We start from the raw sequence: 57,671 nt of genomic DNA, 5'->3' as shown, positions 1-57,671 counted from the left end.
ATGATGCCGAAGCTCAACTACCGGCATCCCCACAACCCGGCACATGCTCCTGACCATATCTTCTCGTCCATGATTGGCTCCTCGGTAAGTGTTCCTGTAGATAACGGAAGGCTGCTCCTGGGCACCTGGCAGCGAATCGTCCTGATTGAGTTTGATGGACCACGCGAGCGCCAGCTATCGGTGGTGCGGGTCAGCGGCGCTTAGCGGGTTTTTGCTCAGAAACACCGCACACATTTACTATCTGACAAGGCGCAGAATAACTCGTGCCGGAAAAATAGAAAGAAAGGCAAACTTCCTGAAGCCGCCAGCCATGCCAGCAATCCAATCACCAGGTACCGAGGAGGTACACCCGGACGTCTTGCTCGTCAACCGGGCGCGTGAGGGTGATGTTCAGGCATTCGAGAAGCTGGTAAAGCAGTACGACCGCCAGGTTTTCCGCATTGCCCAGCACATTACGCAGAACCGCGAAGACGCAGAGGATGTTGTCCAGGATGCCTTCCTCAAGGCCTACGAGAAACTAAACCAGTTCCAGGGCAATTCGAAGTTCTACACCTGGCTGGTGCGCATCGCGGTCAATGAAGCGCTGATGCGGCTACGCAAGCGCCGCACGGGCAAGATGGTTTCGATCGATGAAGATGTCGAAACGGAAGAAGGCTCGATGCCCCGCGATCTGGCGGACTGGGGACCAGATCCCGAGCAGCAGTATAACCAGTCCGAACTGGCGGAGATTTTGCGCAAGACCATACAGGGTCTGCCCCCGGGATTCAGAATTGTGTTTGTGTTGCGCGATGTAGATGGGCTGTCCACTGAAGAGACGGCAGAGACGTTGGGACTCAGTATCCCTGCAGTGAAGTCGCGATTGCTGCGTGCGCGGCTGCAGTTACGAGAGCGGCTCAGCCGCTATTTTCGTGCAAAGAAGAAGACCCAGGATGGTGTGAAGTGACCTGCTCAGAGTTTCTGGCGCAACTCGACGAACTGATCGACGATACAGCGACGACAACCATGCGCGATGAGCTGAAGGAACACCTGCGCGGGTGCGAACACTGCATGATCACCTTCAACACCACTCGCAAGACCATTGAGATCTATCGCAGCCATGAGGTCTACGAGCTTCCGCAAGCTCTCAGAGAGCGACTGCAGAAGGCAATCCTTGCGAAGTGCAAGAATTGCTGATTGATCATTTCATCAAAGCTGCACAATTAAATCTTTCGATTGATTGCCGACTCAGCTCGGCTCTGCGAGAATCGTAAGTTAATCACTATGCCAGCCTTCGGTAGCTTCGCTCTCTTGCTCGCGCTGGCGCTCAGCGCCTATACATTGGTCGTAGGGGCTATCGCGCTGCGTCAGATCGCAACCAGTGCCAGCGGTCGCGTCGCCCCGGAAAAGCTGGCTGAAACGGCGCGCCGCGCGGGGATTGGCAGCTTTTTCGCTGTCACAGCTGCCGCGTTCGCGCTGGTCTGGGCCGCTTTCACCAACGACTTCTCCGTCTCCTACATCCTGCATCACTCAAACCGCGCCCTGCCCGGGCCTTACAAGTTTGCAGCGCTCTGGTCGGGACAGGAGGGTTCGCTCCTCCTATGGGCCTGGCTGCTGGCGGCTTACGGCTTTGTCCTGAGGCTTCGGCACAAAGTCGACGTCAAACTGACTGCCTATGCGTCGACGATCCTGGCAGGAATTCAGCTCTTTTTTCTCGCTTTGCTGAACTTTGCCGCTCCGCCCTTTGCGCTGGTGAGCGGTCAAGTGCCGGCAGATGGTTTCGGTCTGAACCCGCTGCTGCAGTATCCGGAGATGGTGATTCATCCGCCGATGCTCTACCTGGGCTACGTCGGCTTTTCTGTGCCGTTCGCCTTCGCTCTCGGGGCGCTGATGATGCGCTACCCCGGCGAGAAGTGGATACACATCACTCGCCGCTGGACCATGGTGACGTGGCTCTTCCTGACCTGTGGCATCTTTCTGGGTGCGCACTGGGCATATTCAGTGCTGGGCTGGGGCGGCTACTGGGGATGGGATCCGGTCGAGAATGCTTCCCTAATGCCCTGGCTGACGGGAACGGCCTTCCTGCACTCGGTCATGATGCAGGAAAAGCGCGGCATGATGAAGAATTGGAATGTCTGGCTGATCTTTTCGACATTCATGCTGTCGATCCTGGGAACCCTGCTTACACGCTCAGGCCTGGTCAGCAGCGTTCATGCCTTTGCTGAATCGTCGATCGGCACCTGGTTCTGGGCTTTTCTCATCATTGTGATGTCGGTCTGCCTCTTCACCTTTGTTCTGCAGCGCGACCACCTCAAATCCGAGAACAAGCTGGAGTCGCTCGTGTCGCGCGAATCCAGCTTCCTTTTCAACAACCTGGTCTTGCTGGCGGCATGCTTCACCGTTCTCTGGGGAACGCTGCTCCCGGTCATCTCAGAGTACGTCCAGGGCAATAAGATCACCGTCGGGCCACCTTTCTACAACCGTGTAGCGGTGCCCATCGGCATCTTTCTACTCTTCCTGACCGGTATCGGTCCCCTGCTGGCGTGGCGCAGTTCATCCTTCAAGAGCATTCGCAAGAACTTCATCCTGCCTCTGGCGGCGGGGCTCGCTACTGCGCTCATCCTGATTGCGTGCGGCGAACGTCCATGGCACAACTTCAGCGAAGAACAGGGTGCGTTCTACTCCCTCATGGCCTGGTCCATGGCTGCGCTGGTTACGACAGCGATCTCGGCCGAGTTTCTGCGCGGCGCCGGGGTTATCTCACGCCATACGGGCAAGAACATCTTCGCGTCGATGGTCCAGTTGACCAGGCGCAATACACGGCGCTACGGCGGGTACATCGTCCATTTCGGCGTGGTAGTTATCTTCATCGGACTTGCCGGCTCTGCTTTCAACCAGAACAAAGAGCAGGAACTAGGCTTCAAGCAGAGCATGACATTGGGGCCATACCGCCTGGAATGTCAGAGTTATACCCAAGATTCAAACCTGAACTACGACACGGAGTATGCCCTGCTTGACGTCTATCGGGCGGGCAAAAAGATTACGCAACTGTCTCCGGAGCGTCGCTTTTACCAGGCCAGCCAGACGACCTCGACGATCGTGGCAAATCATTCAACGCTGGCATGGGATCTCTATGTAATCTATGCGGGCAAGGACCCGGATACCGGCCAGCCGATCATCAAGGTGTTCCTCAATCCGCTGGTTGCTTGGATCTGGATTGGCGTTATTATCGTCATCTTTGGCACGGCGGTAGCATTAATGCCCAATATGAGCGCGGCTCTTGCGGCCGGCCGCACCCAGCGGGCTGAGCAGTCTGAGCCCGCAATCACGGCAGGAGCCGACTAATGTCGATCTTCAAGAGGCTGGGCCAATGCCTGATGCTGGCGGTGCTGGTAGCCTTTACTACGGCCTCGACCGATACAGCGGTTCGCTTCAACGACTTAGGCCACAAGATGATGTGTGTGTGCGGCTGCAACCAGGTGCTGATTGAGTGCAATCATGTGGGCTGCCCCGACTCCGAACGGATGCTTGGCGAGCTGCGCACGGCAATCAGCCACGGAGACAGTGACACAACCATTCTGGAAGCTTTTCAAGCCAAGTACGGCCCCACGGTACTTGCCGCACCGATGCTGACCAGGTTCAACAAGGCCGTCTGGTTCGTGCCACCGCTCGTCCTGCTATTGGGAATTCTGGGAACAGTCCTGCTGGTCCGCAAGTGGCGGATGCAAACGGTCCCTATGCCCGAAGATCCAGCGAGGCCGGACTTCAAAACAATGCGCGACCGTATTCGCCGGGAGACTGAACTATGAGCATTGCCGCTTCCCTGCTGCTTCTTGCTGGCATCATGATCTATGTTTTCTATCCCGAGCGGAATATCGAGGCGCAGACGCAGAAGACCCGTCTCGACTTCCTGCTCGAACGCAAGGACGTCCTCTACGAGAACCTGCGTGATCTCAACTTCGAATATCGCGCTGGGAAATATCTTGAAGAGGATTATGCGGCACAGCGAGCCTCCATGGAGAACGAGGCGGCTGAAGTCCTGGCTGAGATAGAAAGCATTGAAGGGGCTCTTCGGCCCGGCAGACGTGCCTTTGGAGCCTGACGCTCCTCCTTACCTGTAAAATTGCAACCGGAACATCATGACGCTAAAAGTAAATAATCCTATTCGCGCTCTGTGCGCATTCGCCCTGCTGCTTACTTCCTCCGCCGCTTTTGCGGCACCGGTCTCCGGAACGGTCACGAACAAGACCACGAACAAGCCTGCTGCGAGTGACGATGTGGTGCTCATCTCCTTTGGTCAAGGGATGCAGGAGGCAGGCCGCACCAAGACCGACGCGAAGGGGCACTACACCATCGACGTGCCGGACAACGGCATGCACCTGATCCGCGTCAATCACCAGAAAGCAACTTATTTCGAACCCATTCAGCCAGGTTCGACGACTGTCAATGTGGATGTTTATGACGTCGCTGCCAAGGTCGCCGGAGTACGTACGGAGGCGGATGTAATCCGTGTCGAAACGGATCCCCAGGGCCTGCACGTCATCCAGAACTACTTCGTGCGCAACGACTCGAAGCCGCCACGCACCCAGTTCAGTGACCATGCTTATGAAATTTATCTGCCGGACGGAGCACGAATCGATGGCTCGGCGGCAATGGGCCCCTCCGGAATGCCGGTATCTTCTTCGCCAATACCAGTCAACGGGGAGAAGGGCCACTTTGCCTTCGTCTTCCCGATTCGGCCGAGTGTCTCCGATGCGATCCAGGCGCAGGGCCAGAATCAGGGCGAGACCCGCTTCCAGGTGAGCTATCACCTGCCCTACAGCGGCTCTTTTACCTTCAATCCGCGCGTCTCGATGCCAACCGACAACCTTGTCGTCCTGATGCCCAAGTCCATGCAGTTCGGCAACCCCAAAGGGGCTTCGTTCCAGCCCGTCAATGACGACATGAACGCCCTGACCATGGTTGCCAAAGACGTTACTCCGGCGCAGAACATAAGCTTTACTGTCTCCGGCAGCGGGTCGATGCCACGAGAAGGCCAGCAGGCGGGTCAGCAAACCCAGCAAGGCGCTCAGGCAGGGATGGGCCCTCAAGCGGGACAAGCCAGCGCCGATACGCGACCCGGCGGCGGACTCGGCAACCCGATCGATACGCCCGATCCCCTTAATAAATACAAGTGGTGGATCCTGAGCGGGCTGGCTTTGGTGCTGGCTGCCGCTGCGGCGTTTTTTCTCCGCGGCAAGCCAGGTTCCGCCCCGCAGACCGGGACGAGTCCGGCGTCTTCCCCCTTGCCGTCCGCTCCACAGCAGAGCGGCAGCGGCTTATTGTCTGCGCTGAAAGACGAGCTCTTTGCCCTTGAGACCCAGCGCATCGATGGATCGCTCAGCGAGTCCGAATATACCGAGGCGAAGCGCGCGCTTGAGACGGTTCTCAAGCGTGCCATTCAGCGGGAAGCCAATGGAAAGGTTGTATCCAGATAAGAAATCCTTAAAGATTTCTTGTACTGTGCATTCACAAACCCTTAAAATTCAATAGTGGTAGCGGGAGTACCCAGCAGCTTATGCCTAAACGTAGTCTTCCTTTTTCCCTTGCTATTGCGTTAGGTGCAATTGCAGTTGCTATTCCTTCAAGCCGTGCGCAGCAACAGACGTCACAGCCTGCCGGGACACTCACCCAGGCGACCCCATCGGCTGATGATATGCAGCAGGATCCGCTTAAGCGACAGCTCTCCGACAAGGAGCGCTTCAACCAGCAGAAACAGCTGAAGCAGGAATTGAAGGGCCCCTACAAGAAGTGGCTTGACGAGGACGTACGCTGGATCATCACCGACCAGGAAGCGAAAGCTTTCAAGAGTCTGAGCAACGATGAAGAGCGTGAGGCATTCATCGAGCAGTTCTGGCAGCGCCGCAATCCGAATCCCGACTCCCCGGAAAACGAATTTCGCGAAGAGCATTACCGTCGTATCGCGTATGCCAATGAGCACTACGCCGCAGGCAAGCCGGGCTGGAAGACGGATCGGGGCCACATGTATATCGCCTATGGCAAGCCGGACTCGATCGAATCACATCCGAGCGGCGGAACCTATGATCGCCCGATGGATGAAGGCGGCGGCACAACCTCGACCTATCCTTTTGAGACTTGGCACTACCGCTACATCGAGGGCATTGGCGAGAACATAGACATCGAGTTTGTCGACACCTGCATGTGCGGCGATTACCACATGACGATCGATCGCTCCGAGAAGGACGCGCTTTTGCACGTCCCCGGCGCAGGTCAGACGCTCTATGAGCAGATGGGCATGGCCAAGCGTGCAGACCGCTTCCGCGGCGGCCTCGAAAGCCTGGGCAATGGACCAATGTCCGGGATGGGCCAGAGCAAGCAGTTTGACCGTCTGGAACAGTTCGCGAAACTGCAGGCACCTCCGGTGATCAAGTTCAAGGACTTGCAACTCGAGCAGTTTTTATCCAGCCATAAAGTTCTCAGCGGGCCTTACTTTCCCTTTGATGTGCGGACGGACTATGTGAAAGTGACCGATGACACGGTGCTCGTTCCGCTCACACTGCAGATCAAGAACCGGGACATCACCTTTGTCACCAAGGATGGTGTGTCGCGCGGGGACGTTCACATCATTGGACGCGTTTCCACAATCACGGACCGCATTGTCCAGACCTTTGAAGACACAGTGGAAGTAGAAGAGCCTTCCGAACTGCTCTCGAAGACACTGGACAACAAGCGCCTGTACTGGAAGGCCCTGCCTCTCCGGCCCGGCCGCTACCGCGTCGACATTGCTATTAAAGACGTCAACAATCCGGATCACATCGGTACCTGGGCACAGGCAGTAAATGTTCCTAAATACGATGACGACCGCCTTGCAGCATCCTCGCTGATTCTGGCAAACCGCATGGAGAAGGTGCCATCCAAGGATATCGGCGAAGGCAACTTCATCATCGGCAATACCAAGCTGCTGCCTGCCGTGACCGCAAACCTTGCCACGCCTGTCACTTTTCAGCGCAATCAGAGCCTGAACATGTGGATGCAAGTCTACAATCTCGGCATTGATGACAAGAGCAAGAAGAACGACGCAACGATCGAGTATCAGATCATCGACCTTGCCTCAAACAAGGCAATTCTCGATACACACGAGGATTCCAACACGATAGAAGCCAATTCTGATCAGGTGACGCTGGCAAGGACTGTCCCTCTTGCATCCGTGCAACCTGGTAAATATCGTGTAAAGATCACAGTTAACGACAGCGTCTCTAAACAGATCATTGCTCAGAGCGCTCCCTTCACTGTGCAGTAGAGGGCAAGCAGCCGCTAAGAGCTGCAGCCTGCAACTTTCATTTATTGGAGCAATTGGCCAGGAGCGCATAACGACAGATTTGAAGTGACCCAGAGAGCGTCCATAATCGGTTCGGCATTGGCTGTCATTTTCGCAATGCTCTGTGTGCCTGCATATGCAGCTGGCCCAGGTGTGGTCACCGGAGTCGTGCGCGACGCGCACGGCACTCCTCAGGTCGGAGCGATCGTTCAGCTGATCCGTGCCGACTACTCAGTCGCCGGCCAGGTGTTCACCGACGACCATGGGCGCTACGCGCTTCCGCATGTACTCGCAGGAACCTATGGGCTTAAAGCCACCGGTGAGATGTTTCTGCCGACTCTTCGTGAGAATCTGCATGTGCTTGCCAGTTCACACCTTGTAGTCAACCTGACACTCAACACTCTCTACGAAGCTTTCCGCTGGCTGCCCGTGCAGACACGCCAGGCTGACGAACCTAAGGACGACTGGACGTGGACTCTCCGTCTCTCCACCAACCGTCCCCTGCTTCGAATGCTCGAGGATGGCCCCCTGGTTGTCGTCAACGATGGTGCAGGGCCGGCCCTCAAAGCCCGGGTCACGGTTCGTGGCGGTGCGGCCCAGTTCGGCGATGGCGGACTTCATCACGACTTTGAAGTCGAACAGTCCAGGGATGATTCCAGTCAGGTGATCTTCCGCGCGGACCTGAGCGAGGCGCAGAGTGCCGCCATCGGCTCGGTGGTCGGATATGAGCAACAACTGGCCCCGGGACGCACTTTCATGTCTGTCGCCACATTTGAGGATCGGCCCGAAATTGCGGGGGGGCCTAATCAGCAGGGGTTTCAAGCGATGATGCTGCGCAGTGCCCAGGTCATGAATTTCATGAATGCGGTACAGCTTGAGGCCGGGACGCAGATTGAAGCCGTACACATGGGCAGCACCCTGGTTGCTGCCATGCCCTTCGCGAGTGCAACGATTCATGCCGGCCCGGCGGATATCGCATATCGCATGGCCACTTCGCCAAATGCGCAGCGTGCTGACCAGATCGACCAGAATAGCTCCATGGCGCCGCTGGTCGCCGAGCAAAATGGCAGGCTGCTTGTCGAACACGGACTTCATCAGGAGCTTGCTGTCGAGAAGCATACGGGCAACCTTCACATGCGTGTTGTCGCCTATCACGACCAGCTGGATAATCCGATCATCTCTGCCGGCGGCACACTTTCTGCTGCTGACTGGGCTGCCCAGGATGTTCTGTATGATCCCGCGACTGCGTTGATGCAAGTAGCGGCCCAGAACTTTGAGGGGTCGGGCATACTAGGCGAAGCCGATGAGAAGGTTGGCGATGGCGTGTGGGTTTCCATGAGCGTGGCTAGCGGCGCGGCGCTGCAGATGGGTGAGCTGCCTGTATCCTCAACGCTTGCATCAGGCCTGATGAGCCTCCGCCCCAGGAACTCGCAGATGTACGCGGCAGCTATCAACGGCAAAGCATCCCATGGTGGAACTGAATGGCGAGCTTCGTACCGCTGGCAATCCGCTGACAGCATGACGCCAGTGGCGCCATTTAATAGCGGCCTGCCCGCCCCCTATCTGAGTTTCTTTGTGCGTCAACCGATCCGCTATCATCATGTTCTTCCCCAAGGGATTGAGGCATTGGTAGATGTACGAAATCTTCTGGCTGAGGGGTACCGCCCCTTCGTCACCCGCGATGGCAGCACACTCTACTTTGCGCAGGCTGAGCGGTGCCTCGAAGGTGGCCTCTCGTTTTCTTTTTAATTCGAGAATGCCTGTGCTATATTTTTCAAGTGGACATGAGAAGTCATGTCCTCCAAGTCTGACAGACTGCCACTCGGCAGTTTCCCAAAGAATGGACGCGTAGCTCAACTGGCAGAGCATTCGACTCTTAATCGACAGGTTGAAGGTTCGATTCCTTCCGCGTCCACCATTCAATCCGCTGGGACCACTTCGACACATCGGTCAAACTGAGATTTGCAGTCGACGATCTGCACCCGATCAACTTTCACTTTCCTCCCTACGCTGACGTAGAAACCTCACCAAGTACATCCCCGTCCCTGCGCTTGAGTAGAGATCTCAGGATTGGCGATTGAAAGTGTCTCTTGACCGTGATCGCATAAAAGTCTTCAAACAGCTGTGGGACAACGCAATACTCCACCAGAAGTCCAGTTCTCAACTCATCCTGCACGACGACGGTCGGGACAAGGGCGATGGCATCCGTGTCCCGAGCCAGAAGTCGAAGCATCGCCATGTCATCCACTTCGGCGAGGGTTCGGTACGTGACCCGGTGCTGCTCACACAAGAGATCGAATCCTGCCCTGATTTCGCTTTCCAGGCTCGGCAGCAGAATTGGATAGTTGCAGAGGTCATCTGGGAATACGAATCGTCTTTTGCTTCGGCGCGGCTTTCCAACCAGGCTTACAGGTTGTCTGGCAATCCGATGAGACTGCCATGGATTCTGAGCGTCACGGTGGACTCTACGGTTAGACAAAACGAGATCTATGCCGTGAACACTCAGACGAGCGAGAAGATCCGTCAACGTCCCGGACTGAAGGACCATCTCAATGTCGTCGAGCCGTAAAAGAGGACGCACAAAGTTTTCCTGGAAATTGCGGGACAGTGTGGCAACGGCGCCAATCCTCACTGTCTGCCGCTTACGAAACTCTCCGTCTTTCATCAAGGCAGAGAGCTCATTTCCTGCGGCAAAGATCGTGTCGGCATAGGTCAAAGCGAGTCGCCCAGCTTCGGTGAGCTGAAGACTTCTTCCCTCTCGCAAGAAGAGCGCCTGACCAAGATCTTCTTCGAGCGCCTTGATCTGCGACGAAAGAGCCGACTGCGAAACATGCAACTGCGCCGCAGTCCGCGTCAGATTGCCGTCTTTGGCTACGGCCCAAAAATAGTGAAGATGGTGATAATTCAGTCTCACGTGTAACTCATACTTTAAATAGAACGTTTCCTTCCAATATATGCATTTTACAGAATTGCATCAATGTCCGAAAGTTGTGAGAGTGAAAGGACATCTGCAATGGCTCACTTTCAGTGCCTATGGCCGTCTCACCATGCCATTCTGCTTTGCGTTCCCTCAGTCCTGTACTTTCTGGGAGGATTTGCCGGACAACTCGTTTCTATACAGAAGCTTTCGATACGAAAAGCGTGGAGACTGACTCGGATCGTCAGCTCCCTATCGTTACTTCTTTCCTTTGCGTGCTGCTCCGACGCGCTCCTACATACACCAGCGCTTGTCCGCCGGCCGCGCATCAGCTCTCTGCTCACGATAGGCAGCTTCCATCTGAGCTTTCGCTTCGATGTGGTGGAAGCGCTCATGCTTTTGCTCGTTACCTTTCTCGGCTGGGTCATCGTCAGCTATTCACGCGCATACATGTCCGGAGACCCTAAAGAACCTCGATATATTGGGAACCTGATGCGGACCCTCGCAGCTGTAAGCCTGCTCGTGGTGACGAACAATCTAGTCCTCTTTCTTCTTGCGTGGGTTCTCACAAGCCTCTCGCTGCACGGCCTATTGACGCTATACCCCCATCGCCAAGCAGCTGTCATTGCGGCCCATAAGAAGTTTCTGGCGAGCAGGCTGGGGGATTTTACCCTTCTCTGCGGAGTCATGCTTCTCGGGTCGCAGACGGGCAGCTTCGAGATGGACGAAGTGATGCATCGAATCTCGGGATCTCATCCAATTTCGGCCTCAATTCATGTCGCGGCTTTACTGCTTGCTATCAGTGCCATGATTAAGTGCGCGCAACTGCCATTGCATGGTTGGCTCATTCAAGTGATGGAAGCGCCCACGCCTGTTTCTGCTCTGCTTCACGCAGGAGTTGTTAATCTCGGGGGGTTCATGCTCATCCGACTTGCTCCAGTCATCAACACCACGCAGATGGCACAAGGTCTGCTTGTGGTTATCGGTTGCTTGACTGCGATCATCAGTTCCCTCGTCATGACCACCCGCATCAGTATCAAGGTCCATCTGGCCTGGTCTACCTGCGCCCAGATGGGATTCATGCTCATGGAATGCGGGCTGGGGCTTTATGGTCTAGCCTTCCTGCATCTGCTGGCGCACTCCCTGTATAAAGCACACGCGTTCCTCGGATCAGGGGGGACAGTCAATCAGGCGAAGCTCAAGCGCATGATGCCGCCGCGCCCAGCGATCGGTGTTAACGCATTGATCGGAAGCGCCCTTTCGGGCCTCTTCGTGGCAATACTGGGAGCACTCCTATGGCAACCTCATCTCCGCATGAATGCAGTCATGATCTTTTGCATCACGGTCGTGGGACTCGCAACTGCTGGAATTCTCGCAGCAATTTCCAGCACCTGCAGCATTGAAGCTTCACTCCTTCTCCCGATATCCGCTCTCGGCATCAGCGTCCTCTACTTCGGATACGACCGTCTCTTCCAGCGATTGGCCCCGCTAGCCACGATCGGCCCCGCACCCCAACACGCAATTCTGATCTTTCCAGTGGCGTGCTTCGCGCTACTCTACACTCTCCACGCAATCATTCGCGCCAACCCGCTGGGACAAATCGCCACAACGCTCTATCCATGGTTCTATGCGGGACTCTACCTGGATGAGCTTTTTACGCGAGCAACGTTTCGCATATGGCCCGCAAAGCAAAGCTCAGAAATCACGCGTCGGCGAGACGCAGCGCAACCATTCGAAGCAAGAGGAGTGAGATTATGAAGACGCTTGAACAGGTACCGTCGTCCCCTCCTAAAATAAATGCGACACGTGAAGCCGTCGAAAGCGCTTGCCAAAGTATTGCCCCTACCTGGCCGCTGGACCAGTTCATTGCTGTCAACCCGTATTGGGGCGTTATCGGTGATGCAATCCACACCGCTGCTCACCGTATCGAAAGCTACTCGGGCTCACGCATGCTTATGCCGCGCAGCTTTTATCGCGACCAGTTGAAATCAGGATCGTTGGGCAGGGAGCACTTGCAGGAAGCATTGCGTCAGTCAGGACTCAACATTTCGCTGACGGACCTTCTATGCGAACTCGAAAGTGAGTCACCGTCCATCCCACGGGTCCCTCTCGCTACCGCTATAGCAGATTCGCAACGTGATCTGTTGCACGGCGTGTCTATCAGTGACTTCGTCACGCACAACGTGAGCCAGCACTGCGCCTCTTACTTCGACCGTTGCCAATCCTCGTGGGAAACCCCACACAGGAGAGACCTCTACCAGAGTTGGCTACACCACGCCCGCACAGATATGAGCCCATGGCTTCTTATGGGCATCCACGACATGCGTCATCACGCGCTGTCTTTGCCGAATGAACCCCTCAACCTGATTGACGAGGCACTGCAAACGCTGCCTATTCCCCAGGAGGAATGGGTGAATTACCTGACAGCGCTTCTGATGAGCATCAACGGGTGGGCATCGTGGTGCGCCTTTGAGCGTTGGCAGGCACGCCTTGCTCGGAGAGATAACGACCACATTATCCAACTGCTGGCCATTCGACTCGCATGGGAGCACTTTGTGTTTGTTCACCTGCTCGAATCGAAAGAGTCCCCTGCATGGCAGAACGGGTGGAAGGAACTCCTTGAATGGCGGGAACACGCTGAACAACAGTCGTCAGTTGACTGGATATTTCAGGAGGCGCTGGAAATGGCGTACCAGCGTGAGCTTTGCAGTGCGCTTAAGTACAGCCGACCTCTTTCAGGCTCGAATGGTGAAAGGACCCCGGCAGTTCAGGCGGTCTTTTGCATCGATGTCCGCTCGGAAGTATTCCGGCGCGCCCTCGAATCTTGTTCTGATGAAATCGAGACGCTGGGATTTGCTGGATTCTTTGGTCTGCCCATCTCCTACACGCCGCTTGGTACTCACACTGAGCGTCCCCAGCTGCCGGGCCTCCTCGCACCGAAACTGTGTGTCGCTGATAGCACCGGCTCAGAAGACACCGATCAGAAGGCGCTACACAAAATGCAGAGGAGTCTGCGCTTCAAGGCTATATGGAAGGACTTTAAAACCTCAGCAAACTCCACGTTCACGTTTGTTGAATCGTGCGGGTTCTTCTATACAACTTCGCTGCTGAAAAGCACCTTGCATCGCCCTAATCGAAGCGTCGAAACAAACGGTATTACTCCTGGTCCACATTCTTCTCTGCGCCCGCGCCTCTCGCATAGCAGTGGGGATAACCTGTCTTCTGTGGAAAGCCTGTGTGAGCTGATTGCCGGCATTCTAACCAATATGAGCCTCACATCAGGCTTCGCACGCCTGCTTTTGCTGACCGGCCATGGCAGTCATAGTGTCAACAATCCACATGCAGCGGGACTCGATTGCGGTGCGTGCGGTGGGCAGACCGGTGAGGTCAATGCGAGGGTTCTTGCGGGCCTTCTGAACGACGCAACGATTCGAAGTGGGCTGCTCCAGCGGGGTATCGCAATTCCCTCGACAACTCATGCTCTGGCCGCACTGCACAACACAACGACGGACGAAGTTACGATCTTTGACACAGATTTACTCCCGCAGAGTCATGCTTCCGATCTCACGCGTTTGCAGGAGTGGCTGCAACAGGCAGGTCATCGAGCGCGAACGGAACGGGCTCAATCCGTCGGAATCAACGGCCACAAAGCCACTTCCGCCAAAAGCCTACTGGATCAATTTCGCATTCGTAGCCAGGATTGGTCCCAGGTTCGGCCTGAGTGGGGGCTTGCCAACAATGCTGCATTCCTGATTGCCCCGCGCAGGCGAAGCCGCGGCATTGACCTGCAGGGCCGCGTGTTCCTGCACGAGTACCAGAGCATTCTTGACCCCGATGGCAGCGTCCTGGAGGCCATCATGACCGCTCCTATGCTCGTTACCAACTGGATCAATATGCAGTACTACGCATCCACGGTCGACAATCGCCTCTATGGAAGCGGCAATAAGGTACTCCACAACGTAGTGGGCGGGCGACTAGGCGTTTTCGAGGGCAATGGTGGCGATCTTCGCATTGGACTTCCGCTCCAGTCCCTGCATGACGGATATAAATTACGCCATATCCCCCTGCGCCTGAGTGTCTTCATCGAAGCACCACAGAGGTTGATTGACGCAATCATTCTCAAGCACGAAGTTGTCAGAAACCTGATCCATAACGCATGGATACACCTATTCCAAATCACGCTTGGATCGGCAACTTTATCACGTTACAGGGATGGCATCTGGCATCCAGTGCAGGTCAACGGTTTCAATGTAAGCGAGCAGTTAGCAATCCTCACGGAGGAAAGAGATGCGTAAAGTCCTTCTGGTCCATGATGAGATCTATCTTAACCGCGCTCTCGAGAATGTGCAGAGTCTCATGGGGTTTGAGCGCCGCGCGTCCGTGGAGGACGAAATATTCGATCTGCTTGCAGTGATTCTGATGCCACCGGCAGCGTTGGCGCGAGCTCTTCCAGAAAAAGGACATCTCTGCAACCTCTCTCGCTTAGAGCACCATCACCAACTCTTCAGTCCTGACTGGATATCTGTGAATGGGATTTGGCTCCTCCTCACAGTTTGCCAGCCGGACCTGCTGGAACCAACCGCACGCCAAGAAGCCTTGAGCCGAATCCTAGATACCTTTAAGACTAAAGGATGTATCCAGAGCCTGAACGCCGTCTATCCAGTGTTTTCGTCCAGAGAGAAAAAGCGCTCGCCAGGAGAACAGATAAGCTATTTGAAAAGCAAACATCCTGGTCTACGTCCAACGAATGCTCTATTCATCAAGAGCCAAACAATATCCGGTGCTCCCGGTACCGACTCTGAATGTCTCGCTGGTTGAAACTCAATTCACATAGCCATTCGCTGGTGGCCTACGTGCCTCATCTTGATCGTCCCCAGCTTTGCTCCGGATGAGGGTGAAAACGTCCAAAAGCGCAGCCATCTTGCGGATGTTACCTGCGAGACTCATAATCTCTTCGATACAGGTATGTTTGTCCGCTAGGGCCTCAAGGCGTTCGCTCACGCTCCTCAGTTGATCGGCTTCCAGCAGAATATCTTCGAAAGGCTTGAGGTAGCGCGTTCCTCTCGCGGCGATCCTCGCGTCTGTCATTTCCCACTCCGCCCCGACCATACTCTGACAAGGCACATCTTCCATCAAACGCATCGTTGCCGCTTCGCCAATGAGGGTAAAAAGCAGACCTAGCAATTGTGAAATCAGATCAATTCCGACCCCGCCATCCTCATCTGTGTCCAATTGAAATTGAGCTTCGTCAAGGCCGCGCAAGTCCCCATTTGCCGTTACCTGCACTGAGCAGAGCTTTGGACATTGTGACTTGGCTAGAGACAACGCACGAGAAGCCAGCGCCTGAAAACCGCTGACCCCTACGGGGGTGCACAGATACTGGCGAAGCTTATCATAAACGCGAATTGTCGCATGCTCAGTCTGCGCGGAGAGTGGATCAGCTTCAAATTCTGAAGCGATGAGCCTGCGGGCCCAATCGCGAATCATTGGAGGAGGAAGCATCGGTCCTGTCCTTGCACGCTGCGTCTCGCCTTGGATGTGAGGCCTTTAGAGGAGAAGACTTTCATGCCGGTAACGGTGGTCATGAAATGCTTAGCGCGCTTCATCCGACTCCAGCTTGGAGTCACACCAAGTAAGCTACCTCAAATCTCGCATGAAAGCTGAGCACTATTGACCGTTACGTACTCGCCGTCCTGCTTGACTCGTCTACTCCCGCCCTCAAGATGCGTTATTGAACGGCTGGCACCTATGCATTGAGCGACTTCGCCTTCCTCTGTGCTGGATGGCGCTTTGGGCGGGATTAGATTCCGCCCTTTGGCAAAGTTATAGAAAATGATGTCCCCTGGTGCTTCCCACTCGTGCTGGAACGAAGGCGGATCTCACCGCAGTGCTTTTCGATGATCTGCTTTGTCACCCAAAGCCCTAGACCGTTGCCCGTCGTACCCTTCGTCGTGAAAAATGGCTCAAATATCTGGGCTAGTGCTGCAGGTTCGCTGCCCTTCCCGTTGTCAGAAACCGTGATCCTGACCCGTGCGCTCCCGTCCGACGAATGTCGGGCAGCCGAAGCTCGGATGGTTATCCGGCCCTTCTGGCTCAAAGCATCGAGGCTATTCGCAAGCAGGTTGGAGAGCACCTGTCGCAGTTCACCATGGACTGCGGTGATTTCCAGCCCTGTCTCGCACTGCACGTCCAAATTTGCCTGCCTTGAATTGACCTTGCTCCGCAGAAGGTCGAGAACGGAATCCACAAGCGTTACAAACGGGAAAGTGACCGGTGCAGCCATCTCGTGGTAGAAGCCGAGGGTCTGACGTGTGATGTGAGCGGCTCTCGTTAGTTCTGCATCGGCGGATTCGAGATATCTGCGAACCACGTCCGGAATGCCTTCCGCGTTTATAGCCAAATACAGCAGCCCCATGACGGCCGCCAGTGGATTGTTTATCTCATGGGCAATGACTGCTGACATGCGTCCCACTGCAGCCAGCTTTTCGCTGCGGATGAGAGCTTCTTCCGCCACCTTACGAGCTACAATTTCCGCTTGCAATTGCGCATTCAAGGCATCCGCTGCTTCGGCCAGTTCCTGCTGGCGGATCATTCCCAACATGAGCGCCTCGTTCATTGCAATCGCCACCTGATGAACGGAGGTCTCTTCGATCACCTGCACGATGATTCCTGCAGACGACCTTTCCACTGAAAGTACGGGCCACATGACATATGAGCACAGCGGATACTTTCCGGAGCGCTCACCAAGAGTGAGGATTTCTGCGTGTCCGGTCCGGTAGACCCTGTCAAGGCTTAATGCGCATTGCTCGCCGACGAAGGGGATTTCCCCGAAGTCCATTCCGAGAAGTTCCTCTTCACCCCTGCCTACCAGCAGGCAAAAGGCCCGATTAACATAAGAGATTCTGTGTGCCGGATCCTCTACGCCAATGATCGGCATAGGCGAGATCTCTGTTACCGCCCGGCACAGGTCCAGCATTTCACCTGTCGTTTTCGTCCTATTTGTTCCTTCCGACATCGCTCTCCTAGACAGGACTTCGCCCCAAACGAGAGGCTTTAATTCCCAGAGGATTCTGTCTTATGTGGGATGCCGGTTATGAGTTCGGAGTAGTTGGCCAGCCGTTCACCGATCGTAACTCCATCGGCAGTGATCTCGTATTCTCGAATGTCTGGGCTGTGAGCAGCGCCCCTCATCTTGACCACCATCATGATCTTCCGGAGCTGCCCGTCAATCTCCACATACCGCAGGCGGATGATATCGTCGGTCAAGAAAGAGATGGAGTAGGTACTAAAGCGGAACTCTGTAAAGGATTCCTCCATTTCCAGCGTGCTCAGAATCGTGATTCCGAGGCCCGTTAGGGCGAAAATCATCCGATACAGTGATTCCCGGAAGTCAGCCCGGAACCCTGGGGCCAGGGCCATCTCGAAGCCGGCGAGGGAGTCGATGACCAACCGTTTGGCGTCCGTCCGTTTTACGGCATCGAGAAGTTCCTGCATCATCTCGTCCACCGAAAGGTCTAAGGGGCGCAGATAGATGACTTCCAGCGTTCCGTCCCTTATGGGGGTTTCTAAATCGAGCCCGAATATCGAGGCCCGTCCTGCATACTCGTCGGGTCGCTCCTCGAACACCGCGACGATCCCGGGTTCACCCGCACGAATGCCGGCGGCGATGAACTGAGTCGCGAGAAGCGATTTTCCTGTCCCTGAGGCACCAGCGATGAGGAGGCTATCACCTTCCGGGATCCCTCCGCCCATCATTTCGTCCAATGCCGGGATGCCCGAAGACAAGCGCTTTCTGGCGGGTACCTTGCGCTTTTTGCCCGTCAAACCGAGCGTTCTGGAGAATGCCTGTAAACCGCCCTCAGTGATGCGAAACGTGTGAAGGCCGGGAACCGACATCTGGCCCCGCAGCTTCATCAACTGCAGTTTGCGGACTACGGAATTCCGCTCGACGGTCTGATAGAGCCAAAAGAGTCCATCTGCAACAGTGAAAACAGGGTTGTCCTGCAATTCGGATTCAGCGTACTCCCCGATCAGGAACGTGGTGGCCTCGCAACTGGTTAGCAGGAGAGCCAGTCGTTGCATGAACCCTTGCACTTCAATCTCGTTCGCCGGTCCTGTCTTGCTACGGAGTACGCTGCGAAAAGAGTCCACGATAACAATGCCAGGATTCAACGAATTGACCTGCTTACCGATCTCCTCCAGCACGGCCTCAAGGCCGCCGTCGATCAGAACCTGACTGAGATTGACAAACCGAACAGCATTATTTAGCTTCTCGACTTCAAAAAAGGTGTACTGCTGCTGATATCGCAGCATTTTCAGCGCGGGTTCTCCAAGCACAGTGAAGTACAGTGCTGGCCGTTCTTCTGTAGCGTTTGCAAACATGAATTGATGGGCGAGCGTGGTCTTGCCGCAGCCGGGAGCCCCAGCGATGATGTTGAAGGAGAACTCAGGGAGGCCGCCGCCCAAAATCTCATCCAGACCCAGTACACCTGAAGGCAGTTTATTGATCTTAACTTTGCCGTTTTGAGTCATCCAAATCCCCTTGAGTAGTTTCCGAGCCGCGCAGAGTCGGCCAAACATCATCCAAAAGACGAAGCGTCACCGCTTCGCCCACAAACGACAGCAGGAGAGCAATCAATTGCTTTGCAAGCAAGGCGGCGACGGGGAAAGCTTCGCTGTTCAGGCACTCCAGAGCACCATCTTCTTTAACGCGGACTGAAGTCAGCAATTTCGACTCTCTTTGTGCGAGAGTCAAGGCACGGCTAATGAGGGCTCGATAGCCTTGCGTTCCCATCAGCATGCTTAGCGGACGACGCAGCTTATCGCAAACACGAAACGCAGGCGCCGTCTCGCCGTCCGCTTCGCAGCGCTCCAAGGCAATAAGGCGTTCGGTCAAATCTCGGGTTGTCGAAGGGATGACAGTCGCCTTCATTGGCTGCATCAAGTGCCGCCCTCATGGCTTGCATTACCGATCAGCCTATACAAGGTTATGATACGCTTTGCGCGTAATCAGGCCTGCGTTGTGGAGCACTCAATGAGCGAGTATTCCTTGAGTCTCTGCTTAGGAAGCATGCTGCAACTCCTTGCCTTGGTCTCGATTGCACCGAGCAGCGAGGCAGTGCCGAGTCAATTAGGGCCGAGCCATTATCAGCATAAGCTGGCATTTTCAAACGAAATGATAGCGCTCTACAATTATCCTATTGAGGGTCTCGGGATGGGTAGCCAGCCGATTCGCATCTTGAGCGTCGAAGACCATCCCGTTTTCCGGGAGGGCCTGAGCACGATCATTGCTTCTCAGCCAGACATGATTCTGGTTTCACAGGCAACGAATGCAATTGAAGCGCTCGCGGAGTTCCGTCGCCTACGCCCCGATGTCACTCTCATGGATTTCCGTCTGCCTGGCACGAATGGCACTGATGCACTGATCGCTATTCGCGGAGAATATCCTCATGCGCGTATTGTCATGCTGACCACCTCTGATAGCGACGGAGAGATCCGTCGCGCCATGCAGGCCGGCGCCTCTGGTTACATTCTCAAGAGCATGCCGAAGAACGAATTGCTGGGGGTGATCCGCACAGTCCACGCAGGTCGCCGCTATCTTCCTCCTGAAGTCGCTGCGCGCCTCTCGGAACATCTCGGCGAAGATGATCTCACCGACCGGGAGTTGCAGGTGCTTCGGCTCATCCGAGACGGCTATCGAAATAAGCAGATTGCCGATCAACTCGCCATAGCCGAGACGACAGTCAACTTCCACATCAAAAATTTAGTGGACAAATTGCAGGCGAACGACAGAACTCATGCTGTCACCATTGCGGGGCAGTGCTTTCTTCGCGCCGGGCTCGCCATGCGCGAAACCATACCTTCCGTCACAGCTTTGGCACATTGCTCAAAGCGAATGGAGAAGATGTTAAGACCGTCCAGGAGCTTTTGAGGCACGCGAACAACAGGATTACGCTTGACGTGTACACGCACACGACCAACTCGCATAAGCGGGCCGCACCGAGCAAGGTTGTAAGGATGATGGTTCCGAATCTGTGTGAAATGAAGGGTGCGCCACACCCTCAAAAAGCAGGATAGGGTGCTTATTGCACCTATATTAAACCCACAACCGTTGTCTTTTTGATGTCACTTTGGGTTGCCATAGCTTCTCAGTCCTATAGAATCTATGGCGGGGACGACGGGGCTCGAACCCGCGACCTCTGCCGTGACAGGGCAGCGCTCTAACCAACTGAGCTACGTCCCCAAATTGTTTCAACAACTTGACTATTATGCCACATTCGAATCAAACTTTTTGCAGGCTTGGCCGCTTACGCTTGACTCTACATTTTCACTGCTGTGGACTAGATTTTGAGCTCTTTCCGAAGAACAAAATCACCACCGCAAGCACAAAATTAAGTCTACCAGATGAATGCGAAATTTGGAGCGCAGCCCCACTTATCCGGCAAAAATGTTAACGCCTTGTGCGTTCGACAAAGCCGCGCAATCTTACAGCATCAATATTCCCCCCACAACGTCAGCGTGCGTGCAGAAGCCGGAGCGCTTCTGCTCACACGCCGCCTAAAAGGAGCGCCCATACTGGAGAGCTTTTCTAAGCTACATCCCACCTGAAACTGAGGGTGCCGCGCTACTTAGCGCCCGACCGCTCTTTTTGACAATCGGCTAAACTCTGGGATTGCCGACTCAATCTCGAGGGCTGTTTGCCTTAGCCGTTGGTGACGCTCAGTCCAGAAAGATCTCAGCAAGCGCTCGTCGGGAATGCATCCGCTCAATGCCATCAAGCAGAAACCATCGACAGTGTCGGCTAAAATAAAGCGATTTATTACTCTTGCTCATGATTGCTGAACTTATGTATAGTCCGATTTCGGATAACGTTTACGGAAAAATTGTTCGTTAGCGGAGGGCTGCTACCCGGGGTAAGGGATATGCGGCTATCGATCCGGAATTTTCGCGGGGAAGAGTTATGAGGATGGGTGATAGCCGGCTAGCCTTTTGCCTCTCGTTTCTTCCAGGCTTATCACGATGAATGCACCAAAAGATCCGCTTATATGAGAGGAACGATTTTCCTGCTGAGGTTAAACATGAAGACTACAAAATGGTGTTTCGCAGTGATGTTGGGGATCGCTGTTGCGATGGGCCCTGTACTTCAAGCACAAGTTCAAACAAACGTGCCACCGGTGATTCCGGGCGCGAAGCCGGTGGCAGTGGAACACATTAAAGTCCATGGCGCTTCGCTTGAAGGAAATCTTGAAGGCGAAGCCGTAGACCGCGATGTGATTGTGTTTCTACCGCCCAGCTACAAGCACGATCTGCATCGCCACTATCCCGTCGTCTATGCCCTGCACGGGTACTTCATCGGGGCTGAGCAGTGGAGCCACGAGATTCATGTGCCACAGACAATTGAAGGCGCATTTGCGCAGGGCGCCAAAGAGATGATCGTCGTGCTACCGGACTCGAAGACCATCTACAACGGCTCGATGTATTCAAGTTCAGTGACTACCGGTGACTTTGAGCGTTTCATCTCGCATGATCTCGTGGCCTACATCGATACGCACTACCGGACACTTCCAAACCGCGAGAGCCGCGGTCTGGTGGGCCATTCCATGGGGGGCTACGGAGCCGCGCGCATTGGTATGAAGCACCCCGATGTCTTTGGCAGTCTTTACATCATGAGCCCCTGCTGCCTGTCGCCAATGGGAAGCCACAGACCGGGCCAGCCAGACCAGACGAAAGAGCAAGCGATCGCGAATGAAAAGAAGATAGCCGAGGCTAAATCCCCATCCGAGGCTGCATCCCTGATGCCGGGTTTTGACGGTGCCGAACTTGCTACGGCTGCCGCCTGGGCGCCAGACCCAAAGAACCCGCCGCTTTATCTCGACCTGCCAACCAAAAACGGGGTTCCAGTGCCGGAAGTGCAAGCCAAGTTCGCAGCAAATGCGCCACTGGTATTCGTCGACCAGTACATCGGGAATCTCAAGCGGTATCGTGCCATTTCAATAGATGTCGGCAATCAGGACGGTCTACGTGTGGATACTAAGAAGCTTCACAACATCCTGGACAATTATGGACTCGCGAACACTTTCGAAATCTATCCAGGCACGCACACCAGCGCCGTTGCCGACCGGTTCCAGAATCATGTGCTGCCGTTCTTTAGTAAGAACCTCTGCTTTAGCGCGGACTGTCAATGATTTGCTCGAGGAAGAACTGTACTCGCCCAGTGCGACTGCACCGGCAGGTTGCTCCTGATCGGTGAAGAACTCGGCCGCTGAATACTTCCCTTCCCTCCTCCCGGCACCCACCTTAGAAAATGGATTGCATGCCAACTTTATAGTCAAGGAGTGCGGATGTAGCGCACAGTCTGAAGAAAATGATGCAGGGCCCAGGCATCGTCGCTTAACCGGCAAACCCCGATGGCAACACCCAGAGAGGATGAACATGAAAATAAGAAATCGATTCGCAATGATGCTGGCACTACTACTCATAATCGTGGGAGCCGCGTTGCCCTTAAAGGCACAGACTGGAGCAGGACCCAATTCTCCGACGCACCGGCCGGAAGGCCCATGTGACATTTATGCGGCTGCCGGCGATCCTTGTGTTGCCGCTCACAGCACCACGCGCGCTCTGTATGCCTCCTACAACGGTCCGCTCTACCAGATACTGCGTCAATCGGATGGCAAGACCCTGGACATCGGCGTTGTCCAGCCGGTTGCGTCGCCGTCCGCTGATCCCGGCGGATACGCTGACGCGGCCGTACAGGATGCGTTCTGCGCCAACACGTACTGCTGGATCACCAAAATCTACGACCAGTCCCCAAAGCATAATGATCTCGCCCAGGCGCCTCGCGGCGGATTCAGCGGGCCGTCCCTGGGTGGCTTCAACAATCTTCCGCTCGCTGACATGGCGCCGATTACTATCATGGGTCACAAGGCGTACGGCGTCTTCATTGAGCCCGGCATGGGGCTCCGCAAGGACGATGCTAAGGGCACAGCGGTCGACGATCAGGCGGAAGGGCAATACTGGGTCATCAACGGTCTGCACTTCAACTCCGGCTGCTGCTTCGACTACGGCAATGCCGAGATCGATAGCCGAGACGACGACAACGGCACCATGGAGACTACCTACTTCGGCGACGCTCCCTGGTGGTATCACGGAAATCCCTCGGGTCCTTGGGTCATGACCGATCAGGAAAATAATCTAGTCGGCTGCGTCAACTCGGATGGCTCCAAGCTATGCGCAAATCTCCCGAACATCTCCTGGCGATTCGTGACCGCTATGGCAAAAGGCGAACCGCACCATTGGACCTCCATGGGAGGCGACGCGCAGCGGGGTGCATTGAGAGTCATGTTCGATGGACCGCGCGTCGATGCCACCTATGACCCGATGCGCAAGCAGGGAGCGATCCTGATGGGCAATGGCGGCGATAATAGCAACGGCTCGCAGGGTACCTTCTATGAAGGCGCTATGACGGCCGCAGGCACCTTCCCAAGCGACACGACTGATCAACGAGTGCAGGCCAACGTAGTGGCCGCCGGTTATGGCATGCCGCGGTTGAGCCTTGCGCCCGCGTCAGCTACTGCCACTCCGCCAGGACTCCAGAAATTTTCTCCGGGATCCTCGGAGGAGACTACCGTGACCTTTACAAACACCATGAGTACGCCCGCAAAGAGTGTCAGGTTGAGTATTGCAGTGCCCGACAAACAGTGGACGTCCTTCATCCCGGGCACCACCGAGACGGCAAAGACGTTCGCTGATCCTGTCGCCCCAGGTGCAAGCGTAAGCGCGACGTTCAAGGTGACCTCGGGTCCGGCGTCTTTCAACGGTGACCTGGTCGGGAACGTTGCATGGACCGATTCGATGAGCGGGGCCCAATACTCCGATACAGCGATCGAAAAAGTGCGCAATGTGAGCCCGGTCAGGATTAATGAGTTCCGCATTAGTTCCGGCTCTCCCGCCAACCCGACAGATTCCTTCATTGAGCTTTACAACGCCGGCTCGCAGAGCCTGAATATATCCAACTGGAGCCTGACCGAGCATCCGGCCCAGCAGGCCATCTTCTCAACCGTCAAGATTCCGGCCGGAACCAGGCTTGCGAAAGGCGGCTTCTACCTGCTCGGTCTCTCCAACTCCGGGCTGTCGGTTCCTGCGCGTGCAGGCGATACCACTATTCACGTCAGAAGCACCACCGGCATGTCCGCCGGCGATAGCGTCAGCATCGGCAGCGGCTCCGATGTAGAGACCCGCAAGATTGCCAGCCTCGGCACCGCGGCCAGCAACCATACGACATTGTGGCAACCTCTTCCCGACGGGCCGGTGATCACAATTCCGGCCGGCTCGACGAATGTGCCTGTCGCCAGCGTATCCGGCTTTGTGGTCGGTGAAAAAATCGCCTTGGGCTATGGCGCAACTTACCCCGCTGTCGCAAGAACCCGGGAGCGTTACGAGGTCGCTACGGTAACAGCGGTCGGCAAGCCAGGAACCCAGGCTTATCTGGCGGCTGAGGCGCCTGCCGGTGCGACCAACATCAAGGTAACGTCGGTCTCCGATATCTCGACCGGTGACAAAATCAGGCTTGACATTGACAGCGCAGGTCATGGGATCGAGACCGTCACCGTCAAGCACGTCGGCACCAAGGCGAGCCAGACCAATCTCGCGGCCAATGCAAGCGCGGGCGCAACCCGCATTAAAGTCCGCCGTGATGATGGTTTCGCCGTCGGCGACAGGATCACAGTTGGAACCCCCGCGAGCAAGGAATTCGTGACTGTCACAGCTATCGCCGCTGGGGAACAGGGCGGTTCCGCCATCGATTTCACACCAGCCCTCGCCCACGCGCATATTCGCGATGAGTGGGTCGTATCTCCGGGAACGGGCCTCGACCTGACCACCCCCCTCAAGTTCCAACATGCGGCTAATCTTCCTTTCAGCGATCGCGGAACTGGAGTTAGCTTCAAACCGGCGACAGCCTTCGCGCATTCCAGCAACGAGCCCGTTCAGGCGCTAGGTACAGGCATTACCCTTGACCGGCCACTGATCAAAGACCATGAGATCCAGGCGGTTGTGCGCGACGTCGCAGTCACGACCGCGGGCTATCAGGGCAAGCCAGCGCCTGACCAGTGGTTCGGGGGCCCGGAACTCGTAACCCTCTCTCCCTTATTTGGTCGCACCATCTCCGTCAGAGAGGGCAGCATGGTGCTGCGCGACGCTGCGGGCCTCGTCGTCGACAGCCTCAACTACGGCGGCCTCGTCGACCCATGGGCTGCCGAAGGTTACCAGGGAATTTCTGGGATTGGAAAGAGCGGCTGCTTTGCACCAGCGCCCGGAACGGCTGGAGGTTCTGACTCGTCCTCTTCGTCTCGGGCCACTACCGCCAGCGCGGGCCGCTTCCCCGACGGAGCAGACACCAGCAGCAACTGCTCGGACTTCCTGACGCAGGCCACTGCCACGCTGTCAGTCGCCTCAGCCGCTGGCGCCACCAACGTCAAAGTTTCCAGCGTAGATGGCTTTGACGCTGGCCAGACGGTACGGATTGACCCGGGCGCGGACCTCGAAACCGCCGTCATCGCGACGGTGGGCACCGCCGGGGCCACCACCCTGCACGCCGCCTCTGAGCCGAACGCGACCGTAATCCCTGTCACCGGCATAACCGGCTTCAGCGATGGTGAGACCATCACTATCGACAACGGCGCGAACTCCGAGACGGCAGTCATTGCCTCCATCACACCTTGGGGCATCCCCTCCATCACCGTCAAAGCACCCCTCACTCGTGTGCATCGGGCCGGGGCACAGGTCTCCGGCACCGGCATCACCTTCAAGAAAGCCTTGACCCAGCCGCACGCCGTCGGCGCTCAAATCACCGACGACGTTCCCACACCCGGCGCGCCCAACCGGTATCACAGGAGAACTCATTAGGGCCACGTGGAGTTGTCACTGGCGCTCACGTCGATGAGCGCCAGTGACTGTGGCAGCGCAAGCTCATCCACTGGAGTGCATTAACAGCACGAAGTGTCCGTGCTGTTAATCAGGCTGTAGAAAGGAAGCGGGCGTACAGGCGGCAGGGGCAGAAGCTAAAAGAACGTGCTGTGGTAATTGTCGGTTGTATTATTACCCGTCGAGCGGAACCATCCGCCACGGCAAATTACGACGCTCGTCAGATTGAGGTCGTCTTCAAGAGTAGCGGCTCCCGCGCTTGTGCTCGGTTCTCTAGTTACCGCTCCGCAGAATACCCCGGAAGAGAAAATCTAGATTCTCCATCGTTCAAGCGGCTTGAACAGCGGCAGATGGCCGGGGTGCCTTGGCGAGATACCCTCTCAAGATGCCTTGGCCATGAGCCCAACATAGAATGCCGGCGTTTGCTCTGCCGGTGAGCAGCCCCTTGAATGTACGAAAGAGATCGAAGCCAAATAGTGCACCTCCCAGCATTAGCAGAGAGTGCTTGCGAAGAACCCTGCCCATGCCCATACCGTAGCTCAAGGCGCGTTCACGCTTGATATGTCCACTGAACATATCGCGCCGTGGATGGCCCACATGCCATACCGAGGTAAATCGTCCACGCACTCCCTTGGACATAAGGCTCAGAACGAAATCCGTGTCTTCTCCTGATCCGAACAGCGTACCGGAGGCTGGCCCAAGCGTTTCATCGAAAAACACTCTTCTCTTCCAGTCGCTGCTGCGAACAAAGAAGGTGTACGTTGCAGAAGTGCGAAAGATATTGATCGGAGCCAGATCGCAGCTTTCTGCCTTCCACTTGTTCGCGCTTTTTACTCCATCCTCATCACGAACGGTAACGCTGAGGATGCCGTAACCAGGATTCCCGGTAAACCAGCTGTCGATATTCTTCAGAGTTTCCGGCGGATACCAACAGTCGTCATCGGGAAATGCGATCAGCTCGCCCCTGCAGGCCGACAAGCCCATATTGCGCGCCTTCGATACCCCAGGACCACAACGCAGATGGGAGCAGTTGATATCCTGAGAGAACCTGGAGAGAACAGGAACCAGCCGATCATCAGGATTTTGATCGACCACAATCAACTCAAAGTCCTTGTAGCCGTCCTGATGGGCCAGAGATTGAAGCAGGCGCTCCAACTCATCCGTGCGCCCCTTGGTCGCAACGATCAATGAAAACCTTGGCATGAACTAAGCATTAAAGAAATACCAGCACCTGTCAATTTGAACTTGAGTTGCATATGTCAGTCATGGAAATGTGAACTGTCCTTGAAAAAGATACTCATCATCGATATTGGATCGCCATACGGCGGTGTCGAGGCATACGTTGAATCACTGACCTCACTACTGCAAGGCCAAGCTACTCTTTTCGCGGTCTGCGCTCTGACTGAGCTGGCAGAGCGCCTTCGCAGCAAGGGCGTTAAAGTTGTGTGTATACCCCTCGTTGCGGGGTGGGCGAAGGGACTTCGCTTCCTGCTGACGCTATGTGTGGTGCCTTATCTGGTCCTCCGCTACAGGATCGATGTTGTGCAGGTAAATGGATATCTCGAGACTCTTATCCTGCTGCCGGCTCGAATCCTTGGGCGCGATACCGTCTGCACCCGGCACGGCCCTTTCGAGACTGACCTTTACAAGTGGTACCGCAGTCCAGCCAGATATTTTCCTCGGCTTTTTTGCCGCTATTTCATCCATTTTGCGACGCGAGTCATCTGTGTCTCCGAGGCCGTTGAAAAGACGGTATGCGGCATAGTTCCAGCTGACCGGGTAACAGTGGTTCCTAACTGGGTAAATATCTTCCCCTCCGAAAAAGTGCAGAGAGACAAACTAAATTCACCCGCCAGCCTGCTCTATGTGGGCAGACTCGAGAAGTACAAAGGTCTGCAGTTGATTCTCGAAGCGATGAGAGGACTTCCCGATGTTCGACTTACCGTGCTAGGCGATGGCAGTTACAGAGATGAACTCATGCAGCTCGCTCAAGGACTGGACGTGCAGTTCAAGGGTTTCTGTAGTGAAACGGCACCCTACTATAGGAGCGCCGACATCTTCATCAATCCTTCCTACGGTCCCGAGGGGCTACCGATCGTCTCACTGGAGTGCATGTCGCATGGCGTTCCGAGTATCTTCAGCGATCTGCCGGTCCACGAGGAAATATCAGGAGGCGGCCGCGCCGCCGCATTGTTCAAAGTCGGAGACGCGCAGGATCTCCGTCAGAAGCTCGTTGCATTACTATCCGACTCCGAGCGACGCCACAGTTTGTCTCTTGCAGCGCGGGCCATGGTCCACGAGAAGTACAGCCCAGAGGCCGCACGCAAAGGATACTTTGCCGCCTTTGAAGTTCAGAACTCTGAAGCAGGGGAATATATCAGGCTTTAGCCCCCTGCAACACTTCTTCATATGTCTCAAGATAGGAATTGATCATCGCATCTTTTGAGAACCGCGAGATGTTCACGAAACCATCTTTTACAAGTTGATCCTGATTTCTTAGCCTGAGAGCGATCTCTCTTGCCGCAGAGACCGGATCGGCGGGATCAATTAACACAGCGCCTGCGCCGGCTATTTCGCGCATTGGATCTCGGTTGGATGTGATGACCGGGCAACCGCAAGCCTGAGCTTCCAGTATCGGCCAACCGAAGCCTTCGTGGAACGAAGGAAATAGTAATGCTTGCGCTCCCGAGTAGAGAGCCTGCACCTGCTCGTTGCTGGGGCTCACGAGTTCAATCACTCCCTGAAGAGCCTCTTGTGAAACAAAGGCACGCATCTCAGGAGTCCAGGACTTCCCTGCCATAACCAGCGTGACACCTTGAAACGAGGGAACCTTACGCAATTCCTTGAAGATTCGCAGGACCCCTAATCGGTTCTTGTACCACTGATTTCCTCCCACATGAAGCAGGTATCGCGCTTTCGGAGCTAGACCGAGTTTGTGAAGGATAGGAGCTGCCTCTTCCACACTCATCTTCTGATAGTTCCAGTTCAGCGAATGATGAATCACTCGCTGCAAAGGAGGGCGCCTCTCGAGAAGCGTCAGTAGCTCCTCTTCTGTCTTGCGGGAAATGCAGATCACACACTTTGCAGACTTGAGACCGTCGACGATCCACTGCATCCTACGTAGCAACCGCGCACTTGGTACTGTTGGGTTCTCCGGGTAGTGCTGAAGGGCACTCCTGATTCCCATAACGTCATGGCAGGTAATCACATTAGGAGTTGCCGATACATACTTGAGATACGGCGCATTGGAGTGATCGCAAATATGAACAAGATCAAACTCCCTTGCACGCTTTCGTAAAGTACGCGGAAACAGGAGAAACTTATCCGCCAATCCCAGCCATTTTGATAGCGGATTCTTTGGCGATGCAAGCCCGCCTAAAGTAACACTGGGTTCTAACAGCTCAACCCGGTATCCTCGCGCCGCCAACTCGCGCTTCAGGAACTCAGCATAACGCTTCATGCTCTGTTGTCCGTCCAGTGCGTAATTGCCAACGAGTAAGATTTTTGCTTGGGTCGTCATGCGGGCTCCGATTCAACTTGTCCTTTATGCGCAAAGCTGTGCGCACCCCTGGTGATGAGTGGCTTAGCCACATCGGCCTTCTCAGGTAAAAAGAACCTCATCGTCAGCTGCAGATCTGATTCCATATGACAGATGGCGTCTTTTCCTCTTTCTTTCCGGACAAATGGGCTTGATCCTCAACCAGGTATGCAGCGGAATGCATAAGGGATAGCAATTACCCGCTGAAATTGTCCCCAGGGTGTTGAAAACAGCTGACAAGAAGGGAGTTTCACCACCTCTCGACCACTTTCCTGTTGTAACTAATGAATTTAAATCATGTTTCGTAGAAAAAAGGAGGCGATGCACGGAGTGGCCCTGCTTTTGCCTTAAGCCTTAGAAGATTACAGAAATGACAGCGGCACTCCTCCGAGTGTCGCCGAGACCTGGATAAATCATGAAAGCACTGACCGGATCACAAGCCAACTTCGCCCAGAACTCCCTTGATGGGGAGCTCACGATCAAAGGCTTATGGGCATTATTGCGGCGTCGCCGCTCCGTTGTATACGGCACAACGCTGGTTCTTTTTGGTGCTGCAATCCTTTATTGCCTGCTCAGCACGCGGCGATACGAAGTCACCGGCGAGGTGCAGGTACAGAAGACCCCGGCCGACTCGCTAGGTCTCGACGTCTCAGGAAACGGCGGGGCTGGCGGTGATGCGCTTGATGCGAACATCACCATGGAGACGGAAGCCAACATTCTGCAGTCCGATACGCTTGCCCTCAAGGTCATCAAGGAGCTGCATTTAGAGTCCAGTCCGGACTTCAAGCCAATGTTCAATCCAATCGGCTGGGCGCTTGGCCTGGTATCCCCCAAAGGCCCAGCCGACCCCCCAAATGCTCCGCTTGAAGATTCGCCGCACAAGCTTAGCCATATGCTCAAAGCGTTCAGCCACAACCTCACAGTTAAGCCTGTTTCTGGTTCGCGCCTCATCCAGATCACCTATTTGAGCTCGAACCCTCATACGGCAGCAGCTGTTGTGAATGCGCTCTCCGCGGCCCTCATCGACTACACCTTCCAGACACGCTTCAACGCGACCAACCAAGCCTCTGGCTGGCTCTCCAACCAGCTCGCCGATCTCCGCAAGCAGAGTGAAGACCTGCAGGCTAGAGTTGTTGAGCTGCAGAAGAAGGCCGGCATTGTCACCCTGGGCGACGACGGTACTGGAAGAACGCCGGCATATAGCAGCGTTCTCGATCGGCTGGAGCAGGCAACAACCGCGCTCACCCAGGCGCAGAGCAGCCGTATCGAAAAAGGCGCCTTGTACCAGGCAATCAAAAGCGGAAATGGCGAGCTGATTTCGGGGCTCGTTGGAAACTCCATCACTGCAGGCGCATCCCCAGGCGTCAACTCATCGCTTAATTTGATTCAGAACCTCCGGTTGCAGGAGGCCACACTACAGGGTCAGATCGGGGAGCTATCGGCAAAATTCGGCTCAGCCTATCCAAAAATCGAAGAGTTGCAGGGAAACTTGCATTCTATTCAGAAAGCGATCCAGGCTGAGACCCACCGCGTTGCCGAGCGTGCACAGAACGACTACTTAGTCGCGCAGGGAGTCGAGAACAGTACACAGAAAGTCTTTGACGAAGAGAAGAAGCAGGCTGATGCGATGAATGATAAAAGCATCGAGTACGCCATCGCCCGACAAGAGGCGGATCAGAGCCGCACCCTTTACGAAACGCTGCTTAACCACCTCAAAGAAGCTGGCGTACTCGAAGGTCTGCGCTCGACCAATATTACGGTCGTCGATCCGGGACGGGTTCCCGCGAAGCCTGCAAAGCCCAATGTTCCGCTCGTGCTGGCTGGCTCTCTACTCGGAGGACTGTTCCTCGGATGCTGCGGAGCTCTGCTCGCCGATGTCATGGACAATAAGATCCAGGACGTCAGCGAACTCGAAGGTTATATAGGCGGACTTCCCATCGGGATCCTGCCTAAGTACACGCAGGATGATCGCAAGCAGTTGCCATCCTCCCTGAGTAAGGGTCTCACTGGGCCTGGGTCTAACTTTATGGCGCTTCAGGAACCCCGCTCTGCCTACACTGAAGCAGTTCGCGCTCTGCGCACTTCGCTGCTGCTCTCGCGTGGCGGTTCCCCCCCCCAAAGCATTCTCCTTACCAGTTCGATTGAGGGTGAGGGCAAGACGACACTCAGCATCAACCTGGCAATCCTGCTGGCCCAGCAAGGCAAGCGAGTCCTGCTGGTGGATGCGGACCTGAGAAGGCCCTCTCTGCACAAAAGCTTCAATGTTTCCGACACGCTTGGACTGAGCTCAGTACTGGCCGGCCAGATTGACAGCTATCTCGACGCCGGAACCACGGCGCCCTTGAAGCAAGTTCCTACCCTGCACGTACTTCCTGCAGGGCCGATTCCACCCTACCCGACGGATCTTCTGGCATCAACGCAGATGCAGGACTTGTTGGCGCAATGGAGGACAGAATATGACTTCATTCTCTTCGATGGCGCCCCTGTACTTCCAGTCACCGATTCCGTCTTTCTGAGTGGGCTGGTGGATACAACACTCTTGATCGCCAGGTACGACTATACTCAGCGCCAATCGCTCAATCGCAGTCAGACCTTATTGCAAACACAAGGCGGTTCCACCATCGGAATCGTTTTGAACAGTCTCACGCGCCGCACTGGCGCCTACTACGATTACTACGGCTATAAAAACTCCGCCTACTACGGCACAAAGGAGACCGCACGTGAGAATGCTTAAATGCCTGGCTGTTCTAATAGTATTTTGCTCCGCCATTCCATCGTTCGCTCAAAACGAAAGCCTGTTGATTGGGCCAGGCGATACACTTCACGTCCAGGTGTATGACACCCCGGAAATGGATCAGCATCCGAGGGTAACCGATTCGGGAAATATCCCTCTGGCCTTTGTCGGCAACGTGCACGTGTCGGGGCTCAGCCCATCTGCAGCCGCGCAGGCTATTGAAGAAGCACTGAAGACGAAGAACGTGATGAAGCATCCGCAGGTAACCGTAAGTGTCGACACCTATGCGACGCAAAGCGTATCGGTCATGGGCGAGGTCAGAACTCCAGGAGCATATCCGATAACAACCCCCTTGAGTGTCATCGATGTACTCGCGCGCGCTGGTGGCATAACGCCTGCTGGAGATCGCAACATTACTATCGCCCGCCTTACCACCGGCAAAAAGCTCACATATTATTTGTCGAATAAGTCAGATGTAGCATTGGATCAGAAGATTCTGGTATATCCAGGAGATACGATCGTCGTTCCTAAAGCAGCACTTGTCTACATTCTGGGAGATGTTAATCGTCCCGGAGGCTACGTCATGGACAACAATGAAGCGCAACTGTCCGTCCTGCAGATGCTCGCAAAAGCAGGAGGCACTCCGCCGACCGCAGTACCGTCCCATGCTCGGCTCATCAGGAAAAATCCAGACGGAACCTACCAGGATCTCCCTCTACCATTGAGCAAAATGCAGAAGGGGAAAAAGCCAGACATGGCGCTTCTACCGAATGACATTGTCTACGTTCCGTTCAGCTATTTCCGCAGCTTTGTCACCGCCACACCTGGCATCGTTGCTGCTGCAACCGGCGCGGCAGTGTACCAGTTCTAACGATGACAGGCGTGCAATTACATAGACCCGTCGTAAGCGTAGTGATCCCCACCCGGTTCCGTCCTGAGCTTGTCACTCGCGCTGTACAGAGTGCGCTCGCGCAGAGCCTGGAGGCGATCGAAGTCATTGTTGTAATTGATGGCCCTGATGAAGTTACGGAGGAGGCTCTACAAGCGATCAAGGACCCGCGCGTCAGAGTCCTCGCTTTGGAGGAAAACGTCGGAGGCTCAGAAGCCCGCAACATTGGCATCAGGGCCGCACAGAGCGCGTGGATTGCACTGCTGGATGATGACGACGAATGGCATCAGGAGAAGCTTGCCAAACAATTAGCGGCGGCACAGTCGCTCTCTGGATCGCGTGTTATTGTCACATGCCAGTATTACGACGATAAGGGCGCAACCCGCTTACTCAGGCCCCGGACCTTCCCTCGTCCAGGTGAGGCGATCAGTGACTTTCTCTACTCGAAGGTGTCGTGGCTTGGGACTATCGAAGGCTTTCCCCAGACATCGACTTGGTTTGTCTCTCGCGGGCTCTTGCTCAAAGTACCTTTCCGGAAAGGGCTCAAGCGGAATCAGGATACCGATTGGATACTGCAGGCTCTTCAATTGTCGGGAGTAAAAACGTTCCTGGTACAGGAACCACTCAGCATCTTCCACAATGAAGTTAAACGGAAGAGGATCACGCAAGTTCCCGACTGGAAGGACTCTTACAACTGGGCGATGCACAATAAGCACTTGTTTACGCCCCAAGCTCTTTCCTGTTTTCTCGCCATCATGTGCATGAACCATGCGGGCAAGGGCGGCATGCAATGGAGAGTATTTTTCACTTTACTGAGAGACTGCCGTACATATGGCAGGATTACACCTAAAGTCGTATGGCTGCTGGTGCTTTACGGATTGGTATATCCGAATCTCCGGCAATTTATATCCCCCGAGCGTCGCCAGGCAATGCTTTATCGTGCAAGTAGCGCAGGAAGGTCTACTCCGTGAGTACTACAGCACAAACCGCTCCCTTTCCTCCATCCGTCGAACTGCGGAGTGCCCAGGCAGCACCGATCGCGGCCTGGAGGCTGGTTGAAAGCTGGATAGCGATCATACCGCTGTTGTTTTTGACAGTTCGCGGGACCTTTTCCATCGAAGGCGCTGCCGGCAATAATCAGATGAGTGGCACCTACGGCACCATGATGGCGTCGTCAGTAAGCAGTCCTCGACATAATCTCGAGATAGCGCTCTTCTATGGGATCATCGGATTACTGCTGGTTCCCTTTTATCGCAGCATCCTATCTACGTTCCTGAATAACAAATTACTACTAGCGCTGCCATTGCTCGCTACCGCCTCCACCGCATGGTCCCAGGTTCCTTCGCGGTCTCTAAGTTTTGCATTGATGAATCTACTCAATACGGCTTTTGCTATCTATCTTGTACGCCGGTTCACTCCAAATCAGCAGATGCAGCTTTTCACCACGCTAGGCGTGGTTACTCTAATCGGCAGCTACACACTCATCGCGCTATTCCCCTCGATCGGCCTTGACCACAAGGAAAACTTTGCCCATGCATGGCAGGGTCTATTTGGACACAAGAATCACTGCGCCATGATGATGACCTACCTCTTGATTCCAATTTTCAGCCTGCGATTGAAAACCAGTCTGCAACGCGCCCTCAGGATTCTCTACGTAGCAGCTACGCTGCTCCTTGTTGCAATGACGCAATCCCGGACAGGCTGGCTCCTCCTTGCGCTGACCTTCCTTTTCCTTGGTGGAATGAGCCTGCTGAAGCGCTTTCGCGGCAGAAATAGGCTTCTACTGACGCTCGTGACAATCGCTGTGGTTACTACTCTCGCAGTAGTTGTCTATGAGCAATACGCAACTATAGCAGTGATGCTTGGAAAGGATCCGACACTTACTGGGCGAACGGAGATATGGGCGGCTGTGATGGTACCCATCATGAAGCGCCCTCTTCTTGGTTATGGCTATAACGCCTTCTGGGTTGGATTTAAGGGAGAGGCAGCAACCACCGCCATGATGATTGGCGCGGCAAATCTCGGCAATGCTGAGAACGGCGTCCTTCAGATTTGGCTTGACCTGGGAGCAATCGGTGTTCTTCTCATGTTTGTTTTGCTGGCACAGATTACCAGGATGGCTTTCGCCTATTGGCGCCGCACCACTTCTCCTCAACTAGCATGGTATTTGACTGTTGTATTTCTGAGCGTCGCGATGCTGATCGATGGAGACAAATTTATGTTTCCTCACACGCTGGAGTGGACAGCATTTGTAATGGTGTATCTAAGTCTACGTCGAGATCAGCAGACTCGACATCTAGAAGGCCAGCGTGAATAAACTCAAACAAGAAATTTCGAAGCTGAAGAGTAGTTCTCTGGCTCGGAATGCCGGATGGATGTTCGCTGGTCAGGGGGTAGGCTTCATCCTTCAGGCTCTCTATTTCATCCTTATAGCGCGTCTGTTAGGCACAGTTGAATATGGCATTTATGCAGGCGCATTTGCACTGGTAGCAATAGCAGGAACCTACAGCACACTTGGCTCAGGGACTCTCTTTCTGCGATACGTGAGCAACGAACCTGGAAAGTTTTCCTTGTATTGGGGAAATATTCTCGTCGTTACTTCAAGCGTCAGCGTCGCGATGGTATTAATTCTTCACTTCATCGCCCCGCACCTGATCAATCCCGCCAGTGCTGCCATAGTGTTGTTAGTCGCCATCGCAAACTGCTTCTGCATGCAGCTTTCGACCTGCTGTGGACAGGTATTTCAGGCCTTCGAAAAGCTTCGCATCACTGCCATCCTCAACCTTCTAACGAATCTAGTTCGGTTGATAGCTGCTGCAGGAATGCTCTTTTCTCTTCATCACGCGACCGCAAAGCAGTGGGCGATAGCCTCCCTCTGCGTATCGGCCCTGGCAGCTGGAACAGCGGTCATTACCGTCACGATAAAGTTTGGACGTCCCACCTTCGCGCCGAAACTCTTCTTTAGTGGAGCTGGTGAAGGTCTAGGTTACTCCTTTGCTCTCTCAACCACTTCTGCCTACAACGATCTGGACAAGACCATGTTGAGCCACTATGGGATGAATGCCGCGAATGGCATTTACAGCATGGCATACAGAGTCGTTGATATCGCAACTGTTCCTGTCTATTCCATCCGAGACGCCGCAATGCCGCGCCTCTTCCGCAGTGGGACCGAGGGAATAGAAAAAGGAGCCGCCCTCGCCACTCGCTTGCTTTATCGATCACTTGCGCTCTCCGCCGTCTCGGCAATAGTCATGTTTGTGACGGCGCCGATCATCCCTCACATTGTCGGCCATGGTTTTGCAGAGAGCGTTATCGCACTGCGATGGCTATGCCTGATCCCGGTTCTACGCAGTGTCCACCAAATGACCGGATGCGCTCTGACTGGTGCCGGACTGCAACGCTATAGAACTGCCGCCCAATTGTCAGCTGTAGCAATTAATCTTGGCCTCAATCTGTGGCTTATTCCAATCTACGGTTGGCGCGGAGCAGCATGGTCCAGCCTCGCAACTGATTTTTCCCTCGGGCTCTTTAACTGGAGCATTCTCCGACTGCTTTGTAGAGCCAGCCGAAAAACGAATGATAGAAACGCAGCTGTTTTGCTTGAGACGCAATAGCAGCACTGCGCTGAACTACTTCCTAGCTCGCAATCATCTAGTTAGATCGGGCGCGGCCTGAGCCCAAAGGAAAGTCGCGTAAAGCCTGGCTTCCCAGACCAGGCTTGTTTTCGTGCGACTGGAGATCGCCTGTAGCGAACCATAGCATAGAACCGCAGTAGCACATGCAGAAACGATTCTTGTCACGATTATCCTCCGAACTACATTACCCTCCGGACAAAAAGTAGTCAGATATGCAAATTATTGCTTGACCTGACGTCCCCGCTAAACTAGCTTGCAGATAACACTCTTAGTATCACTGATATAATCCACCGGGCGCTTCGGGCATCCGGTTCGACTTCTTGCGCTTAATTTAGCTGAGGCATTTCCGTGTCTCCTGAGGATGGTAACTATGGGCGAATCCCCCGCCGTTCGTCGTTTCCTGCTTCGTGAGCTATTCTTCTCACAAAGATACCTTTCACTAATTTTTGTACTCCTCATCCCTGTCTGGTCTTCGTGTCTGGGACAAGGAGCATACAGTACCAGCACTTCGATGCTCGCAAATGGAGTAGCCCTCAAATACTCATACTCAACTGGCACCATTGAGTATGACTGGGTCGCACCTGCGCAAGGCAGCAGCAATTCACTTGGGACAATCAAAATCAGCACCCACCTTTCGGGCTCGCCCGTAGGTGAGTTATCGCTCAACCCCTATGTATTGCCCGCTGGCGGGAATTATGTGGTAACAAACGTCTCACTTGGTTCCATCAGTGGGTCAAACGGAATTGCAATCAGCTATCAAATGTGGGGACGTCCGGCCCATGTCATCATTAAACCTTTTTTTGATGGAAAGATTGCGGCTGCGACGATTTCGTCGGACGTACCAAATATCGCCTTCATTGATATCGGCGGCTGGCCTACTAATCTGAGCAGCCGGCAGATAGCGGTCCCTTACTACACGCAGGCGCCAAAGTACTTTGAGTCGCTGAACCTCTTTGCTAACGCATATTTCGATCCTTTCAACTCCAACGGATCCTATTTCTACTCGACCCGATCGATCTACAGTTCCACAACTGGCGGTGTGCACAACACATTGCTCGAAACTCTCAAATTTGTGGTTTCGCCGAATATCGACGATGTCTTTCCTGTCATTCATAATCCTCCATCTCCACACCTTAGCCAGTTGGCAGGGAAAATGGTCTTTGACTTAGGGAATGGTCAGCAATTCGAGCAGATGGCCACTTACTTGAAGCGGTTAGGAGACAACGGTATCAGGAACTGCGCCGTGATCATTCATCGCTGGCAACATTTCGGCTATGACAATGCGCTACCCGATCAATATCCAGCCTATGCGCCCTATGGCGGCGATACAGGGCTCAAGGACGCCACGGCCGCAGCGAGAAATGATTCTTGCCTGGTTGCACTCCACGAGAACTATGCTGATTACTACCCCAACTATGATCGATTCACCCCCTCGGCAGTGATTCGCACGGGCAATGATCAACTCGCGCTCTCCTGGTTCAACCACGCCACAGGCATCCAGTCCTACGCAACCAAGGGAACCATGTTGCAGGCGAACGCTTCAACCGAGTCCCCTGAAATTCACAGTCTCTATGGAACGACCGCCTCTTTTATCGATGTTCTTTCAGCATCTACACCATGGTGGCGCGATGATCTTGATCAAGCAACGCCTGGTGCAGCTAAATTTGCAACTTATCGCGACTCCACCACAGCGCTCTGGGCTTACGAGAGACAAACACATGGTGGCCCCGTATTCGGAGAAGGAAGAAACCACTGGTTCTGGAGCGGACTGCTCGATGGTGTTGAAGCGCAGTTCGGAGGGGAAGGCGCGCCTATTCCGATCGGACTGGAAGCCCCTCTCTTTGTCGATTTTGATCTGACACGCATTCACCCCTTGCAGGTAAATGAGGGCATGGGATATTACGAACGCTGGGTGGGTCCTGGTGAGAACATGTTCAATACGCAATCACTTGACGCTTACCGCATGCAGGAGATTGCATACGGCCATGCGCCTTTCCTTGGGGGCTATCTCTGGAGTTCGGTTCCAAGAGCACTGCTTGAACAAAACCTTGTCACGCCGGTGGCCGCCCGCTATGGGGTACAGAATGTCTCGGCGATTCAGTATGAACATGATGGTAGCTGGGTTGATGCAAGCACACTGTTGAAGAGTGGGAGTACGGACTTTTCTCAGGTTCAGATCACGTATTCGAACGGGGATAGACTTTTTGCAAACAGCCGACCGGTGGATGTCTCCTGGAACAATATGGACATTCCCCAGTTCGGCTGGGGCGCACAAGGAAATGGCTATCTCGCCTATACAGCTCGTAAAAACGGCATCATTGCAGACTACGTCCAGACGCCAGACTATATATATGCAGATGCTCGAAATCAAAACGATCTAGCCGCAGCCGAGGCCTTTGCTGAGCCACAGGTAGAAGGCTTCCGTCAGACTGGATCACGTAACTTCCAGATGCAGGTTGGCTTCAATGTAATTAACGGTCCCGCGCCATCGGATGCAAAGGTCTTTCTACATCTGGTTAACCCACAGCTCACAACTAACGCCGGCATCGTATCTGCCCAGACTCAATCAACTGTCATTCCAGCCACGGAGTGGCAGTCAGGGCAGACACAGCAGGCTAGCCTCTTTCAGTTCCATCTCCCCGGCATAGTACCTGATGGCACATACTCAGTTCGAGTAGGAATCTACTACACGAACAACGGTAGCCGCGCCTCTCTTTATGGCAACAGCGACGGCACAGGCCGCTACATGCTCGGCAACATCACAGTAGCAAACGGGGGCAACAGCATCACATTCACCCCGGTGCCAGTGGTTCCCCCTACCAGGGACCCCAGAATGAACGCGTCAGGTTCCGTAGTCAACTTTGAAGCGATTCATACAGATGGCATGGTATGGCTGGAGCGTAGTAACACTACCAGTACATCAAAGACCTGGACGATCCGCGACTATCCCAGATATCGCAACGTAACCGTGCAAGTAAACGGGGCGGTCGTTCCGATGCCATCCATGCTTACCTGTGATTCAGGGGCCAACATACAACCGCATTCGGTTAGTGGCGGCTTCTGGCAAGTTAATCTGGCCGGGTTGCATGCATGTCAATGGACAGCTCAGTAGAGTTACAGTCTTCGTGCTGCGATCAATAAATTAGCCCGCGGCCGGAATTGCGCCATCTGTACTCATAACGCAATTCCGGCTGCACTGTTTTCATCGCCTCTGCCCATTTTGATCAGGACGCGACCCGTGGAAGCTCAGCGCGATCACCCTCCTCACGCGCCTCCAGGGATGAATGGTCATGCAGAGCACTGCCTACAAAGTCACGCATCCTGCGAATGAAAACACTTGTATCGAAACTGCGAGCATGCTCTTGGATTGCCTGAGGATGAAACAGATGTTCTACATCTTCAAACGCGAGCATCGCGTCACACAGGGCATCGATACTCTGCTCGTGGAAGAATAGGCCGCTTCGAAAGGATTCACGCGGATGGCCCTTAATTGTTTCCAGTGATCCTCCCTTCCCGTACGCAATGACTGGTCTTCCATAAGACTGCGCTTCCAGTGGAACAATTCCGAAATCCTCTTCCGCGGGAAACAGAAGTGCGCGGCAGTTTGCATATAAATTTGGCAATTGATCATCGGGAACTCTGCCTAGAAACTCAACCGTCTTACCCGCCAACGACTTGAGATATCCCTCTTCACGCCCGGTTCCGGCGATCAGGAGCTTACGGTTTAGCCGATTACAGGCCTCTATCATCAGATCAACGCGCTTGCTCGCTACGAGCCTTCCCACATGCAGATAGTACTCATCAGGCTGATGGGATAAAAAGGAGTGAGCCGTATCGACCGGCGGATAGATGACTGTACTTCGCCGGTTGTAATACTTCTCGATACGGTTGGCAACAAAATGTGAGTTAGCGGCGAAGCCATCCACTCGTTGTGCCGCGGAGTAATCCCACCTGCGCACATATTCCGTGGCAATCGAAAACCCCGGACGAGCAACCCATGGAAGTGTCTGCCGAAACGTATCGTAATAATCCCACAGATAGCGTCCCGGAGTATGGCAATAGCACAAATGCAGTTGATGGGGTTCAGTAACTATGCCCTTAACAGGCGGAGAGTCACTTGAAATAATAAGGTCATAGTCGCGAAGGTCAAAAGATTCAACCGCAAGCGGATAAACGGGGAACAGCGCGCGATTCATTCGCCTCGCGAGCTTAGATTTGTTTAGAAATGATGCCTTGATGCGTCGTGCGTCAATATTCGCAGGGATCGACTTATTTTCCGCGAAAAGCGTGAAGATGTCGGCATCCGGATACATATCTGCCAGCACTTCAATAACACGCTCGCCGCCGCCAGAGACAAGGAACCAGTAATGTATTATCGCTACGCGCATTTCTATGCCTTACTTGTTGTCTTAGGGTGTGTACGATCGCTCGACCGAAGACCTGGGAACTGATGGTCTAACAAGGAGACCTAACCAGCCAAAAAGCAAGTTAAGCACAGTACCTGCCACAATCAGGCCCATCAAAATCAAAAGCTCAAACAGCCTGAAAGTTTGCCTCACGAGTCTTGAACTACTGTGGAAACGGCTTCGTGCCATATAACCTCAAAAACTGGATTGCCTCATGGACTGCTACGAAGGGGCCTATCTGTCTGCACATTGCTGCACTCCAGCCACCAGGGAAATCGAGTGGATACCTCATCCGCGGCTAATTCACAATTTTCTGAATCACACAATTTTCTTGCGAACATAGTTGAAAAGGATTGGCGGTGTAATGTTTTTTGCGAGTTTGCGGATGGCGCTTTCTTCTTCGTAACAACGAGGGGCGTAGATGGATCCATGCACGCCACCTTCCTTGCCAACTGGCGCTCCTGCAGTGTTGTAGTACACCATGAAGGAATGCCTCGATCTGCCTTCGGGAGCAACAACTTTAGGAATACCGTGATAGTTTCCGTCTTCTATCTCCATTAGGATCAGACGGTTGAAGATAGGCTCAACTTTGGCAACGCATTGACTAGCCGACTTATCCCATAGTTCGAGCTGTCCGCCATATTCAGGTCTCCAATCTCGATTGAGATAGATAATCATGGCGAGACGCCTGGTAAGGCTTGTCTGCGGGTCATAGTTTCGATCCGCATGGACGTCAAACTTACCTCCGGGCGGGATAATGCTATAGCCGGCGCCATGCAGATACGGGTCGGGAAGCAGATTCCAGATCCCCGTCACCTCGGAAAGTATGTAGAGAAAATTTGCTGAGTGCAGATAGGACAGCAGAGTAAACCCTGTTTCTCCGAGTCCTATGGCTGACTTACTGCCATATTTATTGATCCGCTCTGTATCGTGGTGGATCCAGTTCTTCGAATCGCTTAAGGTCATCTCTTCGGTCAGCGATCTGAGCAACTCTTCCGGAAAGACCTCATCGAGGATCAGGTGGGGATATGGGGCTGCGCTCTTATATCTGGCAGCGAGAACTTCACTACTTTCAGGCAGCCGTACTTGATCTCTTAGGTATGAGACCAGTTCCATCCCGGCAGTGTATTTCATGTTGTTCTTAGCCCCCGGCCAACTCGGCCTGCCACAAATAGGCCGATTGACGCAGCTATCAATGCAATTGATTGGCCAGAATTACAATTTTGAGAGAAGTAGAGGAAATAGCAATTTCTCAGCCGGGATGGCCAGCAGAGACTGTTTAACTATCGATATGACGCTGCTTTCCCCTGATAATGAACGATAACCAGGAGAACTACAGCCTGACGATGCGGATATGCAAGCCTGCAATCGGAGCGATGTGAAGCTGCTTGCACAATAATGGGTGTGCGCTCCAAACCTGAGTCATTTCGCTAAGGCTCGTTCAGCACGGGATGCACAACCGCATCACCTTCCCCATTTTCAGCTATAGACTCATCAGGCTGCTGCGGTTGTTCCTGATCAGCGATGCCCTGAAAAGAAGAAGAACACCAACATTAAGACCAGCATGAGAATGGCGTTCACAATCAACAGCAGCGGAATATACCTCTGCAGTCGAAAGCTGGGGGGTGGATAAGCTGGCTGCGGAGCCACTTGCGCTGGCGGTGCAGGAACAGGACGGGGACCCGGCTTTAAGAATAGTTTTGGAGTGGATGCGATCACATTCTCCGGCGCGGGTATCGTAGCGGGTTTTTCATTGCCCCCTCTTGAAATGGTTTCGGATTCATGGGTGACCGCAGGAGCCTTCAACATGCCGGCGGCGCTTTCCGGCTCATCATCGGGTTTCAAATCATCCATCGTCCTTCTCGGTTCCAAACGCAAGTGGCAACTGCATGTCGCCGCAGATGACTCGGCAACGTGCTGCTCGTATCTAAGAACAGCGTGCCATAGGCAATTGCCAGAAAATTGCGATAAGCTTTCAGGTTCGACCGGACGCCACATGCCTGCGCTCAGTCAAACTGCCATAACGATCATCTGACCGTAAACACAGGTTCAGCGCAGAAACACTGTGAGGCGCCGTTCTTCATTCGCGGTCGGCACCGTCAGCTCTGCACCGCAAATATGTCACAGATCGGAACGAGGAAGAAAGGGTGCTGGACCCCACAATGAGCTTACTGTGCTGGGACGGGAGGAACTGAGGCGAACAAACTACAATTTCCGCATGGCGAACTTCTGGCATCTTGTCCTGTCTCATTGGGGCATCCCCTTTTGCAGTTGGCTGTTTGGCAACGTCACGGGTGGTATCTTCATTTGGTTTTACCCAAACCGGAATGCCTGGAGACGCGAACGTCAAGAAAAAAGCGAACAGGATATCGACTCTCGCGTCTTGGCAGCGATGGCAAATCCAGCCTTATGGAAAGGGCCGCGACCAACGACTGGTGCGGGGATTCTACTCGTCAAGTCAGCCGAGATGGCAGAATACCTTAGATCGAATCGACACCAGGTGGCTGAAAGTTTTGTACGGCTTGAGACACAAGGAAAAGTGAGACGCAGCAAAGGAACCTTGGGCGATCCATCTCCTTGGTGGTTCATCGTGCCGCTTTAGCCTAGTCGACGCGGCGTCGAGCCTACAACTGACTCTCCACAGCTACGCCCATCGCTTCAAGTGGCGATACACAGATATACGACTTTCTCAGAAAGCGCATGCTCCGAGACGGGAGTGTGCGGAAATATTGGTGGAGGCGGCGGGAGTCGAACCCGCGTCCGAAATCGATGTCAACAAAGAGACTCCATGCTCAGCCGCATTCCGAAGGTTTCGCACCAGGAACTCAGAAGCGGCAAGATGCGCCTGGCACTAGTCCGATGATCTTAACTCCGTGACACGGACCGAGCCACGAAATCCAGCCTGCTGTGCGACGTTCGCTCGCGGCCCACAGGCAAAGCCACGGAGAACGGCAACTTATTTAATTAAGCTGCGTATGCCAGTTGATGATCGGCAATTATCATTTTGCGAGCGATTAAGGGTGCCCACACCCCTGCATGCCTCTTTGCCGCGAACAATCCCGTCGAAACCGTGACGCCCCCAGTCCTGAAGCGGCAACTTCAGTGAGTCACCTTCAGTATACGCCACCGCGCAGAATAACTTTGCACTCGCGCGTCGCTCCTGCAGTCGATCAATCCGCCTGAAAACCCGGAGTAACCCCGCGGCCCCGGTCGTTTTTTCATGAAACTATCCCCTGCTAAGCTAATCCAAATGTCATTCCAAGCAACAGGGCAAACCAACCTTGGCTAAGCAGATAGCCGACATCGAGGACTGGCACGACTGGAAGCCGAGTCATAACCCATGGCTGGTCGCGCTCACCGTCACGCTGGCCACGTTCATGGAGGTGCTCGACACCTCCATCGCCAACGTTGCCCTGCCCCACATGGCAGGGTCGCTGGGCGCCAGCCAGGATGAAGCGACCTGGGTGCTGACCAGCTACCTGGTCTCAAGCGCTATCGTCCTGCCTATCTCCGGTTGGCTCGCTACCCGTTTTGGGCGCAAGCGCTTCTACATGACCTGCGTGGTCATTTTCACCGTCTGCTCGGTGCTGTGCGGACTGGCCCAGACGCTGCCCATTCTGATCCTGGCCCGTGTGCTGCAGGGCATCGGCGGCGGCGGCCTGGCGCCCAGTGAGCAGGCCATTCTCGCCGACACCTTTCCTGTCAGCAAGCGAGGACAGGCCTTTGCTCTCTATGGAATGGCCGTCGTGGTCGCGCCGGCCATCGGGCCCACGCTCGGCGGCTGGATCACCGATAACTTCACCTGGCACTGGATTTTCTTTATCAACGTGCCGGTGGGCCTGCTCTCTCTCTATCTGAGTAACAGGATGGTCGAAGACCCACCGTACCTCAAGGTCCAGAAGGACAAGGCGGGTAAAGTCGACGGCATGGGGCTCGGACTGGTTGCGGTGGGTGTAGGCTGCCTCGAATTCGTCCTCGACAAGGGCCAGGAGAAGGACTGGTTCGGCAGTCCAATGATCACGACGTTTGCCATCATCGCCGTAACCTTGCTGGTCTTCTTCGTCTGGTGGGAGTGGAACCACGAGGATCCAATCGTCGACCTCAAACTGCTCAAGAACCGCAACTTTGGCACTGCCGTCTTCCTGCAACTGATTCTCGGCATGGTGCTCTTCGGCACCACGGTTCTGATCCCGCAGTTTCTTCAGGTACTGATGGGCTATACCGCCGAGCGCGCCGGCATGGCGCTGTCGCCTGCCGGTTTCATGATGATGCTGATGATGCCCATCGCCGGCAAATTAGTTGGCAAGATGGATGCGCGGCTGATGGTCGCCTTGGGCTACTCCGTCACTGCGATTGGCCTCTACAACCTCACGCGGCTCGACCTGAATGTAAGCTTCGGACAGATTGTTCTCTGGCGCATGTTTCAGGTCATGGGGCTGGCCTTCATCTTCATCCCCATCAGCACACTGAACTACGTCGGCGTTCCCCGGGACAAGAATAACCAGATCTCAAGCTTTTCCAACTTTGCGCGTAACCTGGGCGGCAGCGCGGGTACGGCGATGCTGACCACCTTCCTACAGCGGACGCAACAGGTGCACCAATCCGTTCTTTCCGCCAATACGGTTCCGGGTAGCTTCGCCTACTCCCGCTACCTGAGCCAGACGGAGCAGGCGTTGATGCGGCTCGGCCAGGGTTCTGCGGCTGCTTCGCAGATGGCGGTGGGCCGCGCCTACCAGCAGATGCTCAGGCAGTCCTCGATGCTGAGCTACATGAATGCTTTCTGGTGGCTCAGCGTGATCATCGCCTGCCTGGTTCCGCTGCCCTTCATCATGCGCAAACCACCCAGGATGAAGAAGCTGCCGGCAGAGGCAATGGGACATTAAGCGCAGCCGGGCGCTCTAAACAGCCCCGGTCTGCTGCCGTTCCTTCCATAAACGGTAGAGCCCCCACGCAGCGATCGTGCAGGTGTCCTGGATGGTTCCATCGAGCAGCATCTGCTCAAACTCTGCCACCGTGGCAGAGCGGAGTATGAGATCGTGCTCTTCCGGATCAGGATCGACACCTTCATGGGTCAACCCGGTGGCAAGGTAGACGTGCTGCTTCTGCTTGGCAAAGCCATAGGCGATCCACATGGTGCCGAGGTAGATCATCTTCTCTGCACTAAAGCCTGTCTCCTCGCGTAATTCGCCGCGCGCGAGCTGCTCCGGATCGATATCCGCCGTCTCCCAGCCGCCCTGCGGCAGCTCCAGGCAACGCTGCTGGATCGTGTAGCGAAACTGCTCGATCAGGTAGATTCGGTCCCCGTCGAGCGGGATAACCACGGCGCAATCATCCTTATCGACGACGCCGTAGATGCCCGGCACGCCATTGCTGCGCTCGATCTGATCTTCGCGCACGCTGAGCCAGTTGTTGCGATAGACTTCGCGACTGCTGAGTGTTTTTATGCTCATACGAGGGTGACTTCATTGTGCCATGAAGTCACGCCACTGATGTTTCTGCTGCGTTATTCGGGCTCGCGTGCGGGTAGACGCGAGCGCCCGAAAGCAGCAGAAACGTGGAGTCGCGCGGTTCATGGATTCTCCGGGCAGAAATGCTTACAATGCTTTTGCTTCAATAGGGAGAAAATTTAACGTGCAAAGCACAGCTCGCGATATCCTCCGCCGGCTCAAATACGCAGGTTTACTGTTTGCGGTCATCCCGGCCTTTGCCCAGGCTCCTTCCGATGTTGCCGTGCGGGTGGACTGGAACCATCCACTGCTAACGTCGAAGACGACGGCGACGCTGCAGGTAGTGGTCAATCCCCTGCTGGAGCGCGCTTCCCCGATCCACGATGCGGTCTTCGCCAACCTGAAGTCGCTGGGGGCAGACTATGTTCGCTATGTGCCTTGGCTGCCCTATCCCAAGCTGGCAGTGGCGGAGATGGAGCCGCCGACCAAGACGACGACTTCGTGGGACTTCAGCCGGATCGACCCGATGACTACGGACTTTCTCGATGCCACAGCCGGCCACCCGGTCATCGTCAACTTCAGCACTTCGCCGGCATGGCTCTACAAAACTCCGAAGCCGGTTCCCTATCCCGCCAATCCTGATGACGTGGACTGGGACTACACGCAGGGCACACAGCTGATTGACCCCAGCGGGAAACAGCTTGGCGACTACTATGCGCGACTGGTGGACTGGTACACCAACGGCGGCTTTATCGACGAGAATGGCAAGCGCCATGACTCCGGCCACCACTATCCGATCGCGTACTGGGAGGTAGGCAACGAGGTCGACTCCGAGCACCAGACGACCGCCGAGGATTACACTCAACACTACGACGCCATTGTGGCGGCGATCCACAAGGACAACCCGAAGATGAAATTCGTCGGGCTGGCGCTCGCCGACCCCAGCAGCCATCCAGAGATGTTTGAGTACTTCCTGAACCCGGCAAACCACAAGCCCGGCATTCCGCTCGACATGATCTCCTACCACTTCTATGCGACTCCGTCGGCTGGGCAGACCGTCTCGGACTGGCAGTACACCTTCTTTGACCAGGCGGAGCGCTTCCTCTCGACCGTGCGTTATATCGAGTCAATACGCAAGCGTCTGTCACCGGAGACGCGGACGACGCTCGACGAAATTGGCTCAATTCTGCCCGGCGATCCCGGCACTCCGGGGAAGGCCGAAAAGCCGATCAGCCCCTACTACTGGCAGCTCTCAGGTGCGCTCTATGCCGATGTCTACCTGGAGACCGTGAAGCTGGGCATCGACGTGGTCGGCGAATCACAACTGGTCGGCTATCCATCGCAGTTCCCAAGCGTGACGCTGCTCGACTGGACCACTGGCGCGCCGAATGCCCGCTTTGCAGTGCTGCAGCTGATCAAAAGCAACTTCTCAGCCGGCGACACAGTGGTCGATGTGAAGCAGGACAGCTCCGCAATCGCGGCGCTGGGGTTTGTGCATGACGGCAGGCGCAAGCTGCTGCTGGTGAACAAGCGCAACCGCTCCATGCGGCTGGAGCTGCCACCGGAGTTCAGCCACGGCGAAGTTTCAGGCGTCCAAAGCTCGCGAAACGGTGCAACCGTCCAGACCTATCGAGCCAGCTCGACTAGGCTGATGCTCGATCCTTTTGCGGTAATCGTCGTCGCACAGTGATACATTAGCTTCGTCTAGTGAATCGCTTTATCAAACGGGAGTCTGACGGTGTACTTTCTTGGTCTGGATGTGGGAACGGGCGGCACGCGCGCTGTCCTGGTAGATGAACATGGCAAGCTGATCGCCTCCGCAGCGAGTGAACATGCGGCTTTTCGGAGCCCGCAGCCGGGCTGGGCCGAGCAGGATCCGGAGGACTGGTGGCGCGCCGCGCAGGAGTCGATCAAGGGCGTCATGGCGAGCAGCGGCGTAAGCGCTGCCGAGGTGAAGGCCCTCGGGCTGACCGGCCAAATGCATGGCGCGGTGATGCTGGACGCGGAGGGCCGCGTGCTGCGCCCCTCGCTGATCTGGTGCGATCAGCGCACCGGCCCGCAGTGTGACTGGCTCCATGCGAAGCTGGGCCGGGAGCACCTGATCGAGTTGACGGCCAACCCGGCGCTCCCCAACTTCACGCTGACCAAGCTGCTCTGGGTGCGCGATCACGAACCGGAGATCTTCGCGCAGATCGCGCATATTCTCTGCCCCAAGGATTACGTACGCTACCGGCTGACGGGCAAATATGCGATGGACGTGCAGGAGGCCTCGGGCACGCTGCTGCTCGATGTGGCGCATCGCCGCTGGTCCTCTGAAGTGGCCGCGGCGGCGGGGATCGACGAGGCGTGGCTGCCCGAGCTCTTCGAGTCACAGGAAGTATGTGCAGCGGTATCGGCTGAGTCTGCAGCCCTGACCGGCCTGAGTGCCGGAACCGTGGTAGTGGCGGGGGCAGGCGACCAAGGCGCGGGAGCCGTGGGCATGGGCATTCTGCAGCCTGGCTCCGTCTCGGCGACGATTGGCTCCTCGGGGGTGGTGTTTGCGGCCACAGCGGAGCCGACGCGCGATCCGCTGGGGCGGCTGCATACCTTCTGCCATGCGGTGCCTGGACGCTGGCACGTGATGGGTGTGACGCAGGCGGCGGGGCTCTCCCTGCGCTGGCTGCGCGAGGTCCTGGCGCCGCAGGAAGACTACACGGCGCTGACGGCGGACGCGGTGGACGTGCCCGCGGGCAGCGACGGCGTGCTGTGGGCGCCGTATCTGTTGGGCGAGCGGACACCCCATCTTGACTCGCATGCAACGGCGGCTTTCTGCGGAATTACAGCAGGCACAACGCGCGCGCATCTGGTGCGGGCGGTGCTCGAAGGCGTGGCCTATTCGCTCAAGGACACCTTTACGCTTTTCGCCGAGTTGGGCATTCCGGTGAACGGCGTGCGTCTGGGCGGCGGCGGCGCGCGCAGCCCGCTGTGGCGCGCGATCCAGGCGGGCATCTACAACTACCCGTGCGACGTGCTGGTGGCGGAAGAGGGCGCGGCCTTTGGCGCTGCGCTGCTGGCGGGTGTGGGCGCAGGAGCGTGGCCGGATACGGATGCGGCCTGCGCGGCGGCGATCGAAGTGGCGGAGCAGATCATGCCCGAAGACACGGCCGAATATGAGCGCGGTTACCAGGTTTACCGTCGGATTTATCCGGCGCTGCGGGCGATTCGGGGAGAGTAAATCAGCCTAGAATTGGGAGCCTTTTGCAGCCAAAGTGCGCGCTCGGAGGGCTTATTCCCGCACTGAATATGGTGCAAATCCAGACACGAGCGATAATTGTTATCGCCTGATAATGATTATCGCTCGGGGAGCTTGCGGCTTAGAGTTCGAGGCTGTTACGAAACTCATCGCTTCGCTGTCCCAGCTAACTTGTGAGGACTGATCGCCTCATGCCAGCTCGGCAGTGCTGATGAGATTGCGCGGCGAGTTGATCTCGCTCTCGGACAGATTGTTTTATGCTCAGCGTATGGTTTCGAGTCTAGGACTCCGCGTGAAGGCGCTAGCTGCTCTACTGGTTCTTGCGTTCTTCGGGGGTTTCCCATGTCGCGCTTCGGATCTTGCGTTGGTTGACGCCAAGATATATCCGTCCCCGACCGATCCACCGATCGAACACGGCTCCATCTTGATCCACGAAGGTCGCATTCTCGCGGTTGGACCGCGTGCGGATGTCAAAGTCCCGCGGGACGCTAAGATCATCGACTGCACAGGCCTCGTTGTCACCGCCGGCTTCTGGAACAGCCACGTCCACATCCTTACGCCCGGCTTGATCCACGCAGACAAGCTCTCACCGGATGAAACCACGGCGCAGCTTCAGGCGATGCTCACGCAGTGGGGATTCACTACGGTATTCGACATCGCATCTGTCCTCAACAACACGAACCTGATTCGTCACCGCATCGCGACCGGCGAAACGAAAGGTCCGCGCATTCTTACCGTGGGCGAGCCCTTTTGGATCAAGACTCCGATCTACGTCAAAAGCTTCCTCGAAACCAATCACGTCAATATCCCGGAGATCCAGTCCACGTTAGAGGCGGAGGAACGGGTCAAACAGCAGGTTCACGATGGTGCTGATGGAATTAAGATATTTGCCAACTCCATCGAGCCAAACGTTATTCTCACAATGCCAGCTGATATGGCCCGAGGCATCGTGGCCGAAGCTCACGCGCTCGGCAAGCCCGTCTTCGCACACGTCTCTAACAACAAGGGAATCGAGATCGCGCTTGAGAGTGGTGTAGACATCCTGGCCCACACGACGCCCATCGATGAACCTTGGAGCGCGGCCTTTGCGCAGCGCTTGGTCGGAGCGCACATGGCGCTGACACCGACGCTCACCCTGTGGGAGTATGAGTCCCGTAAAGGCAGCATCTCCGCCGCCGACCTTGAGCAGGTTATGAATCGCGCAGCCGAGCAGTTGAACGCGTTCTTACGCGCGGGAGGTGACGTCTTGTTCGGAACAGACGTCGGGTATACCGATGTCTTCGACACCAGTGAAGAGTTCAAGTGGATGTCTCGGGGAGGCATGAGCTATCAGCAGATTCTCGCGTCACTGACCACAAATCCTGCTCGGCGTTTTGGACTCTCCGCGCGCAGCGGACGCATCGCAAATGGCTTCGACGCGGACCTCGTGGTCCTCCGCGCGGACCCATCCCGAGACGTCACTGCTTTCTCACAACTTCGTTACACCATCCGCAACGGTATTGTCATTTACAACAGCGGATCCAGACTGGAACCCTAGAGCGTCACATTAGGAATGATAGAGTCGGCATCGCGACGATGGCCTACAACCTAAAGCGCATCATGAATGTGCTTGGGATAGCAAAACTGACGAAGGAACTCCTAGTTGCCTCATAGAACGGCCACCCGATTTATCAATCAAGAACCGTGAGAGCGTTAGGCTGATCGCCGACATTTCTTAATTACTCGACCGGGTGGGGTTTCGTAACGACCTCTTTCCTGCCCGCCGAAGGTCTGTCGTGCGTGGTGGACGTTTTTTCCGAACGGGCCGGGCGCGACTGCGAAAGCTGCTCAAGAAAGCCTCCACACCCCGCTCCAGTCCACCTTTGGGGCCGGATGCCCCGAACGCACCAGAGTGCTCAAGAGTGGCGTAGCCATGCAAGAAGGACCAGATAGCGACTGCGGCGGCGGTATCGTCCTGCAGTCCGGACACCGCGCTTGCAGCCTCGACCACGAGCTTCCAGACGGCTTTGCCCGCCTTTGAGGCATACGTCTCGGGACGGCGGCTCTGCAAGAGGAACGTGTAGAGCTGAAATCGTTCCCGCGCAAACTGTAGATACGCGTCAACCGTTTTGCGGAACCTGATCTCCGGGTCTGGGCTGGCGGACGCAGCCTGCATCCTGCCCAGCATCGCATTCAGGATCTCTTCAACGACTGCAACTTCGAGCGCTTCCTTCTGCGGAAAGTAGCGATACAAACTTGGCGCCTTAACGCCAAGTACCGACGCGACTGCTCGCAGCGAAAGGCCATCGGCACCATCCTGTTCGATCATGTGAACGGCCGTTTTCAGGATGTCGGCTGCGGACAGAAGTTTTGGATAGGCCATAAATTACATTGTAAGTCTTGACAGGTCTGAGACGAAGGCTTACGGTGTAAGCTATTAAGTTGTCTGATGCTGATAACACGATTTTGAAGGAGTGAATATGCCCTTTATCGCTGGCATTGTTCTTTTCGTTGTCGTGGTCGGGCTGGTCGATCGTCGGCTTCCCTGGCCATCTGCCAAGAATGGGGAGAGCGCCCAATGATAGCTGGGCACTTTGGTCTTGCCGCAATCGTGAAATCTCGTGAGAGATCCGCGCCTCTTTGGGCCCTCATGCTAGCCACAGCGTGGCTCGACATTATCTTTGTTCCTTTGCTGCTTGCTCATCGTGAAAGTCTGCAACCGATTCATACGGGGTACGGCGGCATGATTATCCATGCGGACTACACACACTCGATGGTCGGCATGTTGGCACTGTCCGCAGCCTTAGGGGCTATGTTCTTACCCAGACTGGGCAGGAGAGTCGCGCTGGTTATCGCGGCAGTCAGCGCGTCTCACTGGATGCTTGATCTCGTCGTCCATCGTGCTGACATGCCTGTGCTGCCGGGAAACCTCGGACACCTGCCATACCTCGGCATGGGACTCTGGAATCATCCACCGGCGGCGGCATTCGTGGAGTTCATTCTCGTGGTCGCAGGCGCCTTGATGTACTGGCGTGCAGCGCTGGACGTCTCAGCCAAAGCGGAAAGAAATGGAAGACTAGCATCGATTTCCGCGGCAATGATCGCGGCATTCGGACTACTTGTATTGTTTCTGGATTACACAAGTTAAGGATTTTGACGAGCCTGGCGCCTCCTGAGAACAGCTCCTGTGAAAGAGAGCATGATACTTCGGGATACGACGCGCTCGTCGTGGGCGAGCAGCTGACGATTTGCATGAGCCGCGTGTCGGCGACATGAGGGCTCAGAGAGTAATCCGTAGCTGGGAAGAGTTCTTGCGATCCCAGGTCTCAGAATCGAGACGTGGGGCATCCGGCTTCATGCGGTCGACGCGGCGATAAAGCTGACGAATGCTGGCCGACTATCTTATTACTCATCAATAAATCCACTTAGCCTGGGGCGATTTGGTACTGGACCGCCCTTTTCTCGCCAGTTATATTCGTAACCGATTTGGGAGACGACTTTGACCGGACGGTTCGGCTTTACAGGCTTGATCGATCCAATAACACCGGCTGCAGCTCTGGTGTCGAGAGCTCGTCAGGGAGGAAGTCTCAGGCCAGACATCCAACTCCCATTATTTTGCCGCACCCTTGATTCACCCAACCTCTTTCTCGTCCAACCTTCACATCCGGTTGAACTCTGATGCGGAGCGAGCCGTATATCTCAGTTCGGTGTCAGCAAAGGCATCACCAGCAAGTCAGAACTTTTGCAGCCACTCCCTAACGGAGCACACAATGAACGCCCTCTGGAAAGACATCAAGCACGCGCTGCGCATGTTCGCCAACAACCCCGGCTTTATCTTCGCTGCCCTGGCGGCACTCACTCTGGGAATCGGGGTCAATACCGCCATCTTCACTGTTGTCGATAGTGTCCTGCTCAAACCGCTCGCCTATCCGGACGCGGGCCGCATCGTCCTGTTCATGCACACATCGCCCCAAGGCAACGGACCTGTCGCTTCCGCCACCGACTTCCAGACATGGCAGCAGCAGACCAAGGTCGTGCAGGATGTCGCCGCCTATGACTTCGGCGGCCCCGGCTACAACATCACTGGCGGTCGTCCTGAGCTCGTCCAGGGCCTCCATGTTACGCAGAGGTATTTCGCTCTCTTCGGCGCCCCGGTCATCCTCGGACGCACCTTCACACAAGAGGAAGACCGCCCCAACAGTGGCCACCTCGTCGTTATCAGCTACGGCCTGTGGCAGCGCCGCTTTGGCGGCGACCCACACATCGTCGGCAAGGCTCTGATGCTTGGAAATGAGCCTTACACCATCCTCGGCGTCATCGGAAAATCCTTCTATACCGATCCTCCCGCCGACCTCTGGCTGCCCTTCCAGTTCGACCCCAACAGCAACGATCAGGGCCACTACTTCCTCGTCGCTGGCCGCCTCAAGCCCGGAGTCACCCTGGCCCAGGCGAACGCCCAGATGAAAATTGCCGCCGACCAGTTCCGCCGCAGCTATCCCAACATGCTCGATCCTCACGAAACATACGGCGTCCAGCCTCTCCGCGATGCCATCGTCAGCGGCGTGCGCTCCTCGCTCTTCGTGCTCATAGGAGCCGTGAGCTTCGTCCTTCTCATCGCCTGCGCCAATGTCGCAAATCTCCTCCTCGTCCGCGCTACGGGGCGCAAGCGCGAATTCGCCATTCGCTCCGCCATGGGAGCAGGCCGCGTGCGCATCATCCGCCAGCTGCTCACCGAAAGCATTCTGCTCGCCACCGCTGGAGGTATCCTCGGGCTCCTCCTCGGCTTCGTCGGCGTGCGCGCTCTTCTCGCTCTGAACCCCGGCGATATTCCTCGCATCGGCGAGCATGGGGCCGCCGTCGGCATCGACTGGCGCGTTCTACTCTTCACCCTTGGGGTTTCCGTGTTCACCGGAATCCTTTTCGGGCTCTTCCCCGCCATCGGAGCGGCGCGACCCAATCTCAATGCCACGCTCAAGGAGGGCAGCAACCGCGCCGGTACCGGATTCCGTCAGAGCAAGGGCCGCTCGCTGCTTGTGATCAGCGAAGTCTCGCTCGCCCTCATCCTCCTGATCGGCGCCGCCCTGCTCATTCGCACCTACATCGCTTTGCGCGGCGTTAATCCCGGATTCAACCCGCACCACGTCCTCACGCTGGAAATGTCTCTGACAGGAGACAAATATCAGAAGACCGCCGGGGTCGCCCAGCTAATCCGGGATGCGCGCGAGCGTCTTAACAGCATTCCCGGCGTCGAAGCCTCAGCTTCAAGCTGCTGCATCCCCCTGCAAGGCGGTTTCGGACTGCCTTTCAATGTCGTAGGCCGCCCCACCGGCAAAAGCCCCTACACCGGCGGCGCCGGCTGGATGAGCGCTTCACCCGGGTATTTCTCCGTTTTCAAGATTCCCCTCCTCCAGGGCCGTGACTTCAACATACAAGACTCCACCGGAGCCGCCGGGGTGGTCATCATCAATGAAACTATGGCCAAGCAGTACTGGCCCAAAGGCAACCCCATCGGCCAGCAGATCATCATCGGCAAAGGCATCGGCCCCGAGTATGTAGAGCCCGCCCGCCAAATCATTGGTGTCGTCGGAGACATCCGGGACGGCGGTCTCAACCGGGAACCGCGCCCGCTGATGATCGTGCCGCAGTCTCAGGTCCCAGACGGTCTGACCGCGCTCAACGCCCGCATCGGCCCCATCGCCTGGCTCGTCCGCACCCACGGCGATCCCCACCAGTACATCTCCGCGATTACCGAGCAGCTCCGTCAGGCCAGCGGAGGCTTCCCCGTCGCCCACATCCGTACCATGGATGAAGTGGTCGTCCTCTCCACCGCGCGCGAAAACTTCAACATGCTGCTGCTCACCATCTTCGGGGTCTGCGCGCTCATCCTCGCCTCCATCGGCATTTACGGCCTCATGGCCTACTCCGTCCAGCAGCGCACGAAGGAGATGGGCATCCGCATGGCGCTCGGAGCCGACCGCGCCAAAATCCGCAACCTCGTCGTTCGCCAGGGCATGACCCTCGCCATCATCGGTGTCGTCATAGGCACAGGAGCTGCCTTAGGCCTCACTCGCCTCATCGCAAGCTTCCTCTACGGAATCAAAGCTTGGGACCCGCTCGTCTTCATCTCCGTCCCTATCATCCTGACAATGGTGGCACTCGCCGCCACGTGGATTCCCGCTCACCGCGCCTCCAAACTCGAGCCCATGTCCGCACTCCGCGTCGAATAAGTGGGCTTGTGGCGAAACCGGAGGGCGACGCACGAGGTGATGAAGCCGGCAAGGTGTTCCGCGAGGGGAACAGGGCAGGGAGCCGTCGTAGTTGCACGCGCAGGCGACGGACTTGAGCATCATCTCCGCAGAAGCTTGCCGATATCTCCAGTTGCCAGCCGAGAGAGTTGACAATGGTTTCCATGGAAATCATACTTGTTTCCATGGAAACTACTTCGGAGACCACTGCACCCGTCTCGGATCTTGAAACTCATCTGGGGTATTGCCTCCGGCGGGTGTCGAATGCGGTCTCGGGCAATTTTGCCCGGGCGCTGCAGGCCAAGCGGACCTCCGTCGCCGAGTGGGTTTTGCTGCGCCAGCTCTATGACAGGAGGCAGGCAACGCCGGGAGAACTGGCCGACGCCCTGACGATGACTCGCGGAGCGGTCTCCAAGATCCTCGACAAAGTAGAGGCGAAAAGCTGGATCAGGAGGCGGGTCAAGCCCGAGGACAATCGTGTCCAACTGCTTTCGTTGACAGCCGCCGGACGGCGCATTGTTCCTGAGTTGGCGAAGATTGCCGATCGCAACGACGATCAGTTTTTCGCCTGTCTTGACTCCGACGAAAGACAGTCGCTTGGCCGTCTGCTTGGCAAGCTCGCAACCTGTCATCAGATCCGCGATGTCCCGATCGAATGACGCAACTTATGACCAATCCATGCATGGCAAAAGGAGAAGACAGGATGAGCAAGGCAATCGACAATCTGAACACGGCAATGCAGAGAGCGGCAGCGATCCGCCCGAAGGTGGGGGGATTCCCTTATCTTGCCGAGTGCCTGCGACAGGCCGGAGTCTCTCGCAACATCTGGTCGCTCCCGGCTTGCCAAAGCCTGTTCCTGACTGGGCACGGGCCGGTGGTGATGCAAGGAACACCGCTGGTTTCAGGCACTGCGGATGTTCCAGGCTTCGATAGAGAGGCCCTCATCAAGGCTCTGCGAATCGACCAGGCTGGCGAAAGCACCTTTCCTGAATTCCTCGCAGCTACCTGGGGAGCCGGAATCGTTCGCTACGATGTTGATTTCGTCGCGCGCACGGTGACGTATCTGGGCTGCAGCGGCGAGGAATACACCGAAGCCTATCCCGCTGTTCAGATTGAATAGCCCGATGCAGGAGGTGTGCTTGCGCGGAACGAGAGCTCTCCACAAGCGAAGCGTCGCCGAGGCACTTGCTGAAAAATCCGATGAGCCCTGCCGGTCGGCATGGGCCTTTCGATTTCGCCGAGGAGAACATTCACATATCCCATCCGATATTTGCGCGCTTCCGGAGTGGAGTGCTTCGGAATGCTTTCGGCGTGAGGCCCGGGCTTGAGGATTCTGCAGGAGCTGCGTTTCGGCGACATGCGGGCTCACGGGTAATCCGTCGCTGGGAGGAGCTCTTGCGATCCCAGGTCTCAGGATCTAGACCTGAGGTTTAG

The 57,671-nt window shown here is 55.7% G+C and carries 43 protein-coding genes, 2 tRNA genes and 1 other RNA gene; 32 read left to right on the top strand and 14 right to left on the bottom strand.

Going from position 1 to position 57,671, the window contains the following annotated elements; genetic code table 11:
* The 10 genes from C7378_RS17800 (at position 1) to C7378_RS04005 (ending at position 9,212) form a co-directional block, all read left to right on the top strand.
* Complete coding sequence (locus C7378_RS17800) at positions 1-204, top strand: YjbQ family protein (protein ID WP_207901329.1); 204 nt, start codon at positions 1-3, stop codon at positions 202-204.
* Between the two features lie 106 nt (positions 205-310).
* Positions 311-943 (top strand): sigma-70 family RNA polymerase sigma factor, encoded by a 633-nt coding sequence (locus tag C7378_RS04045; protein WP_131992012.1) that lies wholly within the window; start codon positions 311-313, stop codon positions 941-943.
* Complete coding sequence (locus tag C7378_RS04040; protein WP_131992009.1) at positions 940-1,173, top strand: anti-sigma factor family protein; 234 nt, start codon at positions 940-942, stop codon at positions 1,171-1,173. Before C7378_RS04045 ends, C7378_RS04040 begins: the two co-directional genes overlap by 4 nt.
* 87 nt (positions 1,174-1,260) lie before the next feature.
* Positions 1,261-3,321: a heme lyase CcmF/NrfE family subunit gene (locus tag C7378_RS04035; RefSeq protein ID WP_131992006.1), complete on the top strand. Its 2,061-nt coding sequence runs from the start codon at positions 1,261-1,263 to the stop codon at positions 3,319-3,321.
* On the top strand, positions 3,321-3,785 hold the full coding sequence (locus C7378_RS04030) for a cytochrome c-type biogenesis protein (protein ID WP_243648052.1): 465 nt from the start codon (positions 3,321-3,323) through the stop codon (positions 3,783-3,785). The genes C7378_RS04035 and C7378_RS04030 overlap by 1 nt, the downstream gene beginning before the upstream one ends.
* The gene (locus C7378_RS04025) at positions 3,782-4,078 is read left to right on the top strand and encodes a hypothetical protein (RefSeq protein ID WP_131992003.1); all 297 of its coding nucleotides are present in this window, start codon (positions 3,782-3,784) and stop codon (positions 4,076-4,078) included. Before C7378_RS04030 ends, C7378_RS04025 begins: the two co-directional genes overlap by 4 nt.
* A gap of 37 nt (positions 4,079-4,115) precedes the next feature.
* Positions 4,116-5,453: a peptidase associated/transthyretin-like domain-containing protein gene (locus C7378_RS04020; RefSeq protein WP_131992000.1), complete on the top strand. Its 1,338-nt coding sequence runs from the start codon at positions 4,116-4,118 to the stop codon at positions 5,451-5,453.
* An 80-nt stretch (positions 5,454-5,533) separates the two neighbouring features.
* Positions 5,534-7,276 (top strand): GWxTD domain-containing protein, encoded by a 1,743-nt coding sequence (locus tag C7378_RS04015; RefSeq protein ID WP_131991997.1) that lies wholly within the window; start codon positions 5,534-5,536, stop codon positions 7,274-7,276.
* A gap of 144 nt (positions 7,277-7,420) precedes the next feature.
* The gene (locus C7378_RS04010) at positions 7,421-9,043 is read left to right on the top strand and encodes a carboxypeptidase-like regulatory domain-containing protein (RefSeq protein WP_165876635.1); all 1,623 of its coding nucleotides are present in this window, start codon (positions 7,421-7,423) and stop codon (positions 9,041-9,043) included.
* Between the two features lie 93 nt (positions 9,044-9,136).
* Positions 9,137-9,212 (top strand) — tRNA-Lys (locus C7378_RS04005).
* 87 nt (positions 9,213-9,299) lie between these two features.
* Here C7378_RS04005 and C7378_RS18150 read toward each other — a convergent pair.
* On the bottom strand, positions 9,300-10,208 hold the full coding sequence (locus C7378_RS18150; RefSeq protein ID WP_131991991.1) for a LysR family transcriptional regulator: 909 nt from the start codon (positions 10,206-10,208) through the stop codon (positions 9,300-9,302).
* 63 nt (positions 10,209-10,271) lie between these two features.
* Here C7378_RS18150 and C7378_RS03995 point away from each other — a divergent pair, with 63 nt between their 5' ends.
* Genes C7378_RS03995 through C7378_RS03985 form a run of 3 tightly spaced genes read left to right on the top strand, consistent with a single transcriptional unit; the run spans position 10,272 to position 15,029 of the window.
* Positions 10,272-11,969 (top strand): NADH-quinone oxidoreductase subunit L, encoded by a 1,698-nt coding sequence (locus C7378_RS03995; protein ID WP_131991988.1) that lies wholly within the window; start codon positions 10,272-10,274, stop codon positions 11,967-11,969.
* A complete protein-coding gene (locus C7378_RS03990; protein WP_165876633.1) occupies positions 11,966-14,506 on the top strand; it encodes a YbcC family protein in 2,541 nt (846 codons plus the stop codon). The genes C7378_RS03995 and C7378_RS03990 overlap by 4 nt, the downstream gene beginning before the upstream one ends.
* Positions 14,499-15,029: a hypothetical protein gene (locus C7378_RS03985; RefSeq protein WP_131991982.1), complete on the top strand. Its 531-nt coding sequence runs from the start codon at positions 14,499-14,501 to the stop codon at positions 15,027-15,029. Before C7378_RS03990 ends, C7378_RS03985 begins: the two co-directional genes overlap by 8 nt.
* Before the next feature lie 3 nt (positions 15,030-15,032).
* On the opposite strand, the gene C7378_RS03980 is transcribed toward C7378_RS03985, so the two are convergent.
* The 4 genes from C7378_RS03980 to C7378_RS03965 form a co-directional block, all read right to left on the bottom strand.
* Positions 15,033-15,698 (bottom strand): hypothetical protein, encoded by a 666-nt coding sequence (locus C7378_RS03980; RefSeq protein ID WP_131991979.1) that lies wholly within the window; start codon positions 15,696-15,698, stop codon positions 15,033-15,035.
* A 313-nt stretch (positions 15,699-16,011) separates the two neighbouring features.
* A complete protein-coding gene (locus tag C7378_RS03975) occupies positions 16,012-17,226 on the bottom strand; it encodes a PAS domain-containing sensor histidine kinase (protein ID WP_131991976.1) in 1,215 nt (404 codons plus the stop codon).
* A 38-nt stretch (positions 17,227-17,264) separates the two neighbouring features.
* Positions 17,265-18,743: an ATPase domain-containing protein gene (locus C7378_RS03970; protein ID WP_131991973.1), complete on the bottom strand. Its 1,479-nt coding sequence runs from the start codon at positions 18,741-18,743 to the stop codon at positions 17,265-17,267.
* On the bottom strand, positions 18,721-19,143 hold the full coding sequence (locus tag C7378_RS03965; protein ID WP_131991970.1) for a hypothetical protein: 423 nt from the start codon (positions 19,141-19,143) through the stop codon (positions 18,721-18,723). The genes C7378_RS03970 and C7378_RS03965 overlap by 23 nt, the downstream gene beginning before the upstream one ends.
* A 102-nt stretch (positions 19,144-19,245) precedes the next feature.
* Here C7378_RS03965 and C7378_RS03960 point away from each other — a divergent pair, with 102 nt between their 5' ends.
* Together C7378_RS03960 and C7378_RS18145 are read left to right on the top strand one after the other, a co-directional pair.
* Entirely contained in the window at positions 19,246-20,142 is an 897-nt protein-coding gene (locus C7378_RS03960) for a response regulator (RefSeq protein ID WP_341539114.1), read from the top strand.
* A complete protein-coding gene (locus C7378_RS18145) occupies positions 20,031-20,288 on the top strand; it encodes a tyrosine-type recombinase/integrase (RefSeq protein WP_207901327.1) in 258 nt (85 codons plus the stop codon). The genes C7378_RS03960 and C7378_RS18145 overlap by 112 nt, the downstream gene beginning before the upstream one ends.
* Before the next feature lie 89 nt (positions 20,289-20,377).
* Here the strand turns inward: C7378_RS18145 and C7378_RS03950 are convergent.
* A tRNA-Asp gene (locus tag C7378_RS03950) sits at positions 20,378-20,454 on the bottom strand.
* Positions 20,455-21,289: 835 nt separating this feature from the next.
* On the opposite strand from C7378_RS03950, the gene C7378_RS03945 reads away from it, so the two are divergent.
* Both C7378_RS03945 and C7378_RS03940 read left to right on the top strand, forming a co-directional pair.
* Positions 21,290-22,396: an alpha/beta hydrolase gene (locus C7378_RS03945; RefSeq protein WP_207901325.1), complete on the top strand. Its 1,107-nt coding sequence runs from the start codon at positions 21,290-21,292 to the stop codon at positions 22,394-22,396.
* Between the two features lie 247 nt (positions 22,397-22,643).
* Entirely contained in the window at positions 22,644-26,114 is a 3,471-nt protein-coding gene (locus C7378_RS03940) for an arabinofuranosidase catalytic domain-containing protein (RefSeq protein WP_131991967.1), read from the top strand.
* 345 nt (positions 26,115-26,459) lie between these two features.
* Here C7378_RS03940 and C7378_RS03935 read toward each other — a convergent pair whose 3' ends face one another.
* Positions 26,460-27,335 carry a glycosyltransferase family 2 protein gene (locus C7378_RS03935; protein WP_131991964.1) on the bottom strand — a complete coding sequence of 292 codons (876 nt, stop codon included), beginning with the start codon at positions 27,333-27,335 and terminating at the stop codon, positions 26,460-26,462.
* An 81-nt stretch (positions 27,336-27,416) separates the two neighbouring features.
* Between C7378_RS03935 and C7378_RS03930 the strand changes: the two genes are divergently transcribed.
* A complete protein-coding gene (locus C7378_RS03930) occupies positions 27,417-28,520 on the top strand; it encodes a glycosyltransferase family 4 protein (protein WP_131991961.1) in 1,104 nt (367 codons plus the stop codon).
* Here the strand turns inward: C7378_RS03930 and C7378_RS03925 are convergent.
* Positions 28,510-29,652, bottom strand: a complete 1,143-nt coding sequence (locus C7378_RS03925) for a glycosyltransferase family 4 protein (protein WP_131991958.1) — start codon at positions 29,650-29,652, stop codon at positions 28,510-28,512. The two genes, C7378_RS03930 and C7378_RS03925, sit on opposite strands and share 11 nt — an antisense overlap.
* A 433-nt stretch (positions 29,653-30,085) precedes the next feature.
* Here C7378_RS03925 and C7378_RS03920 point away from each other — a divergent pair, with 433 nt between their 5' ends.
* From C7378_RS03920 to C7378_RS03895, 6 genes are all read left to right on the top strand, one after another.
* Positions 30,086-32,404 carry a GumC family protein gene (locus C7378_RS03920; RefSeq protein ID WP_131991955.1) on the top strand — a complete coding sequence of 773 codons (2,319 nt, stop codon included), beginning with the start codon at positions 30,086-30,088 and terminating at the stop codon, positions 32,402-32,404.
* The gene (locus tag C7378_RS03915; RefSeq protein WP_131991952.1) at positions 32,397-33,275 is read left to right on the top strand and encodes a polysaccharide biosynthesis/export family protein; all 879 of its coding nucleotides are present in this window, start codon (positions 32,397-32,399) and stop codon (positions 33,273-33,275) included. Before C7378_RS03920 ends, C7378_RS03915 begins: the two co-directional genes overlap by 8 nt.
* A gap of 2 nt (positions 33,276-33,277) precedes the next feature.
* Positions 33,278-34,264, top strand: coding sequence for a glycosyltransferase family 2 protein (locus C7378_RS03910; RefSeq protein WP_131991949.1), 987 nt, complete (start codon positions 33,278-33,280; stop codon positions 34,262-34,264).
* Positions 34,261-35,610 (top strand): O-antigen ligase family protein, encoded by a 1,350-nt coding sequence (locus C7378_RS03905; RefSeq protein WP_131991946.1) that lies wholly within the window; start codon positions 34,261-34,263, stop codon positions 35,608-35,610. The genes C7378_RS03910 and C7378_RS03905 overlap by 4 nt, the downstream gene beginning before the upstream one ends.
* Positions 35,603-36,907 carry a flippase gene (locus tag C7378_RS03900; RefSeq protein WP_131991943.1) on the top strand — a complete coding sequence of 435 codons (1,305 nt, stop codon included), beginning with the start codon at positions 35,603-35,605 and terminating at the stop codon, positions 36,905-36,907. Before C7378_RS03905 ends, C7378_RS03900 begins: the two co-directional genes overlap by 8 nt.
* 391 nt (positions 36,908-37,298) lie before the next feature.
* Positions 37,299-40,040 (top strand): DUF5696 domain-containing protein, encoded by a 2,742-nt coding sequence (locus C7378_RS03895; RefSeq protein WP_131991940.1) that lies wholly within the window; start codon positions 37,299-37,301, stop codon positions 40,038-40,040.
* A gap of 112 nt (positions 40,041-40,152) precedes the next feature.
* Here the strand turns inward: C7378_RS03895 and C7378_RS03890 are convergent, their stop codons facing one another.
* The 4 genes from C7378_RS03890 to ssrA form a co-directional block, all read right to left on the bottom strand.
* A complete protein-coding gene (locus C7378_RS03890; RefSeq protein ID WP_131991937.1) occupies positions 40,153-41,316 on the bottom strand; it encodes a glycosyltransferase in 1,164 nt (387 codons plus the stop codon).
* 336 nt (positions 41,317-41,652) lie between these two features.
* Complete coding sequence (locus C7378_RS03885; RefSeq protein ID WP_131991934.1) at positions 41,653-42,468, bottom strand: 2OG-Fe(II) oxygenase; 816 nt, start codon at positions 42,466-42,468, stop codon at positions 41,653-41,655.
* Positions 42,469-42,852: 384 nt separating this feature from the next.
* On the bottom strand, positions 42,853-43,188 hold the full coding sequence (locus C7378_RS03880; RefSeq protein WP_131991931.1) for a hypothetical protein: 336 nt from the start codon (positions 43,186-43,188) through the stop codon (positions 42,853-42,855).
* Between the two features lie 876 nt (positions 43,189-44,064).
* Positions 44,065-44,415: a transfer-messenger RNA gene (gene ssrA / locus C7378_RS03875) on the bottom strand.
* Positions 44,416-44,615: 200 nt separating this feature from the next.
* Between ssrA and C7378_RS03870 the strand changes: the two genes are divergently transcribed.
* Positions 44,616-46,217, top strand: coding sequence for a DHA2 family efflux MFS transporter permease subunit (locus tag C7378_RS03870; protein WP_243648050.1), 1,602 nt, complete (start codon positions 44,616-44,618; stop codon positions 46,215-46,217).
* Positions 46,218-46,232: 15 nt separating this feature from the next.
* Here C7378_RS03870 and C7378_RS03865 read toward each other — a convergent pair whose 3' ends face one another.
* Complete coding sequence (locus C7378_RS03865) at positions 46,233-46,784, bottom strand: NUDIX domain-containing protein (RefSeq protein WP_131991928.1); 552 nt, start codon at positions 46,782-46,784, stop codon at positions 46,233-46,235.
* 181 nt (positions 46,785-46,965) lie between these two features.
* Between C7378_RS03865 and C7378_RS03860 the strand changes: the two genes are divergently transcribed.
* The 3 genes from C7378_RS03860 (at position 46,966) to C7378_RS03850 (ending at position 51,550) form a co-directional block, all read left to right on the top strand.
* Positions 46,966-48,471, top strand: coding sequence for a glycosyl hydrolase family 39 (locus tag C7378_RS03860; RefSeq protein ID WP_207901323.1), 1,506 nt, complete (start codon positions 46,966-46,968; stop codon positions 48,469-48,471).
* A gap of 48 nt (positions 48,472-48,519) precedes the next feature.
* Positions 48,520-49,995 (top strand): xylulokinase, encoded by a 1,476-nt coding sequence (gene xylB, locus C7378_RS03855; RefSeq protein ID WP_131991922.1) that lies wholly within the window; start codon positions 48,520-48,522, stop codon positions 49,993-49,995.
* A gap of 382 nt (positions 49,996-50,377) precedes the next feature.
* Positions 50,378-51,550, top strand: coding sequence for an amidohydrolase family protein (locus tag C7378_RS03850; RefSeq protein WP_243648049.1), 1,173 nt, complete (start codon positions 50,378-50,380; stop codon positions 51,548-51,550).
* A gap of 177 nt (positions 51,551-51,727) precedes the next feature.
* Here the strand turns inward: C7378_RS03850 and C7378_RS03845 are convergent, their stop codons facing one another.
* Complete coding sequence (locus tag C7378_RS03845; RefSeq protein WP_131991919.1) at positions 51,728-52,375, bottom strand: TetR/AcrR family transcriptional regulator; 648 nt, start codon at positions 52,373-52,375, stop codon at positions 51,728-51,730.
* Positions 52,376-52,642: 267 nt separating this feature from the next.
* On the opposite strand from C7378_RS03845, the gene C7378_RS03840 reads away from it, so the two are divergent.
* The 4 genes from C7378_RS03840 (at position 52,643) to C7378_RS03825 (ending at position 57,357) form a co-directional block, all read left to right on the top strand.
* The gene (locus tag C7378_RS03840; protein ID WP_243648048.1) at positions 52,643-53,140 is read left to right on the top strand and encodes a permease; all 498 of its coding nucleotides are present in this window, start codon (positions 52,643-52,645) and stop codon (positions 53,138-53,140) included.
* Positions 53,141-53,762: 622 nt separating this feature from the next.
* Positions 53,763-56,219, top strand: coding sequence for an ABC transporter permease (locus C7378_RS03835; RefSeq protein WP_131991913.1), 2,457 nt, complete (start codon positions 53,763-53,765; stop codon positions 56,217-56,219).
* Positions 56,220-56,422: 203 nt separating this feature from the next.
* Entirely contained in the window at positions 56,423-56,896 is a 474-nt protein-coding gene (locus C7378_RS03830; RefSeq protein WP_131991910.1) for a MarR family winged helix-turn-helix transcriptional regulator, read from the top strand.
* 44 nt (positions 56,897-56,940) lie between these two features.
* Positions 56,941-57,357: a DUF1398 domain-containing protein gene (locus tag C7378_RS03825; protein WP_131991907.1), complete on the top strand. Its 417-nt coding sequence runs from the start codon at positions 56,941-56,943 to the stop codon at positions 57,355-57,357.
* The last annotated feature ends 314 nt before the right edge of the window (positions 57,358-57,671 follow it).

This window comes from Acidipila rosea (assembly GCF_004339725.1).
Classification (GTDB): domain Bacteria; phylum Acidobacteriota; class Terriglobia; order Terriglobales; family Acidobacteriaceae; genus Acidipila; species Acidipila rosea.
This window is presented reverse-complemented; position numbering and strand designations above follow the sequence as displayed.

Coding starts and splice junctions, on each gene's coding strand:
- C7378_RS04025 (WP_131992003.1), top strand. CDS start 3,782: ATGAGCATTGCCGCTTCCCTGCTGCTTCTTGCTGGCATCATGATCTAT.
- C7378_RS03865 (WP_131991928.1), bottom strand. CDS start 46,784: ATGAGCATAAAAACACTCAGCAGTCGCGAAGTCTATCGCAACAACTGG.
- C7378_RS03970 (WP_131991973.1), bottom strand. CDS start 18,743: ATGACTCAAAACGGCAAAGTTAAGATCAATAAACTGCCTTCAGGTGTA.
- C7378_RS04030 (WP_243648052.1), top strand. CDS start 3,321: ATGTCGATCTTCAAGAGGCTGGGCCAATGCCTGATGCTGGCGGTGCTG.
- C7378_RS03880 (WP_131991931.1), bottom strand. CDS start 43,188: ATGGATGATTTGAAACCCGATGATGAGCCGGAAAGCGCCGCCGGCATG.
- C7378_RS03960 (WP_341539114.1), top strand. CDS start 19,246: ATGAGCGAGTATTCCTTGAGTCTCTGCTTAGGAAGCATGCTGCAACTC.
- C7378_RS03980 (WP_131991979.1), bottom strand. CDS start 15,698: ATGATTCGCGATTGGGCCCGCAGGCTCATCGCTTCAGAATTTGAAGCT.
- C7378_RS03975 (WP_131991976.1), bottom strand. CDS start 17,226: ATGTCGGAAGGAACAAATAGGACGAAAACGACAGGTGAAATGCTGGAC.
- C7378_RS04020 (WP_131992000.1), top strand. CDS start 4,116: ATGACGCTAAAAGTAAATAATCCTATTCGCGCTCTGTGCGCATTCGCC.
- C7378_RS03935 (WP_131991964.1), bottom strand. CDS start 27,335: ATGCCAAGGTTTTCATTGATCGTTGCGACCAAGGGGCGCACGGATGAG.
- C7378_RS03915 (WP_131991952.1), top strand. CDS start 32,397: ATGCTTAAATGCCTGGCTGTTCTAATAGTATTTTGCTCCGCCATTCCA.
- C7378_RS03825 (WP_131991907.1), top strand. CDS start 56,941: ATGAGCAAGGCAATCGACAATCTGAACACGGCAATGCAGAGAGCGGCA.
- C7378_RS04035 (WP_131992006.1), top strand. CDS start 1,261: ATGCCAGCCTTCGGTAGCTTCGCTCTCTTGCTCGCGCTGGCGCTCAGC.
- C7378_RS04045 (WP_131992012.1), top strand. CDS start 311: ATGCCAGCAATCCAATCACCAGGTACCGAGGAGGTACACCCGGACGTC.
- C7378_RS03895 (WP_131991940.1), top strand. CDS start 37,299: ATGGGCGAATCCCCCGCCGTTCGTCGTTTCCTGCTTCGTGAGCTATTC.
- C7378_RS03885 (WP_131991934.1), bottom strand. CDS start 42,468: ATGAAATACACTGCCGGGATGGAACTGGTCTCATACCTAAGAGATCAA.
- C7378_RS03990 (WP_165876633.1), top strand. CDS start 11,966: ATGAAGACGCTTGAACAGGTACCGTCGTCCCCTCCTAAAATAAATGCG.
- C7378_RS03840 (WP_243648048.1), top strand. CDS start 52,643: ATGCTAGCCACAGCGTGGCTCGACATTATCTTTGTTCCTTTGCTGCTT.
- C7378_RS03910 (WP_131991949.1), top strand. CDS start 33,278: ATGACAGGCGTGCAATTACATAGACCCGTCGTAAGCGTAGTGATCCCC.
- C7378_RS03940 (WP_131991967.1), top strand. CDS start 22,644: ATGAAAATAAGAAATCGATTCGCAATGATGCTGGCACTACTACTCATA.
- C7378_RS17800 (WP_207901329.1), top strand. CDS start 1: ATGATGCCGAAGCTCAACTACCGGCATCCCCACAACCCGGCACATGCT.
- C7378_RS03835 (WP_131991913.1), top strand. CDS start 53,763: ATGAACGCCCTCTGGAAAGACATCAAGCACGCGCTGCGCATGTTCGCC.
- C7378_RS04015 (WP_131991997.1), top strand. CDS start 5,534: ATGCCTAAACGTAGTCTTCCTTTTTCCCTTGCTATTGCGTTAGGTGCA.
- C7378_RS03945 (WP_207901325.1), top strand. CDS start 21,290: ATGAAGACTACAAAATGGTGTTTCGCAGTGATGTTGGGGATCGCTGTT.
- C7378_RS03845 (WP_131991919.1), bottom strand. CDS start 52,375: ATGGCCTATCCAAAACTTCTGTCCGCAGCCGACATCCTGAAAACGGCC.
- C7378_RS03890 (WP_131991937.1), bottom strand. CDS start 41,316: ATGCGCGTAGCGATAATACATTACTGGTTCCTTGTCTCTGGCGGCGGC.
- C7378_RS03830 (WP_131991910.1), top strand. CDS start 56,423: ATGGAAACTACTTCGGAGACCACTGCACCCGTCTCGGATCTTGAAACT.
- C7378_RS03920 (WP_131991955.1), top strand. CDS start 30,086: ATGAAAGCACTGACCGGATCACAAGCCAACTTCGCCCAGAACTCCCTT.
- C7378_RS03985 (WP_131991982.1), top strand. CDS start 14,499: ATGCGTAAAGTCCTTCTGGTCCATGATGAGATCTATCTTAACCGCGCT.
- C7378_RS03995 (WP_131991988.1), top strand. CDS start 10,272: ATGTCCGAAAGTTGTGAGAGTGAAAGGACATCTGCAATGGCTCACTTT.
- C7378_RS03965 (WP_131991970.1), bottom strand. CDS start 19,143: ATGAAGGCGACTGTCATCCCTTCGACAACCCGAGATTTGACCGAACGC.
- C7378_RS03925 (WP_131991958.1), bottom strand. CDS start 29,652: ATGACGACCCAAGCAAAAATCTTACTCGTTGGCAATTACGCACTGGAC.